This window comes from Duganella flavida (assembly GCF_009857445.1).
Taxonomy (GTDB): domain Bacteria; phylum Pseudomonadota; class Gammaproteobacteria; order Burkholderiales; family Burkholderiaceae_D; genus Rugamonas; species Rugamonas flavida.
In genome coordinates this window covers 230,455-287,082 of record NZ_WWCN01000001.1, presented here as the reverse complement: position 1 = coordinate 287,082, position 56,628 = coordinate 230,455, and the positions used below count along the sequence as shown (strand labels likewise).

Here is a 56,628-nt window from a genome sequence, read left to right as displayed (position 1 = left end):
GTCGATCGTCAAAATCCGCTTCGTCAAAGACCAGCCGCGTACCTCGTGGAACCTGTCCGCGCCGAACGAATACGGTTTCTACTCCAACGTGAATCCGGACGTCGACCACCCACGCTGGTCGCAAGCCTCCGAGCGCCGTATCGGCGAAGACGGTTTCCTCGCGCGCAAGCGCAAGACCCTGATGTTCAACGGCTACGCTGACGTCGCACCGCTGTACGCCGGCATGGATTTGAAAAAGTTCTACTGATGCTGAGCACCAAACAAGTCAGCTGGCTCAAGGGCGCCGTGTTTGTGCTGGCGCTGGCGCCCTTGCTGCGCATGGTCTACCTGACCGTGACCGGGCAACTGGTCGATCCGCTGGAATTCATCACGCGCGGCACCGGCGACTGGACCTTGTACTTCCTGTGCATGGTGCTGGCGGTGACGCCGCTGCGCAAGCTGAGTGGCTGGAACTGGCTGATCAAGCTGCGCCGTATGCTGGGACTGTACGTATTCTTCTACAGCTTTCTGCACTTCATGACCTTCCTGTGGTTCGATCATTTCTTCGACGTGCAAGAGATGCTGAAAGACGTGTTGAAGCGTCCCTTCATCACGGTAGGCTTCATCGCCTTCGTGCTGCTGATACCGCTGGCCGTCACCAGCACCAACGGCATGATCAAGCGTCTGGGCGGCAAGCGCTGGCAATGGCTGCATCGCCTGGTGTACGTGATTGCACCGCTGGCCATATTGCACTTCTGGTGGATGAAAGCGGGCAAGCACAACTTTACCCAGCCGATCATCTTTGGCAGCGTGCTCGGTGCGCTGTTGCTGGCGCGCCTCTACTGGTGGGTGGCAACGCGGCGCAACATGGCATAGACTGTTTGCATGAAACCGAGCGGTCCACTGCGGCGCAGCATCCTGATGGCGCTGGCGTCGTTGACGCTGGGTGTATGGAATGCGCGCGCGGCTGCCGCCGTCATGGCCTATCGTTACTGGGACTGGGGACTCACGCCGCGGCGCGACGATTACCAGGTCGCGGTGCTGACACTGGCGCTGGAAAAGACCGTTGCCACGCATGGACCGTTCTCCGTCACCCGCGTGTCGGACGCCATGAGCACCTCGCGCATCAACGTGGAAATCCGCAAAGGGCGGCGTGTGAACATCCACGCCGGGCCGTGGCGCGACATGGCGACGGATGACGCGCTGGAGCGCAACATCCGGATCGACATTCCTATCATGTCAGGCTTGCTTGGCTATCGCGCGCTGGTGGTGCGCAAGGATGAAATGGCGGCGTTCAAGGCAATCAAGGACGCGGCCCAGTTGAAGCAAAAAATCGCGGGCTTAGGACGTGGCTGGGTCGACGTTACTGTGCTGCGCCACAACGGCTACAACGTAGACGACAGCGGCAACGTAGCGACGCTGGTGGACATGCTGGTCAACAAACGTTTCGACTACCTGCCGCTCAGCGTGACCGAAGCTGATTCCGTGTTGACGCCGCAACTGGCGGTGGTGCCGGACCTGGTGCTGTACTACCCGTTGCCGACCCTGTTCTACGTCAGCATTAGCGAACCCAAATTAGCCGAGCGGCTAGAAAGCGGCCTGGCGCTGGCCAAGCGCGACGGCTCGCTGGACGAACTGGTCGCGCGCCACTTCCAAAAAGAAATCAAACAACTCAAATCCAGCACCACGCGCTGCCTGTTGCTGAGCAATCCCACCCTCCCGAAAGCCTACGCAGCGGAACCGCCGATGCTGCTGCGCAAGCCGTAAAAACTTCGGGGTCAGCTCTGTCATTCGGACAAATAATTCGCGTATTGATATTGCTCAAATATCGTGCGCGCTTGTCCAAATGACAGAGCTGACCCCGGGTTGGGTTTATTTGATGACGGATTCCAGCGCGTACAGGTCGGCTGGGTTTTCGCGTTTGCGGACCAGGTGCAGGACCTCGCCGTCAACGATCACTTCGGCGGCGCGGCCGCGGGTGTTGTAGTTGGAGGCCATGGTCATGCCGTAGGCGCCGGCGGTGTGCATCACCAGCAGGTCGCCGGCTTCCACTGCCAGCGTACGGTCGCGCGCCAGCCAGTCGCCGGATTCGCAGATCGGGCCGACTACGTCGTAATCCGCCGCCGCTGCGCTGCCTTGCACTACCGGCTGCATGTCCATCCACGCCTGGTACAAGGCCGGACGCGCCATGTCGTTCATGGCCGCATCCACGATGCAGAAGTTTTTCTCTTCGCCGTGTTTGATGAATTCCACTTTGGTCAGCAGCACGCCGGTATCGCCCACGATGGAACGGCCCGGCTCGAAGATGACTTTGATGCCTTTGCCGCTGTGGCGCGCTGCGCGCCATGCATCGATCTTGGCGAACAAACGGCCCAGGTAGTCCCCCACCGGTACCGGTGCCGATTCGCCTGCTTCACGGTAGTCGATACCAATGCCGCCGCCGATGTCCAGGTGGTGCAACTCGATGCCTTCCGCGCCCAGTTGGTCGATCAGTTCGATCAGGCGGTCCAGCGCTTCCAGCAGCGGCGCGTCGTCCAGCAGCTGCGAGCCGATGTGGCAGTCGATGCCCGACACGTCCAGGTGCGGCAGCTTGGCCGCAGTGCGGTAGGTTTCTAACGCATCATCAAACGCCACGCCGAACTTGTTGGCTTTCAGGCCAGTGGCGATGTACGGGTGGGTCTTGGCATCCACGTTCGGGTTCACGCGCAGCGAGATGCGGGCTTTCTTGTCCATGGCGCCGGCCACTTCGTTCAGGCGGTGCAGCTCAGGAATCGATTCAACGTTGAAGCACAGGATGTCGTGGCTCAGCGCCAGGCGCATTTCTTCCACGCTCTTGCCCACGCCCGAGAAGATCACTTTGCGCGGATCGCCGCCCGCCGCCAGCACGCGCAGCAGTTCGCCGCCGGAGACGATGTCGAAGCCCGCGCCCTGGCGCGCCAGCAAATCCAGAATCGCCAGATTCGAGTTGGCCTTCATGGCGTAGCACACCAGCGCGTCGCGGCCCTTGCAGGCGTCGGCGTAGGAGGCGAAATTGGCCAGCAGGGCGGCCTTGGAGTAGACGTAGGTCGGGGTGCCGAATTGTTCAGCAATAGCGCTCAGCGAGGCGCCTTCGGCGTGCAGCACGCCGTCTTTGTACGAAAATTGGGACATGGATCTTTATTGTTGAGGAGCAGCGGGTTCAGAAGTCGATACAGGGACCGGGCTGCTCTTGGCAGGCTTGGCCGCTGGTGGCTTGGGCAGGTATAGCGGGCCGGGTTGGCCGCAGCCGCTCAGCAATACGCCGAGGATAATCAAACGGATGGAGGACTTCACGATAAAATCACGGTTTATTTGAGATCAGATACTGGAGTGTAGCATGGGCGAATCAGAATTCCTGGCGCAGGCGGAAGCCGCGCTTGATACCATCGCGGCGGCGCTGGACCGCTTGAACGATGAAGACGTGGTCGACGTCGAGTGCAGCCGCAGCGGCAATGTGCTGGAAATCGAGTTCATCGACAACGGCAGCAAGATCATCGTCAACAGCCAGGCGGCGATGAAGGAACTGTGGGTAGCCTCCCGCTCGGGCGGCTACCACTATAAGCAAATCGACGGCCAGTGGATCAACAGCCGCGACAACACCGAGCTGTACGCCTCGCTGTCCGAGATGGTCTCGGCGCAGGGCGGCGCCCCGGTGGTGCTCAAACCATAATCAGAACAGCTCGTTCTTGACGGCGTCCTTGGCCTTTTCCTCGGCCGGGGTGCCGTGCCCCGGCGCGTCGAGGTTGTTGACCCCGGCGCCCGGCGGATTCTCCGCATAGAAGTATTCATCCCCCACCAGCATCACGCCTTCCGGCACCGCGCGTTCCTCGATCGGGATGTTTTTCAGCGCCTTTTGCATGTAGCCGATCCAGATTGGCAGCGCCAGGCCGCCACCGGTTTCACGGTTGCCCAGGTTCTTGGGCTGGTCGTAGCCGATCCATGCGATGCCCACCAGCTTGGCCTGATAACCGGCAAACCATGCATCGATCGAATCGTTGGTGGTACCGGTCTTGCCGGCGAGGTCGCGGCGGCCCAGCACATTGGCCTTGGCAGCCGTACCGTAGCGCACCACGTCCTTCAGCATGGAATCCATCAGGAAGGCGTTACGCTCGTCGATGACGCGGTTTTTCTCGTCACCGGCCAGATCCGGATGCGCTTGCGACAGGATCTTGCCATCGGCATCGGTGACCTTGGAAATCAGGTAAGGGCTGACCTTGTAGCCGCCGTTGGCAAACACCGCATACGCGCCGGCCATTTGCAGCGGCGTGACGTTGCCCGCGCCCAGCGCCAGCGTCAGGTAGGGCGGGTTCTTTTCCGCGTCGAAGCCGAAGCGGGTGGCGTATTCCTGCCCGTACTTGGCGCCGATGCGGTGCAGGATGCGGATCGAGATCATGTTCTTGGACTTGGTCAGGCCCTTGCGCATGGTCATCGGGCCTTCGTACTTGCCGTCGTAGTTCTTCGGTTCCCACGCCTGGCCACCGGTCTGGCCGGCGTCGAACGAGATTGGCGCGTCATTGATCACGGTGGCCGGCGACAGGCCGCGCTCCAGCGAGGCCGAATAAATAAACGGCTTGAACGACGAGCCCGGCTGGCGCCATGCCTGGGTCACGTGGTTGAACTTGTTACGGTTGTAGTCGAAGCCGCCGACCATGGCCTTGATGGCGCCGTCGGTAGTGCTGGCGGCCACGAATGCCGATTCAATTTCCGGCATCTGCGCCACTTCCCAGTCTTTGCCTTCCTGCAGCACGCGGATGACGGCGCCGCGACGGATGCGCTTGTTCGGCGGATTTTTATCCGACAGCCACGAGCGGCCCATTTCCAGGCCCGAACCGGCAATCTTGATTTCTTCGCCCGAGGCGGTCACGGCGGTAATCAGCTGCGGCGTGGCGGTCAATACCACGGCGGCGATGATGTCGTCGTTGTCTGGATGCTCGGCCAGCACGGTCTCGATGGCGTCGTCCGCTTCTTCCTTGTTGCCCGGGATGTCGATATAGGCTTCCGGGCCGCGATACGCATGGCGGCGCTCGTAATCCATCACGCCTTTGCGCAAGGCGAGGTAGGCAGCGTCCTGGTCGGCCTTGGTGATGGTGGTGAACACGTTCAGGCCACGGGTGTAGGTGTCTTCCTTGAACTGCTCGTACACCAGCTGGCGCGCCAGTTCGGCCACGTACTCGGCGTGCACGCCGAATTCGCTGCTGTCGGTTTTCACTTTCAACTCTTCCGCCTTGGCGGTTTCAAATTGCTTGTCGCTGATGTAGCCCAGCTCGTGCATGCGCTGCAAGATGTACTGCTGGCGAGTGCGCGCGCGCTTCGGATTGACGACCGGGTTGTAAGCCGACGGCGCTTTCGGCAGGCCGGCCAGCATGGCCGCTTCGGCGATGCTAATGTCGCGCAGATTTTTGCCGAAATAGATTTGTGCGGCGGACGAGAAACCGTAAGCGCGCTGGCCGAGGTAGATCTGGTTCATATAGACCTCAAGGATCTGGTCCTTGCTGAGGTTCTTCTCGATCTTCCACGCCAGCAGCATCTCGTAGACCTTGCGCTTGATGGTCTGTTCGCTGGACAGGAAGAAGTTGCGCGCCACCTGCTGGGTGATGGTCGAGGCGCCTTGGCGGCCGCCGGTGCCCATCGCATTGTGCACAGCCGCGCGCAGGATGCCGGTGTAGTCGACGCCGCCGTGTTCGTAGAAACGGTCGTCCTCGATCGCCAGCACGGCTTTTTTCATTACATCAGGGATGTCCTTGATGCGCACCAGGTTGCGGCGCTCTTCGCCGAACTCGCCGATCAGCACGTTATCGGCGGAGAAGATCCGCAGCGGCATTTTCGGACGGTAGTCGGTCAGCGTATCGAGTTCGGGCAGGTTGGGGTAGGCCATCGCCAGCCCGAACACCACCAGCAACACGCCGGTCAGGCCCAGGCCGGCAACGGACAAGCCCGCTAGCCACAGGAAGCGGGAGCTTTTACCCGGTTTTTTTTCAGGCGGAGTCGATGATGGTGGTGTGGTATCGGAAGAGGCCATGCAGTGCAATCGTTTCAGTGGATTATGCGAGCCATTATAAGCGAGCGGCGCGCCGCACCCTACGGCTGGAATATTTCTCGGTAGCAACAAAGCAACTCAGTTGTTTTGTTGCTTACAGGTTAAAAAATAAGTGTGGCGAAACCCTCACACAAAGGCAATTGTGCACAGTAGAAATACCTTTACACTTAAATAGTGTCGATTTAATGTACAGGCTGATATAGCCCACCTAACCGCTGGTTTTCAAACGAGTTTCCTTTTATGCAAACAGTTCCGCCGCATGTTCGGATGTACTGCAACACGGGCGTCAGCCATGGCGCCGGGGGATTCGTATGATCGATATCAAGGCCTTGCTAGGCCAGGGCAACCCGCCGCTGGTGGGCATCGACATCAGTACGTCCTGCGTGCGGCTGGTGGAGCTGGTGCAAGGCGCCAAGGGCGAGCTGCGGCTGGAGCGCTATGCCGCCGAGCCGCTGCCGCGCAACGCCGTCACCGACGGTAATATCGAGAACATGGACCAAGTGGTGGAAGCCGTGCGCCGGGTCTGGAAGAAAAGTGGCACCCGCGCGCGCCACGCTGCGCTGGGCATGCCGCCCGCCTCCGTCATCACCAAAAAAATCATTCTGCCGGCGGGGCTGCCGGAAGACCAGCTGGAAGTGCAGGTGGAATCCGAAGCCAGCCAGTACATTCCATTCGCGCTCGACGAGGTCAGCCTGGATTTCGACGTGATCGGCCCGGCCGCCAATTCGGCTGACGATATCGAAGTCATGCTGGCCGCCTCGCGCCGCGAAAAAGTCGAGGACCGGGTGGCGATAGCCGAAGCGTCCGGCCTCAAGGCCACCGTGATGGACATCGAATCCTACGCCGCCCGCGCCGCGCTCGACCGCGTCACCGCGCAGCTGCCGGAAGCCGGCGCCGGTCAGATCATCGCGCTGTTCCAGATTGGCGCGCAAGTGACCCAGATTTCCGTGATGCTGGATGGCGTCACCGTGTACGAGCGCGAACAGCCATTCGGCGGCAACGCGCTGACGCAAGACATCGTGCGCAGCTACGGCCTGTCCTTCGACGAAGCCGAAGCGCGCAAGAAAACCGGCGACCTGCCGGACAACTATCACGCCGAACTGCTCACCCCCTTCCTGGAAAGCGCCGCGCTGGAAGTCACGCGCGCTATCCAGTTCTTCTATACCTCCACGCCCTACACCCGCGTCGACCAGCTGTTCCTGGCTGGCGGCTGTGCGCTGATCCCCGGTCTGCTGGACCTGGTCGCCAGCCGCACCCGCATTTCCAGCGCGGTGATTTCGCCGTTCAAGGGCATGCAGCTGGGACCGTCGGTGCGCGAAACGCAGCTGCGTCTTGATGCGCCTGCCTACTTGGTCGCCTGCGGCCTGGCCCTGCGGAGGTTCGACTGATGATACGGATTAACCTGCTGCCCCACCGCGAAGAAAAGCGCAAGCAGAAGAAGGCCGCTTTTGTTGCCCTGCTGGCGCTGGGCGGCGTGGTGGGCGTGGGCATTGTGCTGCTGGTGGGCGGTTACAACGCGCGCGCCATCTCGATCCAGGAGCAGCGCAACCAGGTGCTGAAGACGGCCATCACCGGCCTTGATAAAAAGATCGCCGAGATCGCCACGCTGAAACAGGAAATCGAAGCGCTGAAAGCGCGCCAGCAAGCGGTGGAGGATTTGCAGGGCGACCGCAACCAGCCGGTCTACCTGCTCGATGAGCTGGTCAGGCAAACCCCGCCCGGCGTGTACCTGAAAGGCTTCAAGCAGGACGGCCAGCGGGTGTCGGTCAACGGCTATGCACAATCGCAGGAGCGGGTCTCCGAATTCCTGCGCAACCTGGCCGGCGAGTCGCCGTGGCTGGAGAAGCCCGATCTGATCGAAGTGAAATCCACCGGCCTTGGTCAGGGCAAGAGCGCCAAGAAAGTGGTGGAGTTCAACCTCAACGTCAGCATCAAGCGCCCGCGCGACAAGGACAAGCCGGAAGAGGGCGCCAAGGGCAAGGCTGCAGCCGCGGCCGTGGCGGGGGGGAAATAATGGCCAAGGCGAATATCAACCTCAACGAACTGTTTGCCCAGTTCACCGACCAGTTCCGCGATCTCAGCGGCCGCCATCCGGGCCAGTGGCCGCTGGCACCGCGCGTGCTGTGCGCCATCGGCGTGACGGCGGCGGTGTGCGTGGCCGGCTATTTCGGCTACTGGAGCTCGCAGTTTGAAGAGCAGGAAGCCGGCCTGGCGCAGGAAAACAAGTTGCGCGACGAGTACAAGATCAAGACCGCGCAAGCGATCAACCTGGAAGCGCTGCGGGCGCAAAAAGCGCAGGTCGACCAGTACGTCGAGCGCCTGCAGAAACAGCTGCCGAGCAAGGCCGAGATGGCCGCGCTGCTGACCGACATCAACCAGGCCGGCGCCGGGCGCGGCCTGCAGTTCGAACTGTTCAAGCCACAGCAGGTGGTGGTCAAGGATTACTACGCCGAGCTGCCGATCGATATCAAGATCACCGGCAGCTATCACGACATTGGCGCCTTCACCGGTGACATCGCCAACCTGCCGCGTATCGTCACGCTCAACAACCTGATGCTCAGCACCGGCAAGGATGGCACGCTGACGCTGGAGGCGGTAGCCAAGACCTTCCGCTACCTCGATCCGGAAGAAGTGGCAGCGCAGCGCAAGGCCGCCGCCGACAAGAAAAAGGCGGCGAAAAAATCATGAACACGCTGACTTTACGATTGCTGATGGCGCTGCCGCTGCTGGCCTCCCTGGCCGGCTGCGGTGAAAGCGATGTGCAGGAAGTGCGCACCTGGATGAAGCAAGTCGACGCCCAGACCAAGGTGCAAGTGCCGCCGCTGGCCGAGCCCAAGACTTTCATTCCCTTCGCCTACGCCCGCAAAGACGAGCTCGATCCCTTCAATCCCAACAAGCTGCTGGCCGAACTGGCCAAGCTGGCGGCCGCCGGCGGCCATAACGGCATCAAGCCCGACACCGAGCGCCGCAAGGAATTGCTGGAGACCTTCCCGCTCGACACCATCAAGATGGTCGGCACCATCGAGAAAAAAGGCGTGATCTACGCCGTGCTGCAAGTCGACCGCGCCGTGCACCAGGTGGTGGTGGGCCAGCATCTGGGCCAGAACTTCGGCCGCATCACCAGCATTGACGACAGCGCCGTCAGCCTCAAGGAAATCGTCCAGGACGCCACCGGCGACTGGGTCGAACGCGTATCCAAGTTGGAACTGCAGGAAAGCAAGGAGAACACCAAATGACCGCTCATCACACGGCCCGGCGCGCCTTGGCCGCCGCCACTTGGGCGCTGGCCTTGCAACTTGCCTGCGTCGCCCCAGCCATGGCGCAGGATTCTGCTGCTGCTACCGCCAGCGCTGCCAACGCCATTGAATCGATCAGCGCCAACCAGCAGGGCGCCAACGTGATCGTCAAAGTCACGCTGAAGAACGCGCCGGACAAGCTGCCGATTAACTTTGCCATCACCAACCCGCCGCGCATCGCGCTTGATTTCGGCGCCACCGTCAACGCCACCGGCAAGACCGTGCAGGAGCTCAATCAGGGCGACCTGCGCGGCGTCAACCTGGTGCAGGCCGGCGAGCGTTCGCGCCTGGTGTTCAATCTCAAGCGTACTCTCAACTACGCCACCACCATCGACGGCAAATCCATCATCCTGACCATCGACGGTTCCGGTGGTGTCGCCACGGCGGTGGACGCGGCCGGCCTGCCGGTCGCCAAGCCGGCTGCAGCGGCAGGCAAACAACTGCTGCGCGATGTCGACTTCCGCCGCGGCGCCAACGGCGAAGGCCGCGTGGTAGTCGACCTGCCGAATAATCAAGTGGCGGTGGACGTGCGCCAGACCCCGACCGGCGTGGTGGTCGACTTCCTCAAGACCGGCGTACCGGAAGCGCTGCGCCGCCGCCTGGATGTGGGCGACTTCGGCACCCCGGTGTCACTGGTCACCACCGTGCCGCAAGGCGAGAACACGCGCCTGAGCATCGAGGCGCGCGGCCTGTGGGAACAGACGGTCTACCAGAGCGACACCCAGCTGGTGGTCGACGTCAAACCGATCAAGGAAGATCCGAACAAGCTGACCCAGGGCTCGCAAGGCTATCGCGGCGAGAAGCTGTCCTTCAATTTCCAGAATGTGGAAGTGCGCGCGGCGCTGCAGGCGATTGCCGATATCTCCGGCCTCAACATCATCACCAGCGACAGCGTGGCTGGCAATCTGACCCTGCGCCTGAAGGAGGTGCCGTGGGACCAGGCACTGGACGTGATCCTGCAAGCCAAGGCACTGGATATGCGCAAGAACGGCAGTGTCATTTGGATCGCGCCCAAGGAAGAATTGCTGACCAAGGAAAAACTGGAACTGGAGCAGAAAGCCCAGATCGCCGACCTCGAACCGCTAAAGTCGGAAATCTTCCAGCTCAACTACCAGAAGGCGGAAGCATTTAAAACCGTGTTCGGCCTCGAAGGCGGCGACACCAAGAACCGCATCCTGTCCAAGCGCGGCAGCGCCATCATCGAGCCGCGCACCAACCAGTTGTTCGTGACCGACGTCGCCTCCAAGCTGGACGACGTGCGCCGCCTGATCGCCAAGACCGACGTCGCCACCAAGCAGGTGCTGATCGAGGCCCGTATCGTTGAGGCCAGCGACACCTTCACCCGCAACCTCGGCGCCAAGCTCGGCTTCACCGACCTGCGCACCATCCGTGGTGGCGACGCCGGCTACCAGCTCGGCAACAGCAACACCCGCATCGGCATCGCCGGCAATATGACCGGCGTGGGCGAGGTCACCGGCCAGGTCAAGCTGACTGACTCGACCTATAACAACACCCAATTCGTCAACCTGCCGGCGTCCAGCATCAATGGCGCCCAGGCCGGCAACCTGGCGGTCAGCCTGTTCTCCTCGGCCGCCAACCGCTTCCTCAACCTGGAACTGTCGGCACTGGAAGAAGACGGCACCGGCAAGATTATTTCCAGCCCGCGTGTGATCACCGCCGACAAGGCGGTGGCGCTGATCGAGCAGGGCATTGAACTCCCGTATCAAGTGGCGACCAGCAGCGGCGCCACCTCCATCATGTTCCGCAAGGCTAACCTGCGCCTCGAAGTGACGCCGCAGATCACGCCGGACGGCAACGTCGTGATCGACGTTGACGTCAACAAGGACAGCGTGGGCCAGGAAACCCGCTCCGGCTTTGCCATCGACACCAAGCACGTCAAGACCCAGGTCATGGTCGACAACGGCGGCACCGTGGTGTTGGGCGGCATCTACCAGCAGACCGAGCGCAGCACCACCGACAAGGTGCCGCTGCTGGGCGATGTGCCGGTGCTGGGCTATCTGTTCCGCAGCAACACCCGCACCAATGACAAGACGGAGCTGCTGGTCTTCATCACACCGAAAATCGTGGCCGACCGCCTGTCCGCGACCCGGTAATTTGATTCATCTTGAATGGGATATCGTTTCATGAAAAACTTCACTGCATGGCTGACTGCGCTGGCCTGCGCCAGTTTGTTATCCGCGTGCGGCGGCGGCGGCGGTTCGCCCGGCACTAATGCGGCCGGTGTGGCGCCGTCCAAGGCTGCCAGCGTCACCCTGACGGCTAGCGCCGATACCATCGCTTCGTCTGGACTGGATGGCACCGAAGTCACGCTGACCGCCATCGTCAAGGATGCCGGCGGCAATGCGCTGGCCAATGAGACTGTCAACTTCAGCGCCACCTCCGGCACTATTACCAGCACCAACCGCATCACCAACACTTCCGGTCAGGTGGTGGAGAAACTAAGCGTGAAGGGCGATTCCTCGCTGCGTACCATCACCATTACCGCCAGCGCCGGTTCGGCCACTTCGGCTGCGGTCAAGGTGACCGTGGTGAACGCGGTGCCGACCCTGACCTTGACCACCGATTCCGGCACCCTGGCCTCGGCTGGCACGGCCGGCAATGAAGTCACCGTCACCGCGCTGGTGCGCGACGCCAACAACACCGTCATGCCGAACGTGAACGTGGACCTGAAGTCCGATTCCGGCAGCCTGACCCTGACCAGCCGCACCACCAACGCGCAGGGCATCGTCACCGAAAAACTGGGCACCGGTGGCGACGCTACCTCGCGCGCCATCAAGATCACCGCCACGGTGCCGGGCGCCACGCCGGTCACCACCATCGTCAACGTGGCCGGCAACAAGCTGACCATCAACGCGGCGCCGACCATCAATGCCGGCTCCAGCGCCGACGTCACCGTCAAGCTGGTGGATTCGGCCGGCAATGCGCTGGTCGGCAAGCCGGTGACTTTCGGCTCCAACGCCAACGCGCTGAGCGTCAAGGGCGGCGGCGCGGCCGTGACCAATGCCGGTGGCCAGCTGGTGCTGACCTACGCGGCCAGCGGCGGCACGGCGGACGTTATCACCGTCAAGTCGATGGGTGAAATTGCTTCGGTTGGCATCGCCATCAATTCCTCCACCTTCGCTGTGAAAGTGCTGGACGGCAGCGGCAATGTAGAAACCTCGGCTGCCATCGGTGGTTGCCAGCAGGTCGCCGTCACCAATGCGCCGGGCAGCAGCGTGACCATCAGCAGCTCGCGCGGCACGGTCTACAGCGACTCGTCCTGCAGCAGCCCGCTCGGCAGCGCGCTGACGCTGTCGGGTGGCGCCGCCACCGCCTACGTCAACGCCACCAGCCCGGGCGTGGCTACCCTGACCGCCAATGCCGGTGGCCAGACCACCCAGACCAATCTCGAATTCGTGGCGCCGGTCACCGCGCTGACCACCATTTCGGTCCAGGCCGACCCTGCCGTCATTGGTGTCAACACCAGCGGCAGCACCAGCCAGCAGGCCACCCTGCGCGCCATCGTGCGCGACGGTACGGCGCAGAACAACCTGGTCAAGAACGCCACCGTGGCCTTCTCCATCATCAGCGACCCGAGCGGCGGTTCGCTGACCCAGCCGGCGGTGGTCACCACCGGTTCCGACGGCGTCGCCACCACCAGCTTCATCGCCGGCACCTCGGCCACCGCCAAGGATGGCGTGCAAATCCAGGCCAAACTGATCGGCGGTTCCGGCCCGAGCGCGGTGGCCAAGCTGACGGTGGCGCAGAAATCGCTGTTCATCAGCGCCGGTACCGGCAACACGGTCGGCACGCCGAGCAGCGCGACTTACCAGATGGATTATGCGGTGATCGTCACCGACGCCGCCGGCAATGCCGTGTCGGGCGTCAAGCTGACCGCCTCGGTACTGCCGACGCAGTATTTCAAAGGCTTCCTGACCTACGCTGCACCGTCTGGTCCATGGCAGCCGGCAGTGCGCACCGGCTGCAGCAACGAGGACGTCAACAACAACGGCATCCTTGATGCCGGCGAGGATACCAACGGCAACGGCGTGCTCGATCCGGGCATTCCGGTGACCGTTACACCGAGCATCACTACCGACGCCACCGGCCGTGCCACGGTGTCGCTGGTCTACCCGCGCGACCGTGTTTACTGGCTCGATGTGAACCTGACGATACGCGGCCAGGCCAGCGGCACGGAGTCCAGCTACACCTCTCTGGTACACTTGATGGGATTAGGCTCAGATTACGCTACCCAGAACGTCAGCCCGCCGGGCGTGAACAGTCCTTATGGGGTATCGACTCTGTGCAGCAACCCCTTATAAGTTGGATGTTGAATGCAGAATGTGTTTCTAGTCGGTCTGATGGGGGCAGGAAAAACCACCATCGGCCGCATCCTGGCGCGCAAGCTGGGGCTGAAATTTGTTGATTCCGACCACGAGATCGAGGCGCGTACCGGCGCTTCGATCCCGTGGATCTTTGAAATCGAAGGCGAAGCGAGCTTCCGCCGGCGCGAGGCCGAGGTCATCCGTGAGCTGAGCGGCCAGTCCGGGCTGGTGCTGGCCACCGGCGGCGGCGCCATCCTGAATGCCGACAACCGCGCCTACCTCAAGGCGCGCGGCACCGTGATTTACCTGCGGGCCACGGTCAACAGCATCCTGCAGCGCACCGCGCACGACAAGAATCGCCCCCTGCTGCAAACCGCCGATCCGCGTAAAAAGCTGGAAGAGCTGATGCAGGTGCGTGATCCTTTGTACCTGGAAATTGCCGATTTGGTCATCGATACCGGCCGACCTAACGTACAATCGATGGTTCAGACTATTTTGACCCAGCTGGACCAGCGCGCTTGTGAAGCCGCGCCCAACTGCGTCACTCACGCCGAACCATCGATGAACGAACAATCCAACATCCTGTTAAACGTCAACTTGGGCGAGCGCAGCTACCCGATTTCGATCGGTCCGTCGCTGCTCAATGACAGCGCCGCGCTGGCGCGCCATGTGAACGGCAGTAAGGTTGCCATCATCAGCAACGAGACCGTGGCGCCGCTGTACCTTGAACGCATCGAGAGCGGCCTGCGCGACGCCGGCAAGCAAGTCACCACCGTCATCCTGCCGGATGGCGAAGAGCACAAGAACTGGTCCAGCCTGATGACCATCTTCGACAAGCTGCTGGAAACCAAGGCCGACCGCAAGACCACGCTGATCGCCCTGGGCGGCGGCGTGATTGGCGATTTGACCGGCTACGCGGCAGCCAGCTATATGCGCGGCGTGGATTTCATCCAGGTGCCGACCACCTTGCTGTCGCAGGTAGATTCCTCGGTGGGCGGCAAGACCGGCATCAACCACCCGCTGGGCAAGAACATGATCGGCGCCTTCTACCAGCCGCGCGCGGTGATTGCCGATACCTCCACGCTGGAAACCCTGCCGGCGCGCGAGCTGTCGGCCGGCCTGGCGGAAGTGATCAAGTACGGCGCGGTGATCGACCTGCCGTTCTTCGAATGGATTGAAGCGAATATTGAAAAGCTGATGGGGCGCGATAAGGGCGCCCTGGCTTACGCGATTGCCCGTTCGTGCGAAATCAAGGCCGATGTGGTGCGCCAGGATGAGCGTGAAGGCGGCCTGCGCGCCATTCTGAATTTCGGCCACACTTTCGGCCATGCCATCGAGGCGGGCATGGGCTACGGCGCCTGGCTACACGGCGAGGCGGTTGGCTGCGGCATGGTGATGGCGGCGGATTTGTCGCAGCGCATGGGCCTGATTGATGAAGCCACCGTGGAACGCGTGCGCAAGCTGATCGCTGCGGCCGGCCTGCCGGTCAAGGCGCCGGACCTCGGCGTCGACAAGTGGCTGGAAGCGATGGAAGTCGACAAGAAGAACGAAGGCGGCGCCATCAAGTTCATTCTGATGAATCCGCTGGGTGCGCCGAAGATCACCAACGCGCCGCACGAGCTGCTGCTGGCGACGCTGGCTGCCTGCGTTTAACGCATCATGACGCCGGAAGAGTTCCTTGCTCCCTACGCCGCCCACTCGGAGGGCGGTGCGGGCCGGCGTTATCCTGAAACGGCGCACGCCTCGCGCAGCCAGTTCCAGCGCGACCGTGACCGCATCATTCACTCCTCGGCCTTCCGCCGGCTGGAGTACAAGACCCAGGTATTCCTCAATCACGAAGGCGATTTGTTCCGCACCCGGCTGACCCACAGCCTGGAAGTGGCGCAGATCGGCCGTTCGCTGGCGCGTAACCTGCGGTTGAACGAGGATCTGGTGGAGGCGATTTCGCTGGCGCACGATCTCGGTCACACGCCGTTCGGCCATGTCGGGCAAGACGTGCTCAACGAGTGCATGAAGGATTACGGCGGCTTCGAGCACAACCTGCAAAGCCTGCGCGTGGTCGATGAGCTGGAAGAACACTACGGCGCGTATGACGGCCTCAACTTGATGTTTGAAACGCGCGAGGGCATCCTTAAGCACTGCTCGCTGAATAATGCGAAAGTGCTGGGGCCGGTGGCGCAGCGTTTTATCGACCGCACCCAGCCGTCGCTGGAAGCGCAGCTGACCAATCTGGCCGATGAAATCGCCTACAACAGCCATGACATTGATGACGGCCTGCGTTCGGGCCTGATTACGATCGAACAGCTGGAGCAAGTGGAGTTTTTTGCCAAGCTGTGGCGCGATGTGCAGCAGGCTTTCCCCGGCCTGTCGGGCCGCCGCGCGATTTACGAAACTTTGCGCCGCTTGATTACGGCGCTGGCCGATGACCTGATCGTCACCTCCAGCGCGCGCATTGCCGAGGCCGCTCCCAAGCACATCGATGACGTGCGGACCGCGCCACCGCTGATACGCTTCTCTGACGAGATGCGCAAGGATGCGACCGAACTCAAGCGGTTCTTGTACGCCAATCTCTATCGCCATTACAAAGTCGGCCGCATGCGGGTAAAAGCCAGCCGCATCGTGCGCGAATTGTTCGAAGCCTTCATGGCCGAGCCGGCCTTGCTGCCGCCCGATTACCAGGACAAATCTGGCGACGTGAACAAAGTCGCGCGCAAGATCGCCGACTACATCGCCGGCATGACCGACCGCTACGCCATCCGCGAACACCGCCGCCTGTTCTCGCTCGACGAGCTTTGATCTGCCTCAAGCTATACCGTCATTGCTCAGCTTGACCCGCTCCAGTGCGCGGTAGATGATGAGTGACAGGAGGCGATCATGGAACCGCAAATCGTTGAGCGAGTCAGCACACTGGAGACTAATGTTGCCGTTATCCAGTCTACCTACGTTCGCAAGGATGAACTTGCCACGCTGCGAGAAGAAATGGGCGTTGGCTTTGCCAAGACTGATATCGGCTTTGCCAAAACCAATGCCAAGATCGACCTTGTCTCTACCGAGCTCAACGGCAAGATCGATCTATTGCGCAAGGAGCTCGATGCCAAACTGGAACGCGCGATTGCGACGATGCTGAGGTGGACATTCGGAGCGCAAATCAGCATCGTGGCGCTGGCCATTGCGGCGCTCAAGTACCTTTAGAACATGCGCTGCTGGGCGGCGTTGCGGTTGCCTAGCAGTTCCAATAGCAGTTTCTTCACCGGCGCGGGCAGGGCTGCGTTAGCGATATCGGCGGCGTTGAGCCAGACGTGGCCGGATTCGGCGGCCAGCATCAGGCGCCGTGACAACGTGATGCGGTAGGGCGCGATGTGCAGCTTGTAATGCGTGAACACATGCGTTACCGTCGACAAGTGCTCACAGGACTCCATCTCGCCAAACTTGCTCACCGCGCGCATCAGCGCATCTTGATCAGCCGGCTCCACTTCATCATCTTCCGCCGCCACATGGCCATCCAGCTCCGGCAGCGATAGCAAACCGCCCCAGATGCCAGAAGGCGGACGCTGCTCCAGCAGCACCTGATCGCCATCCACCACCAGCAGCATCACCGCATGCTTTTCCGGCACCGCCTTCTTCGGCTTGCGTACCGGCAGATCCTTGGTGCGGCCCGTAGCAAACGCCACGCAGCGCGGCTGCATCGGGCAGCGTTCGCACGATGGACTGCTGCGCGTGCATAAGGTCGCGCCCATGTCCATCAAGCCCTGCGTGTATGACTCGATGCCAGCCTCCGGCAGCAGCGCTTCCGCACGCCGCCACATGGCTTCCTCAGTCTTCCTCTCACCCGGATAGGTATCGATGCCAAACACCCGCGCAAACACGCGCTTCACATTGCCGTCCATGATGGCCGCACGGCGGCCGCTGGAAAACGCCGCAATCGCCGCTGCCGTCGAACGGCCGATACCTGGCAACTCTGCCAGCAGCAAGGGATCGGAAGGGAACACGCCATCGTATTCCGCCACCACGCGCTGGGCGCACTTGTGCAGGTTGCGCGCCCGCGTGTAGTAGCCCAGGCCGCTCCACTGCGCCATCACATCTTCGACCGGCGCAGCGGCCAGATCACGCAGGGTAGGGAAGCGCTCCAGGAAGCGCGCGTAATAACCCAGCACAGCCGACACCTGTGTCTGCTGCAGCATGATTTCCGACAGCCAGACCAGATACGCATCGCGGGTGTTTTGCCACGGCAGCGTGTGACGGCCGTGGACTTGCTGCCAGCCGATCAGGTCGGCGGAAAAACTCGGATCGACAAAATTCTCTACTGCTACAACTTTCATTCTTTTCCCGTACTTAAGCGGCGGCGTCCAGCGCCACAAACTCTGCATTGATGGCGATGCTGATGGCACCAGCCAATTCGTTGAGACGCGCCTTCTGCGCTTCCAGCTCCTGCTGGCTGCGCTCGAACGCATCGATTTTCTGTTCCAGGCTGTCGGTCGCATCGTGGATGCGCTGGATCGACCCCAGCCGGTGTTTCAATTGGTCTTTGTGCTGGCGGATCTGCGCCTCCAGCGGCGCCATGATCACTTTCAGCCACGCTTCCGCGTCGCTATTGGCCGACTTGAAGCAGCCGCGCACGCGCGAGGCGATGGTGTCGAAGAATTTCTCCATCAAGGTCACGCGGCTAGTGGTCAGCAGCGTGGCGGTGCCGAAGGTTTTCGAGTAAATCGTTGCGATCGAATCCAGCTCGTCGCGGTACGCCGCCAGCGAGAACGGCATCGGCAGCGCCAGGGTCAGCCCGTGTTCGCTGGAGAAGCGGCGATACATCACGCCCATCATCTCGGTGATTTCAACCGTCTTGAATTCAGCTGCGTCCAGATTGGCGCGCGTACGTTCGAAGTAGCCGCGCACCGCCTCGCGCACGCCGGTGAAGAAGCGGCTGCGCTGCATCTCTTCGCGCACCAGTTCGATATCGTCGCGCACAATGTCCATGCCCATGCAGGTGTACAGCTCGGTCGACAAACGCGTGAACACGGCGCGCGTCGCTTGCAGCTTGAACAAGCTGGCGTCGAACTCCTTTTTCTCCACGTCGATGCGGCGCATCATGTGCGCCACCACGCTCTGGTTCTTGCCGCGCAGGCTCTTCAACTCATGCAACTGCTCGACGATGCCGCGGATGCGTCCATTCAGCATGCCCAGCTGCGCCGTGTTCAGCGCCTGCAGTTCATCGCTGAGTTGCTTGCGCACGATGTCCTTCTTGGCGGGAATCAGCTCGTTGAACAGCGCGCCTTCCAGCGCATGCAAGCGGCTGCGCGCCTGTAGCTCGACATCGTGATTGATCTTGCCCACCAGCGCCTTCTGCGCCGACACCGGAAACACCTGTCCCGGCTCCAGCGACAGCACGTGCGCCACATTGGCTTGCTGGCGTTCGATCTCGGCGTTGACGTCTTCCTCGCTGCGCAGCTCATCCCACATGCTGTCGATTTTATTCAGTACCACCAGCCGGCCGGCACCGGCGCCGATGTGGTTGCGCCAGACTTCGATATCGCTCTTGGTCACGCCGGTGTCAGCGGCCAGGATGAACAGCACCGCGTGTGCGTTTGGGATTAAATTCAGCGTCAGCTCAGGCTCGGTGCCGATGGCGTTCAGGCCCGGCGTATCGAGGATCACCAGGCCCTGCTTCAACAGCGGATGCGGGAAGTTGATGATGGCGTGGCGCCAGTGCGAAATCTCCACCCGACCATGCTCGTCCAGCGTGACCGGCATGTCAGGATCATCCTCGTCGTACAGACCGTAGCGCTTGGCTTCCTCGACCGGCACGTAGCGCGTCTTGCTGACCTGTTTGAAAGCTTCGTGCATCTCCGCGCCGGCATCGAGATTCAGCGGCAGCACGGTCCATGCAGATGGCTGATCGCGGTAATCGCCGGTGGACAGGTTATCGGCCCGCGTCTCAATCGGTAGCAGGCGGATCGAAGGCCCAAAGGCTGGATCCCACAGCAGCTCGGTCGGGCACATGGTGGTGCGGCCGGCTGCCGACGGCAAAATGCGCTGGCCGTATTCGGCAAAGAAAATCGCATTGATCAGCTCCGACTTCCCGCGCGAGAACTCGGCCACGAACGCCACCGACAGCTTGTCGTCCTCCAGCCGCGCCAGGTTGCGCACAATGCGCTGTTCGGTGGCGGCATCGGTCAGGGATGCGCCGGCCACCCACGCCTGGTAGTTTCTCAGCGCGTTGACGACGCCCTGCCGCCATGCGCTGTACTGTTCAAAATCCCTGACCATCATCTGCCTGCCCTTATGTTTGGCAACTCGTTTGGCAACTCATTTTTGACAATTGATGCAATAGAACGTGGACCGCTGGCCCTGCTTGATCTGGCGTATCGGCGCCGCGCACACGCGGCAAGGCACGCCAGTTCGATCATAGACGAAATACGTCTGCTGGAAGTAGCCTGACTGCCCATTCACAGCAATAAAGTCGCGCAGCGTGCTGCCGCCTTGCACAATGGCCTCGGCCAGCACCTCGCGGATCGCCTGCGCCAGCTTTTCGTAGCGCGCCAGGCTGATGCGCCGCGCCGGCAGCTTGGGATTGATCCCGGCCCGGAACAGGCTCTCCGAAGCATAGATATTGCCCACGCCGACCACGATATCGCCCGCCAGCAGCACCTGCTTGACCGGCGCGCTCCGCTGCCGGGTTTGATCGTACAGCAATTTGCCGTTGAAGCCCGCTTCCAGCGGCTCCACGCCCAGCCCGCGCAGCAGCAGGTGGTGTTCCAGCTCACCATCGGCAGCGTCGTGCCACAGCACGGCGCCAAAGCGGCGCGGGTCTTTCATGCGTAGCACTTGCCGTCCGCTCGGCCCCTCGACTTCCAGATCGAAATGGTCATGCTTCTCTGGCTCGATGCCGGGCGCCAGCACCCGCAAATGGCCGGACATGCCGAGGTGGATGATCAGCGTGCCATGCTCGAAATGCACCAGCAGGTACTTGCCCCGGCGGCCAGTACTCAGCACGCGCCGGCCGGCCAGTAGCTGCGGCAGTTCGGGCGGGAAGGGCCAGCGCAGGCCGTCGCGGCGCAGCACCACGGCGCGCACGGTACGGCCTTCGATATGGGGCGCAACGCCGCGCCGGGTGACTTCAACTTCTGGTAATTCTGGCATCGGTGTGGCTCTGACGGAATATTTGGTTACACTAGTCAAACTCCGCGCGTGATGCGAACGGCGTAAAATCTGACTGACTTTGTGACTTGCCAGGATTTCTCTTGAAAAACGCTTTCGCCATTGTAACTCTCTCCGCCTTGATGTCCGCGTGCGCCGTGGCGCCGCAGAAGCCGGCCGAGCCAGCTGTCGCACCGCAGCCAGAAGCCGAGGCAGCGGTTCCCGTAGTAGCCGAAGCGCCGGCCCCGGCGCCGGAAGCGCTGCCAAACACGGAACTGACCGGCGACCTGCTGTATCGCATCACCAAGGCCGAGCTGGAGTTCAAGCGCGGCGAATGGCAAGGCCCGTACATCACCATGCTGTCGCTGGCGCAGCAGACCCGCGATCCACGCCTGGCGCGCCGCGCGGCCGAAATCGCGCTGACTGCCAAGCAGCCGGAGGAGGGCGTGGCCGCCATCCGCCTGTGGCGCAGCCTGGCGCCTGATTCAGACGAAGCCATGCAGTACTTCCTCGGCTTTGCCGTGGCGGCCGACAGTCTTGACGAAGCCGAAGCCGTGTTCGAGCAGCGCCTGAAAAACGCGCCGCCGGCTGCGCGTCCGCTGGCCATGTTCCAGATGCAGCAATACCTGCTGCGCGCCAAGGACAAGGTGGCTGCCTTCAAGCTGGAAGAGCGCGTGCTGCTGCCGTACGACGGCACGCTGGAATCCCACCTGATCCTGGCGCAGGGCGCGTTTTCGCTCAACGACGTGGCGCGCGCCCGTGACGAAGCGCGCAAGGCGCTGGCCATCAAGCCGGATTCCGAGCTGGCCATCCTGACCACGGCGCAAGTGGCGGGCGATATCGACGCCGCCATGAAAGTGATGACCGACTTCCTGCAGCAGTACCCGAACGCGCGCGAAGTGCGCGCCGCCTACGCCCGCATCCTGGTCGACAACAAACAGTTCGACGAAGCGCGCAAACAATTCCTGACCCTGCTGAAAGACCAGCCGGACAACATCGCCACGCTGTACGCACTGGGCGTGATGGCGATGCAGGCCAACGATCCGGCGGAAGCGGAGAAATACTTCAGCCGCTTCGTCACTGTCTTGGAAGAGCATCCGAACGATGAGCGTGACCCATCCAAGGCGCTGCTGATTCTGTCGCAGCTGGCCGAGCAGCGCAACGATCTCGATGCCGCTTACAACTGGCTGGAAAAGGTCGATGGCAGCGATGAAAAGGTCTACCTTGCGGCGCGCATGAAAATGGCGGTGCTGCTGGCGCGCAAAGGCAATGTCGACCAGGGCCGCCAGTTGCTGGCCGAGCTGAAGCCGACCGAGGCCGTCGACCAGGCGCAAGTGTTCCAGACCGATGCACAATTGCTGCGCGATGCCGGCGACCACCGTGCTGCCTACGTGGTGCTGGAAAACGCCATCAAACGTTATCCTGACAATCCCGACCTGCTGTATGACTTTGCGCTGGTGGCGGAAAAACTGGGTCACGTGGAGCTGATGGAAAAAGCCCTGCGCCAGGTGATGATTGCCGCACCCGACAACCAGCACGCCTACAACGCACTGGGCTACTCGCTGGCCGAGCGTAACGAGCGCCTGCCGGAAGCCTACACGCTGATCGACAAGGCCATGCAGATGGCGCCGGGCGACCCGTTCATCATGGACAGCATGGGCTGGGTGCAGTACCGCATGGGCAACCTGAACGAGGCCGAGTCCTTCCTGCGCCGCGCCTATACCTTGCGCGGCGATCCTGAAATTGCCGTGCATCTGGGCGAGGTGCTGTTCGCCAAGGGCGATGTCGAAGGTGCGCAAAAGTTGTGGAAGGAAGCGCAGGCCAAGGATCCGAAAAACGACGCGCTGAAAAGCACGCTGGCGCGTCTCAACCAAAGCATTTAAATGATACGACCGCTCCTGATTTCCCTCGCCATGACCGCAGCGCTGGCCGGCTGCGCAGTAACGCCGTCGGCGCCGCGCTCGGCCACCGCTGTGGCGGCCTACCAGGACGATATTGAGCTGGCAGGCGGCATCTTCATCAGCTACACCCGAGATGGCAAGCGCGAGCCGACCAACGGCAGCTTTATCTGGCGGCAGACCAAGACCAGCACCGACATCACCCTGAACTCGCCGACCGGGCAGACAGTGGCGGTGATCAACGTGACGCCGCGCTCGGCCACGCTGACCGAAAGCGGCAAGCCGCCGAGGAGCGCGCCCGACGTGGATACGCTGACCGCGCAGACGCTGGGCTGGACGCTGCCGGTCTCTGGACTGCGCGACTGGCTGCAAGGCTATGCCACCGATCGCGACGGCAAGCGCTTCGTCGCCTCGCCCGCCAACGACACCGTCATCACGCGCGATGGCTGGAAGCTGGAGTATGTGACGTGGCAGGATGACACGGCCGCCGTGCCGCAGCCGAAACGCATCGACGCCACCCGCATCGTGCTGGGCGAAGCGGTGGACGATATGCAGATCCGCGTCGTCATCCGTCCGCAGTAAAATGCCGGCATGACCGAATTAAAAAACTGCCCGGCTCCGGCCAAGCTCAATCTGTTCCTGCACGTGAATGGCCGCCGCGCGGACGGCTATCACCTGCTGCAAACCGTATTCCAGCTGATCGACCACGGCGACACGCTGCACTTCACCCTGCGCGACGACACGGCCCTGCGCCGCGTGACCGACATGCCCGGCGTACCGGAAGAGAGCGATCTCATCATCCGCGCCGCCAGGCTGCTGCAAGCGCAAGTGCTGCGCCGCACGGGCGCGCTGCCACGCGGCGTCGATATCGCAATTGACAAGATTTTGCCGATGGGCGGCGGCGTCGGCGGCGGCTCGTCCGACGCGGCCACTACCTTGATGGCATTGAATCAACTCTGGAACGCCGGTCTCAGCAAACAAGAATTGATGGACCTCGGCCTGCCGCTGGGCGCCGACATCCCATTTTTTATCTTCGGCGAGACCGCTTTTGCTGAAGGCGTAGGCGAGGCATTGCAGCCGGTATCAGCCCCGGATTGTTGGTATGTGGTTATCGAACCAGGCGTGATGGTGCCGACCGCTGCAATTTTTGGTTCAGAACATTTGACAAGGAACACGCTGGTCGTTAATATAGCGGACTTTTCCAGCCACTCTAAAACATCAGGGTTTGGAAAGAACGACTTGCAACAGGTAGCAACGAAGTTATTCCCGCCGGTAGCAGAAGCGGTAGAATGGCTAAGTGCTTACGGTGATGCCAGGATGACTGGCTCAGGTGCATGTGTGTTCAGTGCAGTAGCAACCGAGGCAGACGCCGACGCGGTACTTCAAAAAGTGCCAGCGCAGTGGAAAGCCTGGAAAGCAAAAGCGCTGCACCAGCATCCGATGCTCACCACGAAGTTGTGAGGCGGCAAAAAAGATTTTGCAAAGCGTGAAAAAGGCTGTAGAATATCGGCCTGTAACGACGAGCAGTCAGTTGCGTAGGGGAATCGCCAAGCTGGTTAAGGCACCGGATTTTGATTCCGGCATACCAAGGTTCGAATCCTTGTTCCCCTGCCATTCGTTTGTATCTGGATCCGTCGAGGCTCAAGTCTCCGGCCAGGTAGAGCAAAAAGTGAGGCGCACGATGCGCCTCATTCTACTTAGTTTTCCGTGCCGCGCAGCAAGCGCTGGCCTCAAAGAATCTTCTACAACTTCTCTGGAATCCCAATGGCTTACGAAAACCTGATGGTTTTTACCGGCAACGCTAATCCTGCGTTGGCAGAGGGAGTCGCAAAAAATCTCGGCATCCCCCTCGGCAAAGCGAACGTTTCGAAATTCTCGGACGGCGAAGTCATGGTCGAAATCAACGAAAACGTCCGCGGTAAAGACGTCTTCGTGCTGCAATCGACCTGCCAGCCAACCAATGACAACCTGATGGAACTGATCCTGATGGTTGATGCACTGAAACGCGCATCGGCTGGCCGTATCACCGCCGCGATTCCTTACTTTGGCTACGCCCGTCAAGACCGCCGCCCACGTTCGGCGCGCGTTGCGATCTCGGCTAAAGTCGTCGCCAACATGCTGGAAGAAGCGGGCGTCGAGCGCGTTCTGATCATGGATCTGCACGCAGACCAGATCCAGGGCTTCTTCGATATCCCGGTTGACAATATTTACGCTTCGCCAATTCTGCTGGGTGACCTGCAGAAAAAGAACAACGAAGACCTGCTGGTCGTATCGCCGGACGTCGGCGGTGTGGTCCGTGCCCGCGCCCTGGCAAAACGCCTGGGCTGCGACCTGGCCATCATCGACAAGCGCCGTCCAAAAGCCAATGTCTCCGAAGTGATGAACATCATCGGTGACGTCGAAGGCCGTAACTGCGTGATCATGGATGACATGGTCGACACCGCAGGTACCCTGGTCAAGGCAGCAGAAGTGCTGAAAGAGCGCGGCGCCAAGAAAGTGGTAGCATATTGCACCCACGCAGTCTTGTCGGGCCCGGCAATCGACCGCATCAACAGCTCGTCGCTGGACGAACTGGTGGTGACCGATACGATTCCGCTGTCGGATGCGGCTAAAAACTGCACCAAGATCCGTCAGCTGACCTGCGCACCGCTGCTGGCCGAGACCTTCAAACGCATCATCAAGGGCGATTCCGTGATCTCCCTGTTCGTCGACTAAGCAGTCAGCGACAACTCAGTTTTTCAGGCGGCGCGCCCGGTTTTTTACCGGGCGCGCCGTTTTTCCCGAAGCGCGCCTGGTCGCGGGGCGCTTCATCACACGGGACGCAAGTCTCGTTATTTATTGGAGTTTCACATGAAAGTAGTTGCATTCAAACGCGAATTGCAAGGTTCCGGAGCGAGCCGCCGCCTGCGTAATTCGGGCCAAACCCCTGGCATCATCTACGGTGGCACCGCTGCCCCGCTGAACATCGCCCTGGACCACAACGCGCTGTACCACGCTCTGAAAAAAGAAGCGTTCCACTCGTCGATCCTGGATCTGGAAATTGACGGCCAAGTAGAAAAAGTTCTGCTGCGCGACTTCCAAGTTCACGCATTCAAACAACTGGTTCTGCACGCTGACTTCCAGCGCGTTGACGCGAACAAAAAGATCCACGTGAAAGTGGCTCTGCACTTCGCCAACGCTGACGTTTCGCCAGCTGTTAAGCTGCACGGCGCGACCATCAGCCACGTTGCTAACGAACTGGACATCGAGTGCCTGCCAGCTGACCTGCCAGAATTCATCACCGTTGACCTGACCAACGTGGACGTAGGCCACTCGGTTCACGTTGCTGACCTGACCCTGCCAAAAGGCGTGACCGCTGTTACCCACGGCAACAACCTGACCATCGCTACCGCATCGGTACCAGCTGGCCACGTTGCTGCTGAAGCAGCTGCTGCTGAAGAAAAGAAGTAATCTGACCTCGGTCTGATTAAAAACCCGCCTCTGGCGGGTTTTTTTTCGTCATAATCGTTTTTATTTCACTGAGCATTAACATGGCAATTCGCCTCATCGTCGGCTTGGGCAATCCCGGCCCCGAATACGAACAAACCCGCCACAACGCCGGCTTCTGGCTGGTGGACAACCTCGCCAACGACAGCGGCGCACGCCTGCAGCGCGAATCCAAGTACAACGCCATGTTTGCCAAGGCGAATATCGCTGGCCAGGAAGTGTATCTGCTGGAACCGCTGACCTATATGAACCGCTCCGGTCAATCGGTCGGTGCGCTGTGCCGCTTCTTCAAGGTCAACGCCGACGAAGTGCTGGTGGTGCACGACGAACTGGACCTGATGCCGGGCACCGCGCGCCTGAAAAAAGGCGGCTCGGCCGGCGGCCACAATGGTCTGAAAGACATCACCGCCGCCCTCGGCACGCAAGATTACTGGCGCCTGCGCCTTGGCATCGGCCATCCGCGTACCTTGAACCTGGCGCAACCAGTGGCCGACTTCGTACTGCATCGTCCGCGCCGCGAAGACCAGGAGTTGATCGAGCGCTCGATCGAAAAATCGCTGCTGGTGATGCCGCAAATCGTCAAAGGCGAATTCCCCAACGCTACCATGAAGCTGCATACCGACTGAAAGGACTTACCACCGATGAAACTCTTACCGATCGTAGCATTGCTGGCCGCCGGCGCGGTGCAAGCGCAGGACGCAGGCACCGTGGTCAACAGCATCTACCCGCAGCTGGACGCGATCTACAAGGACTTGCACGCGCATCCTGAAATCGCCTTCGAGGAAGTGCGCACCGCCGCCAAGCTGGCCGCTGAAATGCGCAAGATCGGTTTTGAGGTCACGGAAAAAGTCGGCAAGACCGGCATCGTCGCCATCTACAAAAACGGCCCCGGCCCGACCGTGCTGGTGCGCACCGAGATGGATGCGCTGCCGATGGAAGAAAAAACCGGCCTGCCATATGCCAGCAAAGTCGCGGCCGCCCACAGCTGCGGCCATGACGTCCACATGACGGCATGGCTGGGCGCAGCGCGCACGCTGGTGACGCTGAAGTCGCAGTGGAAGGGCACGCTGATGTTCATCGGCCAGCCAGCCGAAGAAACCGTGTCGGGCGCGAAGGCCATGCTGGCGGACGGCCTGTTCCAGCGCTTCGGCAAGCCGGACTACGCGTTCGCGCTGCACTCGTGGCCGCTGGCCTACGGCACCATCGGCTACAACAGCGGTGCGGTGTCGTCGAATTCCGATGCGATTGAAATTACCTTCAAGGGCCGTGGTGGCCACGGCTCGGCGCCGGACAAGGCGCTCGACCCGATCGCGATTGCTGCGCGCTTCGTGGTGGATGTGCAGACCGTCATCAGCCGCGAAAAAGATCCGAAGGAATTCGGCGTGGTGACCATCGGCGCCATCAATGGCGGCACGGTCGGCAACATCATCCCGGAGACGGTGAAAGTGCGCGGCACCATCCGCACCTACAACCCGGCCGTGCGCGAGAAAATTCTGGCTGGCGTACGCCGCATCGCCAACGCCTCCGCCGCCATGGCCGATGCGCCGGCGCCGGATGTGGAGCTGATCCCGGGCGGCATCGCCATCGACAACAACGACGCGCTGGTGACCCGTACCGAAGGCGTGCTGAAGCAAGCCTTCGGCGATGCCAACGTTTCGCGCATGCCGGCCATGACGGCCAGCGAAGACTTCTCGCAATTCGTGAACCAGGGCGTGCCGGGCATGTTCTTCTTCACCGGCGTGTACGACCCGAAAGTGGTGGCGGAAGCCGACAAGGGCGGCAAACCGGTCGCCTTCAACCACTCGCCGTACTACGCGCCAGTGCCGGAACCATCAATCAAAACCGCCGCCCAGGCTATGGCGCTGGCGGTGATGAACGTGATGAACGGACCAGCCGCCAAACCATAAAGCCCAGCGCCGCCACACCCAGCAGCAGCACGCCCCACAGCACCATCAGGCGTTGCTGCGAGGCGCTGAGGGCGGCCAGTTCGGCGGCGTGATCGCGCGTGCCGCTGCCGGCTTGTTCACGCGCCGGCCCCACGGTCGCATATTCCAGCTTTTGCAGCTCGGCTTCCGAGAAGCCCGGCGCTACTTGTTCGATGCTGCTGGCGGCTGGTGCGGCACGCTCTCGTCCCACGGCCAGCAGGTACGGTCCTTTGCCATTCCCCAGCAAGACCACCGTGCCCGGCTGCCACTCAAGATGCAGCTGCGGCTTGACGCTGGCCGGTTTGGCGGTGCGCAGCACCCATTGCGACGAATGCAGCGACGCTACATCCAGATCGCCGGAGCTGCGCACTTGCTCGCCTTGCGTGATGCGGTAAAAGGTTGAATTCAGCAGCGGATCGAAACGCCAACCGTCCTGTCCCACGTGGCGCGGCGGCACGTCGCGGTAGATGCCGATCTGGCCTGCCAGCACCACGTTGGCTTCGCTGAACTGCAAGCCTACTTTGTCCGGCGCGATGCCGACTGGGACGGTGTAGACCAGATCCTCGGGCTGCTTGCCTGCGCTGGGCGACAACAGCAGTTGTTCGCCGGCCGGCTTGCTGTCGGTGCGCACCGGCTGCTCGGCGATGATGGACGCGAACTGCAGCGGCGTACCGTTGCGCCAGCTCAGGCGCGCGTAGCGGAAGGCGCGTGGTGCAAAGTCCAGCCGGTCGTTGACCAGCGTTTGCGCATCGCGGTTCACCAGCCAGTTCAGTTCTGCCGCGCCGATGGTGTCCCAGCGTTTCATATCGCTGCTGACTTCCAGCCATACCTGTGCGTTGTAATCCTTCTGGTCCGGCGGCAGTGCGAAGCGCAGCGCGCCGATCAAAGGGCGCTCGGCGGCAGGCTTGCCGAGATCCATCACCAGCGCCGACAAGCGCTGCGGATGCGTCGGGTCCTCGCCTGCATCGGGCTTGACGCGGACCGACAGCAAACGGCCATCGGTGCTGGTATTGACGTCGAGGTCGAGCTGCGATGCCGGACCGCCCCGGCTCATCAGCGGGAATACTGCCAGCGGCAAGTCGCGGTGGCTGAATTGCGTTTCCTCCGGCGGCGAGCGCAAGGCGAACGGCAGTACCGCACCGGTGGCGTCGAACACGCGCACATCATCCAGCATGGCCGAGCGCGAGTGCAGGTAGATTTCTTTAGGCAGCCGTACTTGCAGCACGCCTTGTTTGGCGGCGCTGGTGAGCGGCAGCACGTGGGTGTAGTCTTGCGGCGTATCGCTGGTCGTGGCGAGTGTGGATACCGCCCAGGCGGCAATCAAAAGGTGTTTCATGCGTTCTCCGTTTGCGTAGGGAAGGGCGCGAGATAGCCGATGCCGACCATCAGCGCGCCAACGCCGAGGAAGGATACGATGCGCTCGACACCGCCCACATTCGACAGGTCAACCAGGAATAGTTTGGCAACCACCAGTGCCAGCAAGGCCGCGCCACCTATCCATATCGGCCGTTGCGTGCGGCGCGCGGCATGGCGCATCAGCAGCAGCGCGGTTACGCTCCACACCAGCGACAGCATGGCTTGCACGAACTGCGAGGCGAACAGGGCGTCGAAGGTGTAAGCCACGCCGAGGTAGTGCGACACGCTGCGCAGCAAGGCCAGGTTGAACCAGAAGTAGCCGAACAGCGCGATGAACAGCAGCGGCGGCACGCCCGGGCGCAAACGCTGCAAGGCGATGAGCAGCAGCAGGGCAAAGCAGGTGCTCAGGTCGAGCGGATTCAGGAAGGGGATGTAGGGCAGTGGCAGCATGGCGCCGTCTTGCGTCAGGTTCCACACCAGCACCAGCAGCACTGACCAGCCGCAGGCCAGCGGCAGCAGGCGGCGCTGATACCAGTCGGCCAGCGGCGCGACCGGCCAGCTGTTGCTGCGGCTGCGCTGCATCAGCCATGCGATCACGCCCATCATCAGCCATGACGGGATGAAGCGCGACCAGCTGGCACTGGTGCTCCAGTCGCTAGCATCGTCGGCGCCCAGCCAGTGCGTGATCCAGTAGGCGGCCACCGGCCAGATCATCAGCCATGGCCCGCCAGTGCGGACCGCGTGCAGCACCCGCAGCGCGCCGCCATTCAGCGGCCAGCCTTGTGCCGGCCATGCACGCAGCAGCCATTCGCCGCCCAGCCACAGCACGGCGTAGCCGATCCAGAGTGGTGCGCTTGGCAGGTGCCCGCTGCTTAAGTACAGCTCGGCCAGCAGCGGTAGCAACGCCAGCGTCAATGCGGCCCAGACCACAGCAGCGGCCCAGCGCAGGCCCGGCCAGTTCAAGCGTTGCGCCGCCGTTACGCTGGCGGCGGTGGTGGCTGCCAGCAGCAGCGCGTAGATGGCTTCTGCACGCTCGACATATTGCGACGTCAGCCACATGGCGAGGTCCGGCGCGGCGACGCCGAACCACCACAAAGCCGACCACGCGAGCGTGATCCGATAAGCGGAGTAGACGCTGCTGCCGCGCACTGGCTGTTGCTGCTTCAGTGTCCAGCTGCTGAACAATGCTGCGGCGAAGATCATCAGTGCGCCCAGCAGCGGACGTTCGAACAGCGTGGGCGTGCTGCCCAACCACTGGTCGATGATGATGGTCATCAGCTTGATGCCGGCCACCGCTTGCACCAGTATCGCCAGTCCGGTGGCCAGCGGCCATGCCAGTTTTCTAGCGATCACGGACAGCACGATGACGGCGATGATTGCACTCAGCACCAGCGGCGTGCCCTGGCTGCGCGGTTCCAGCCGCAGGATGATTTCGGTCCATGCGCCGGCCACCAGCCAGACCGCCGCACCGGCCAGGAATACGCTGGAGAGGACTTTGAGCCACTTGCTATCGTCCGACGCACGGAAGCGGGTCGCCATCAGGAAGGCGGTCAGGGCGAGCAGGAGGAAGCCCAGCCACAGGTTGGATTCCATGGCGCGCTCGGGCGACAAGCCGGCGGCGGTGCCGATGAAGGACATCCACGCGCCGGCTTGCACCAGCAGGCCGAACATCCAGGCCAGCTTTTGTTTTTGCTTCAGGCCGATCCAGACGATACCCGCGCCTTCCAGTGCCCACGCGGCGGAGGTCCAGCGGCCGTCGAGCGCGAATGGAATGGCCAGCGTGCCGAACACGATGCCGAGTGCGAGGAAGGCGTCCGACAGCAGCGCGTATTGCGGACGGCGCCGCAGCACGGTTGCCAGCGTGATGTAGAGCAGGCCGAGCGCCAGCGCCGAGTAGGCCGCGCCGAACGGCATGTCGCGCACCAGCGTGAATTGCAGACCGAAGCCCAGCATCGGCGTGCCGAAGATGAGTGTGCCGTCGACGTAGTTTTTCAGCTGGATCACTTGGCGGCGCGCGTAGGCCAGTGGGATCGAAACGTAGAAGCCGAAGAACAGCAGCAGGAACAGCTGCACCGACAGATAGTTTTCCAGCGCATAGCGCAGCACGCCCCAGGTGGTGCTGATGGCGAAGGTGAACACAAAGCCCAGCACGTTCAGCGGTCGCCACGAGCGCAGCAGGGCCAGCGCGAACACGCCGGCGTTGAGCAGGGCGTAGTAGGTGAACAGGCCGATGTGGCTGCCGTTGCCGGTCGAGGCGAGGATGGGCGCGGCAAAGCCGCCGACGATGCCGAAGATGGCCAGCCACATGGCGTCTTGCAGTACCGCCAGCAGGCAGGTGAAGACGGTTAGTACCAGCAGCAGGGCGAAGGCCAGCGAAGCGGGGATCACGTGGTAGAGGCGGAAGGCGCCGAAGGTGACCAGCATCAGCACGGCCAGCGCGGCGCCTTGCACGGGCAAGCTGATCGCAGGCCGCGTGAGGCGGATGCGCCAGCCCCAGGCGAGCAGGGCGAGGTCGGCCAGCACGATGCCGGTCAGGCGGAATTCGATCGGCACGGTGACGCGTGCGGCGGTGTACTTGAGCAGGAAGCTGACGCCGATGAACAGGATCAGCAAACCCAGTTTGGCCACCAGGTTGCCGCCGAACAGCCAGGCCTTGGCGCTGAGGGCCCACTGCGGTGTGCTCGTTGACTGGTGCGGCAGCTGCGGCTGCGGCGTTGCCGTCGGTGTCGCCGGCTTAGGCGGGGAGGCAGATGTTGGCGCTGGTGCGGGCACCGATCCAATCGGCTCGCTGGCTGGAGCACGTACCGGGCGCGTTGCGGTTGCGGGCGGCGCGTTCGGTACGTGGTAGCCGGTCAGTGTGGCAGGCGTCGGCGCTGGCTGCTGTCTGGCCGCCGGCGCTGTTGAGGCTGCACGTTCCTGGCCGCCCGCACGCAAGGTGTTGAGCTCGCGCTGAAGGTCGGCTGCGACGCGCAGCGCCTTGCGGGCATCGCTGCGTGCACGCCAGGCCACGCCCAGCGTGAACACGCCAAAAACAAACAAAAGGAATTCCATTCAACGGCTCCCTTGTGGCAATCCTGCAAGCTATCATATTTGCAACATTGCCACAATCGGGGCCGTCAGCGCAGCTTATTTCGCGCTGGCGATCCAGCTGTTGACGCGCTGTTCCAGAATCGGCATCGGCAGGGTGCCGTCGCCAATCACTACCTCGTGGAATTTCTGGTAGCTGAACTTGTCGCCCAGCGCCTGCTGCGCGCGGGCACGCAACTCCAGAATCTTCAGCGAGCCGATCTTGTAGCTGAGCGCCTGCGCCGGCAGCACCATGTAGCGCTCGATCTGATTGCGCGCGCGGGCCTCACTCCAGCCCAGCACATCCGACAGATAGCTGATTGCCTGCTCGCGCGTCCAGCCCTTGGCGTGCATGCCGGTGTCGACCACCAGCCGCGCGGCGCGCAGCATCTCGGCGTTCAGGTGGCCGTAGTAAGCCACCGGATCTTCATACAAGCCCATCTCCTTGCCCAGGGTTTCCGAGTACAGCGCCCAACCCTCGGTGTAGGCCGCACTGTTCGGATTCTCGGTGCTGAACTTGCGGAAGTCCGGCAAGTCGATTTCCTTCAACAGCGCCGCGTGCAGGTGGTGGCCGGGCACGCCTTCGTGCAGGAACAGGCTGACCATATCGACCCGGCTGTACTGCTTAGGATCGTTCACCACCGGCCAGAATACGCCCGGATGCGAACCGTCCGCGGCCGACGGCGTGTAGTGGTCGGAGGCCGTCGCACGCGTCAGCTCCGGCTCCAGATGCAATTCCAGCTTGGCCTTCGGCACCAGGCTGAAGTAGGTCGGCAGCTTGGCCTGCACTTGCGCGTAGATGGCGCGGTAGGCATCCAGCACCTGCTCGTCGGTGGTGAAGATGTTGTAGTTGCTCTGAGCGCTGACCCATTGCGGCAGCTGTTTCAACGGACCGTCGTAGCCGAGTTGCGGCGCCAGCAAGGCCATCTGCTGCTGGATGCGCGCCACTTCCTTCAGGCCCAGCGCGTGGACTTCTTCGGCTTGCAGCGGCAGGTTGGTGCTGTCCTTGATGTGGGCGGCGTACCATGCGGCGCCGTTCGGCAGCGCGCTCCAGCCGGTGCTGCTGCGGCCCGCAGGCAGGTATTCGTTTTCCAGGAAGCTGACCAGGCGGTTCAGCGCCGGCGCGACTTTGCTGTCCACCGTTTGCAGATAGGCGATGGTGAGTTTCTTTTTATCGGCATCGGAGAACGCGGCCGGGAAGCGCGTCACCGGCGAGTAGAACACGCTGGCTTGTGGCGAGGCCGCACGCAGGTTCTGGAACTGCGGCAGCATCGCTACCGTGATCGCCTTCGGCTGCACCACGCCCTTGCGCATGCCTTCGCGCATATTGGCGATGGCTTGGTCGATCCAGGCCGGCAGCTGGTTCAAACGGTTCAGGTAAGCCTGGTACTGCCTGACCGTTTCCAGCGGCTGCGAGCCGGTGCCGCCGGCGTAATTGGCCAGCGTGCTCGGTACGTTGTCCATCTGGTTCAACGGCAGCAGGTGGTCGGGGAAGGACTCCATCTGCATCGCGTTATTCAGCTCGTAGCTGAGCAGGTCGTAGGTCAGCTGGTCCTGCGCGCCGAGCTGGTCGCGGCGCACCGTGATCAGCTGCTTTTGCAGTCCACGATACAGCGTGAACTGCGCCGCGCGCACCTTCGGCGAAATGGCGAGGCCGATCTGGTCGTCGTAGCGGCTGTCGCCGTTGGCGGTGGCGAACAGCAGCGGATCGAACTTGCAGCGCGCGGTGTGGAAGGCCGCCGCCAGCTTCGCCAACTGCTTCTGCGCCTGGCCGGCCTTGGCCATCGCCGCCGCAACCGGCTTTGCCTGTACTGGCAAAGTATGAACACCCGCCAGCACCAGGCTGGCAATCAAAACAGAGGCACGCACGCGAGACATAGACATGGCTTTCCGAGGAGTTGTGATAGCTGACGAGTCTAGCACCAAACAAGTCACCATCTGCTTCAACAATTTTTATAGCGTTGTGCTCGCTTGAGGGTGTTTTCGCAACGGCCTATGATGAAATCGATAACGATGATTGTTTGGGGAGCTGAGCATGAATATCAATTTGGTGATTTCGAGGATGGAGGCCCGGTGTCGCGCATGCTCATACGGGCTCCTGTTTTTTGAAGTGTCAGCCCAAGAAAGGTACAATGGACCCCTTGAACGCTGTAAAACAGCAAGAATATCCAAAAACGCCCCGTATCGGGCCGTTTTCACCAGCCGCTTGCCGGCAATATTGATAATTTAAAAGGTTTTTCATGAGTCTCCAATGCGGCATCGTCGGCTTGCCTAACGTCGGCAAGTCCACCCTGTTCAACGCCCTGACCAAAGCCGGCATCCCGGCTGAAAATTATCCGTTCTGCACCATCGAGCCGAACGTCGGCGTGGTGGAAGTCCCTGATCCGCGCATGGCTGCGCTGTCGGACATCGTCAAGCCTGAGCGTCAGGTGAATGCCATCGTTGAATTCGTCGACATCGCCGGCCTGGTGGCGGGCGCCTCGCAGGGCGAGGGCCTGGGCAACCAGTTCCTGTCGCACATCCGCGAAACCGACGCCATCGTCAACGTGGTGCGCTGCTTTGAAGATGACAACGTGATCCACGTGGCCGGCAAAGTCAGCCCGCTGGACGATATCGAAGTGATCCAGACCGAGCTGGCGCTGGCCGACTTGAGCACCGTGGAAAAAGCCGTCCACCGTGAAAACAAGAAAGCCCGTTCGGGCGACAAGGATGCCATCAAGCTGGTAGCCCTGCTGGAACGCCTGGTGCCGCACCTGAACGAAGCCAAGCCAGTGCGCGCAATGGGTCTGGACGCGGCTGAAATGCTGCTGATCAAGCCACTGTGCCTGATCACCGCCAAGCCGGCCATGTACGTGGCCAACGTGTCGGATACCGGCTTCACCAACAACCCGCTGCTGGACCAGCTGACCGCCTACGCCGCGTCGCAAAACGCCCCGATCGTCGCCATCTGCGCCTCCATCGAAGCGGAAATCGCCGACCTGGACGACGCCGACAAGGTCGCCTTCCTGGCCGACATGGGCATGCAAGAGCCTGGCCTGGACCGTCTGATCCGCGCCGCCTACAAACTGCTGGGCCTGCAAACCTACTTCACCGCCGGCGTCAAAGAAGTGCGCGCCTGGACCATCCACATCGGCGACACCGCCCCGCAAGCGGCCGGCGTGATCCACACCGACTTCGAACGCGGCTTCATCCGCGCGCAAACCATCGCCTACGACGACTACATCCAGTACAAGGGTGAGGGCGGCGCCAAGGAAGCCGGCAAGATGCGCGCCGAAGGCAAGGAATACGTGGTAAAAGACGGCGACGTGCTGAACTTCCTGTTCAACGTCTAAGCGCCAACGGCCGCTCAGCAAGGTCTGGCCTCGACGGTCTGGTCGCATCATCGGCCGGGCCGTTACCCCTACACTAGAAAATACTCTTCATGGCTTCTTCCAACGAAAACGTCAGCATGGCGCTGTTCTGCGATTTTGAGAACGTGGCGCTCGGCGTGCGTGACGCGAACTACGAAAAATTCGATATCAAGCCGGTGCTGGAGCGCCTGCTGCTCAAAGGTAGCATCGTGGTCAAGAAGGCCTATTGCGACTGGGACCGCTACAAGTCGTTCAAGGCGCCGATGCATGAAGCGAACTTCGAGCTGATCGAAATCCCCCACGTGCGCCAGTCCGGCAAGAACTCGGCCGACATCCGCATGGTGGTCGATGCGCTGGACTTGTGCTACACCAAAGCCCACGTGGATACCTTCGTCATCATTTCCGGCGATTCCGACTTTTCGCCGCTGGTGTCCAAGCTGCGCGAGAACGCCAAGAAGGTAATCGGCGTGGGCGTCAAGCAGTCGACTTCCGACCTGCTGGTGGCCAACTGCGACGAATTCATTTTCTACGACGACCTGGTGCGCGAGAGCCGCCGTGCGCGCCGCGACGCCAGCCCGGACGCGAAGCCGCAAGTCAAGCGCACGCCGGAAGAGGAACGCGCCCGCCGCGACGAGATGGAGAAGCGCCGCTCGCAAGCGGTGGAGATCGCCGTCAACACCTTCGAGGCGCTGGTGCTGGAGCGTGGCGACAGCGGCAAGATCTGGGCGTCGGTGCTGAAGGAAGCGATCAAGCGCCGCAAGCCGGATTTCAGCGAGTCGTACTATGGCTTCCGCACTTTCGGCAACCTGATCGAAGAATGCAAGGCGCGCGGCCATCTGGAATTTGGCCGCGATGAAAAGTCCGGTGCCTATGTGTACCGTGGCACCGGCATGCCGTCGGCGCTTGCGCCGCAGGGCGAGCCTGTTGCTGCAGTTGACGGCGCGGTTGCGTCGGCAGACGGCGGCCAGCAGGAATCGCGCCGCAGCCGCAATCGTGGCCGCACCGCCGCCGAGCGCTTCGCCGAACGCCAGGCCCAGCGCCTCACGCAGCAACAGCGTGGTCCGCAAGGTGACGCCGCTGCCGATGCCGCCAATAGCGACGACGCCGCCGATTCCGCGCAGCCAGCCACTACCGAGTCGGCTCCGTCCGCCGCCCCGTGGTGGGATAGCGCGCCAGCAGCTGCTGAGACGGCGCCTGTTGCTAACGCCGACGTAGCGCCAGCCGCAGCATCGGCCGACGCCGCTTCCGCGCAGTCCAAGAAGAAAAACGGCGCCCGACCGCCAGCACGCAAGCTGAAGGAGCAGGCCAAAAAAGGCAAGGCGCCTGAAGCTGTAGCGCCGGAAGCCGCACCGGCTGCGAACGCATCCACCGAGCATGCTGCTGCGCCAACGGCCACCCCGGCTGCAGCTCCGGCTGCCGATGCAGCGCCTGGTGCTGATGCGGCGCCTGCGCCGAAGGCCCGTCCTGCTGGTAAATCGCGCTCCGGCAAGCCAAATGCTGGCAAGCCGAAGGCCGCCGTGCCTGCGAAAGCGGCTGCCGCCGAGGCAGCGCCGGTTGCCGATGTTGCGCCTGCCGCTGGCAAACCAGCCACCGACAAGCCGGCCAAGGCCAAGCCAGCCCGCAAGCCGGCCGCTGCCCGCACGCCGCGTCCGCCGAAAGCCAAAGCCGCCGCACCAACCGAGGAGTAACGATGCCCATTTTGTCCGCCATCACACTGTACCCGATCAAATCCTGCGCCGGCCTGTCGCTGGAGGAAGCCACGCTGACTCCGCTCGGCCTGATGACCGCACAGATTTACGATCGCGAATGGATGGTGGTGGACGAAAACGGCATCTGCCTGACCCAGCGCGAGCACCCACGCATGGCGCTGATCAAGCCCACTCTCAAAGGCACCACGCTGGAAGTGCAAGCGCCCGGCATGCTGCGCCTGGAAATCCCGCTCGGCCTGCCGGATCCGGCCACTGCGCCCACGCTGAACACTCAAGTCTGGGACGACGCCGTGCTAGCCTACGACTGCGACGCTCTGACCGCCGAATGGTTCACCAAGGCCATCGGCGTGCCGTGCCGCCTGGCGCGTTTCCACGCCAACGCTGAACGCCCGGTCAGCACCAAGTGGACCGATGGCGTGCAAGCCACCACCATGTTCTCGGATGGCTATCCGGTGCTGGTGGCCGGTACGGCCTCGCTGGACGACCTGAATCAAAAACTGCTGGCGGCCGGCCGTCAGGCCATCCCGATGAACCGCTTCCGTCCCAACCTCGTCATCGATGGCATCGAAGCGTTCGAGGAAGACTACGCCGAGACTTTCCAGATCGGCGACGCCGTGCTGAAGCCCGTCAAACCATGCCCGCGCTGCCCGATGCCGTCCATTGACCAGGCCACCGGCGAGTTCGGTCCCGATCCGCTGGACATCATGCAAAGCTACCGCGCCAAGCCGGAAGTGGAGGGCGCGCTGTGCTTCGGCATGAACAGCATCCTGATCTCCGGCGAAGACCAGCGTGTGCGGGTAGGCCAAGAAATTGAAGTTTCCTTGGCTTTTTGACACCGCCAAGCATTCCCAACCGCCGCAACTTAGCGTAAGGTGAGCGTACGCAAGAAAGGGCCATCATGACGCAGACCGCAACCGGAAAACTCCCGACGCAGACCGATCAACACGATCTGGCGGCCGAGAACCGGGCTTTGCGCGCGCGGATGGCTTACCTGCTGGAGCAGGCCGAACGCAACCACTCCATCATGACCCGCCACCAGGCGTTCGACCTGGAGATTGTCGGCGCCAGCAATTTTCCTGAACTGATCGGCACCATCTTCCGCGTGCTGCCGGTCATCTCCGAGCTCGATAGCGTGACCTTGACGCTGATCGACGAGGATGCCGACATCCGCACCGTGATGCTCAAGCTGGATGTGGTGTTTGAAGATTTCCCGGATTTGATTTTCGTTGAGACGCTGGACGAGCTGGGTTTTGACCTCGGCCGCCGCAACGCCTATTCACCGACGCCCAAGCCGCAGCTGGGAATGTTCGACCGCCAGCGTCACGCCGAACCGTTCCCGAACGCACCGGCTGGTTTGCAGAGCGTGGCGCTGGTGCCGCTGCTGCGTAACAAGCGCATCATTGGCAGCTTGAACCTGGGCAGCTGCGATCCGACGCGGTTTACGCCGAGCCTGGGCACGGACTTCATCGAGCACATGGCGTCCATCATTGCCATCTGCCTGGAGAACGTAATCTCCAATGAGATGCTGAAGTACATCGGCCTGACCGATTCGCTGACTGGCGTGTACAACCGCCGCTACATCGACCGCCGCTTGCTGGAAGAAATTGCGCGCGCGCGTCGCCAGCAGTATCCGATTTCCTTCATGTACATCGACATTGACCACTTCAAGCGCGTCAACGACACGGTAGGCCATGGTGGCGGCGACGAGGTGCTGCGCGAGGTGGCCGGACGCATCAAGAACGAGCTGCGCACCTCGGACGCGCTGGCACGCTTTGGTGGCGAAGAATTCGTGGTGCTGCTGATCGATGCGAATCTGGAGAGTGCCGCGTTTGTGGCCGAGCGTATCCGCGCCAGTGTAGCGGGCAGCATGATTGCCTTGTCGCTGGAATTGCAGCTGTCGGTGACGGTATCGATCGGCGTGGCTTGCCTTGAGGTAGGTACGGCGGAAGGCGAGCCGGATGCCATCGCCCGCGCCCTGATTGAGCGCGCCGATGACCTGCTGTACTACGCCAAGGAACACGGCCGCAATCGCGTAGTCAGCACCCGCGAAGATTAACGCGAGTTTAGCGTGTTAAGCGCTGCTCGGCGCGGTTGACGGCTTCGGCACCGCCACGCAGCACCACCACATCACCGGCCTGTAACATCGTCTCAGGCGTCACTTCCACACCGCTCTTGCCGCGCCGGATGCTGGCCACTTGCGCACCCGATGCCGCCAGGTCCAGCGATCCCAGCGAACGGCCCACGCACGGCGCGCTGCCGTTCAGCGTGACCGAATGCAGGCGTTCCATGTCCGCTTCCTCATCCACATCGCTCATGCCGTGGAAGTAGCCACGCAGCGAGGCGTAGCGTTCTTCACGCGCGGCCTGCACGCGATGCACCACGCGCCGCAGCGGCACGCCCAGCATCACCAGCGCGTGTGAGGCCAGCATCAGGCTGCCCTCCAGCAGTTCCGGCACCACTTCTGCTGCACCGGCTTGCTTGAGGCGGTCCAGATCCGTGTCGTCGTACGCGCGCACGATCACCGGCAGGGCCGGCGTCAGCTCGTGCACCAGGTGCAGCACGCGTAGCGCTGAGCGGGTGTCTGCATAGGTGATGACAATCGCGCTGGCGCGGTAGATACCAGCCGCGACCAGGCTTTCGCGCCGCCCCGCGTCGCCGTAGGACACTTGCGCGCCGGCGGTCTGCGCTTCCTGTACCCGCTCCGGATCGAGGTCCAACGCGTGGTAGTCGATTTTCTCTTCGCTCAGCAAGGTGGCCAGACTCTGGCCGCTGCGGCCGAAGCCGCATACGATCACGTGCTTGTTGGTGGACATGGTGCGGCTGGCGATCTTGGTCAGCTGCAGCGACTGCATCATCCACTCGTTGCTGGAGAACTTCATCACGATCTTGTCCGACTGCGCGATGATGAACGGCGCCAGCAGCATCGACAGCACCATCGACGCCAGCACCACTTGCACGATATTCGAATCCATCAGGTTCTGCCCGGACGCGAGGTTGAGCAGCACAAAGCCGAACTCGCCCGCCTGCGCCAGCGCCAGGCCGGTGCGCATCGACACGCCGTCCGATGCGCCAAACAATTTCGCCAGCCCAGCGATCAGGGCAAACTTCAACAGCACCGGCGCGCACAACAGCACCAGCACCAGCCACCAGTTGGCTGCCACCAGCTTCACATTCAGCAGCATGCCGATGGTGATGAAGAACAGCCCCAGCAGCACATCGCGGAAGGGTTTGATGTCTTCTTCCACCTGGTGCTTGTACTCGGTCTCGGAAATCAGCATGCCGGCCACAAAGGCGCCCAGGGCCAGCGACAGGCCGGCGCGCTCGGTAATCCACGCCGCGCCCAAGGTCACCAGCAGCAGGTTCAGCATGAACAGTTCCTGCGAGCGGCGCTTGACCACGATGGTGAACCAGCTGCGCATCATCTTCTGACCGAAGAACAGCAGCAGGGCCAGCACGATCACGGCTTTAAAACCGGCCCATGCCAGGGTCTCGACCAGCTTGTCCGGGCGCTCGCCCAGCGAAGGAATCAGGATCAGCAGCGGCACGACGGCGAGGTCCTGGAACAACAGGATGCCGATGATTTTGCGGCCATGCTCGCTTTCCAGCTCCAGCCGCTCAGTAAGCATTTTGACCACAATCGCGGTCGAGGACATGGCCAGCGCACCGCCCAGTGCGAACGAGGCTTGCCAGCTGATTTGCAGGGAAGGGGGCAGTTGGGTAGTGATGGCCCAGCCAAATATAATGGCTGCGATGATAGTGAGCACTACCTGCGCCAGCCCAAGCCCGAACACAATGGCGCGCATGGCCTTGAGTTTGGCGAGCGAGAATTCCAGCCCGATAGAGAACATCAGGAACACCACGCCGAACTCAGCGAGGCCGTGGGTGGTCTCGCTTTGCACAGCCAGTCCCATGGCGTGGGGGCCGATCAGGATGCCGACCGCAAGGTAGCCCAGCATGGGCGGCAGATGCATCATGCGGAAGGCGACCACGCCCAGCACGGCACTGCCCAGCAACAACAAGGTTAATTCGAGCGGGGAAAACATCATTTTGTTGTGACTGGCAAGTTTTTTGCTTTCTCAATTCGGCTATACTTGGGCATGAGTGTAACCCATGAAAAAACAATGCTGAAAGCTTTTGATGCAAAAACGGCACTGCGTCTTGCCCAAGACACGCTGCAAAACGAAGCAGATGCCATCAACGCCCTGAACGCGCGCCTCGCCAATGACGACAGCGTGGTGCAGGCCATCTCCCTGTTGCTGAACTGCTCGGGGCGCGTGGTCGTGTCCGGTATCGGCAAGTCCGGCCACATCGGCCGCAAGATCGCCGCCACGCTGGCCTCGACCGGCACCCCGGCGCTATTCGTGCACCCGGCCGAAGCCGCGCACGGCGACCTCGGCATGGTCACTGCCGATGATGCATTTATTGCCATCTCCTATTCGGGCGAGAGCTCGGAGCTGATGACCATTCTGCCGGTCGTGAAACGCATGGGCAGCAAGGTGATCGCGATGACCGGTAAGCCGGGCTCCAGCCTGGCCACCATCGCCGATGTCCACCTGAACGTGGCCGTGGCCAAAGAAGCTTGCCCGATGAACCTGGCGCCAACCACCTCGACCACTGTCACGCTGGCGCTGGGCGATGCCCTGGCCGTGGCGCTGCTGGACCTGCGCGGCTTCAAGGAAGAAGACTTCGCGCGCTCGCACCCGGGCGGCGCGCTGGGCCGCCGCCTGCTGACTCACGTGCGCGATGTGATGCGCAGCGGCGACGCAGTGCCGAGCGTGACTGCCGACGTCAAGCTGACCGATGCACTGCTGGAAATCACCCAGAAGGGCATGGGCATGACCGCCATCGTCGATGCCGACAACAAGCCGATCGGCGTGTTCACCGACGGCGACCTGCGCCGCATGATTGAAAAAGTGCAGGACTTCAGCAAGGTCATCATCGGCGATGTGATGCACGCCAACCCACGCAGCATCTCGCCGGAAAAAATGGCGGTCGATGCGGTGGCGGTGATGGAACAGTTCCGCATCAACCAGATGCTGGTGACCGATGCCGACGGCAAGCTGGTCGGCGCACTGCACATTCACGACCTGACCCGCGCCAAGGTGATTTAATGAGCGAGCTGACCTATGTTGAGCGCGCCGCGCGCGTCAAACTGATGATCTTCGACGTCGACGGCGTGCTGACCGATGGCAGCCTGCACTACGGCGCCGACGGCGAAGCGCTGAAGACCTTCAACGTGCAGGACGGCCTCGGCATCAAGCTGATCCAGGAAGCCGGCATTGACACCGCCATCATCAGCGCGCGCAAGTCGCCGCAGGTGATCAAGCGCGTGGCTGATCTTGGCATCAACCACCTGCACCAGGGCGGTCATGACAAGCTGACCCCGTTCAACGCGCTGCTGGAAAAGACCGGCCTCACGGCGGAACAAGTCGGCTTCATCGGCGACGATGTGGTGGACTTGCCTATCCTGTCGCGCGTCGGTTTCGCCGTCGCCGTGCCGAACGGCCGCCAGGAAGTGCTGGAGCGCGCGCACCACGTCACCGTGGCCCATGGCGGCCGTGGCGCAGTGCGCGAGGTGTGCGAGCTGGTGCTGCACGCCCAAGGTCTGTACGAGCGCGTAATGGCGCAATTCCTGGTTTGATAGGCATCAATCATGCGTAAAAGAACAGCACACCGCTGGCAGCTGACCCTGATAATGATGGTCGGGATCTTCGTGGCCGTCGGCAGCTTCTGGCTGGTGCAGGTGGTGAACCAGGCCGGGCAGGACGCCGAGGCGGACAAGTTCCGCGACGAGCCGGACTACATCATCGACCGCTTCAGTACGGTACGCATGAACCAGAAGGGCCAGCCGGCCTACATCATTTCCGGCGACAAGCTGACCCATCGTCCGGTAGATGATTCTTCGGTGATCGACAAGCCGGCGGTGCACAGCCTGGCAGGCGACCAGCCGCCGATGAATATCCACGCGCAGACCGCCTATGTCGACCAGGGCAATACGCGTGTCAAACTCAGTGGTAATGTGGACGTGCTGCGGCCCGCCACCAAGCAATCGCAGGAGCTGCGCCTGAAGACCAGTACGCTGACCGTGTACCCGGATGAAGAACGCATGGAAACCGACGCCCCGGTCGAGATGAAGGCCGGCAATGCGACCGGCACCGGCACCGGCATGAAGGCCAACAACGCCACCCGCCAGGTTGAACTGGGGGGACGCGGAACGATGACGCTGCCGCCGCGCGCGGCAAAATGAAGGAACCTAGATGAAATTGCATAAACTGTTTATATCGGCAGCCCTGCTGCTGGCCGCCTGCGCAGCACAAGCCGAGAAGGCTGACTCCAACAAGCCAACCCAGATCGCGTTTGACCAGCTGGATGCTGATGACGTCAAGCAGGTCAAGACCTTCACCGGCAATGTGGTGCTGACCCGCGGCACGCTGCTGATGAAATCGCCAAAAGCGGTGGTGACGGAAGATCCGGAAGGCTACCAGTACGTGGTGCTGCATGGCGCGCCCGGCACGCAAGCGACCTTCCGCCAGAAGCTGGACGGCGCCGGTGAGCAGTGGATGGAAGGCCAGGCCGACCGCATCGAATACGACAACAAGACTGAGCTGGTGAAACTGTTCGCCAAGGCGCAGGTCCGCCGCCTGGAAGGTCCGAAGACCGCCAGCCAGGTTGATGGCGAATTCATTTCCTACGACAGCCGCAAGGAAGTCTACGCCGTGAAGAACACCTCGACCGGCGAGAGCAAGCCGGGCGCAGGCCGCAGCACGATGATGATCCAGCCGTCGAGCAAGCTGGCGGTGCCGCCAGCACCAGCCACGCAGCCAGCGCCGGGGAAATAAGATGGAAGCATCCTGCGGTAGCACCCTGATCGTCAAAGGCCTGCAAAAAACCTACGGCAAGCGCCAGGTGGTGCATGACGTGTCGCTGCAAGTTGAATGCGGCGAAGTGGTGGGTTTGCTGGGCCCGAACGGCGCCGGCAAGACCACCTCGTTCTACATGATCGTCGGCCTGGTGCCGTCGGATGCGGGCAGCATCGATATCAGCGGCACCGATATCTCCTCGCTGCCGATCCACCGCCGCGCTTCGCTGGGCTTGTCTTACCTGCCGCAGGAAGCATCGGTGTTCCGCAAGCTGACTGTGGAAGAAAATATACGCGCCGTCCTCGAAATCCAGAAAGTGGACGGCAAGCCTTTATCCAAGGCGGAAATTGATGAACGGCTGAATACCCTGCTGGCCGATTTGCAAATCGAAAAGCTGCGCGAGAACCAGGCGCTGTCGCTCTCCGGCGGCGAACGCCGCCGCGTGGAGATCGCACGCGCACTGGCGACCAACCCGCGCTTCGTACTGCTCGATGAACCATTCGCCGGGGTCGACCCGATTGCCGTGATTGAGATCCAGCGCATTGTGCGCTTCCTCAAGGAACGCGGCATCGGCGTCCTCATTACCGATCACAATGTGCGCGAGACGCTGGGCATCTGCGACCGCGCATATATCATCAACCAGGGGACGGTGCTCGCTTCGGGCCGTCCAGACGACATCATCGCCAACGAGTCGGTGCGTCGCGTCTATCTGGGTGAACACTTCCGCATGTAATCCCTAATGAAACAGTCTCTGCAACTGCGCACGTCGCAGCATCTGGCGTTGACGCCACAACTGCAACAGTCGATCCGGCTGCTGCAGTTGTCGACGCTGGAGCTGCATCAAGAATTAGAACAGCTGCTGACCGATAACCCGCTGCTGGAACGCCTGGATGATCCGCTCGATCATTCGCTGCGCCTGTTGGCCGATGGCGCCATCAGCCAGCAAGCACCGGCTGCTGAAGCGCCGCAAGAAGGCCCGCAAGGCGAGGCGCCCGCTGCCGAAGCCGACAACTACGAAGCGCCTGGCGCCGACACTGAAAGCACCACGCCCGACGCCGATATGGACTGGAGCGATTCAGGCCGCAGCAAGAACAATGACGACGAGGAATCGCGTCCGCAACTGGAAGCCCATCACTGCACGCTGCGCGAGCACCTGATGGAGCAGATGCGTGTGACGGTGCTGGAAACGCGCGACCGCGCGCTGGTGGAACTGATCGTCGATGCGCTCGATGAGAACGGCTACCTTGAGGAAGCGCTGGAAGAAATCCACGCGCGCTTGCCGGAAGAACTGGAAGTGGAAATCGAAGAACTGCAGACGGCGCTTAGCCTGCTGCAAAGCTTCGACCCGATGGGCGTGGGCGCGCGCAATGCGTCCGAGTGCCTGGCAATCCAGATCCGCCGCCTGCCCGGCGTGCCGATGGTGACGCGCCGCATGGCGCTGATCATCGTTGAACATCACCTGACGTGGTTTGCGCAGCGCGATTTCAACAAGCTCAAGAAAACCCTGCTGTGCGATGACGAAGATTTGCGGGAAGCGCAGGCCGTCATCCGCCAGTGCAATCCGCATCCGGGCGCCGCGTTTGCATCCGACGTATCGGACTATGTGGTGCCAGATGTGATCGTGAAAAAATCGCGCAACGGCTGGCAGGTGAGTTTGAACAACGACGTCATGCCGCGCCTGCGGGTGAACGCCATGTACGCCAACCTGCTCAAGCAGGGCAAGGGTGAAAGCGCGATGGGCGCACAGCTGCAGGAAGCCAAGTGGCTGATCAAGAATATGCGCCAGCGCTTCGACACCATCCTGCGTGTGGCACAGGCGATAGTAGAAAGACAAAAGAACTTTTTCTCGCACGGTGCGGTTGCGATGCGCCCCCTTGTGCTTCGCGAAATTGCTGATACACTGGGACTACACGAGAGCACTATTTCTCGGGTAACAACTCAAAAATATATGCTGACCCCGCACGGCATGTTTGAGCTGAAATATTTCTTTGGTAGCCATGTCGCCACCGAAGCTGGCGGGGAAGCAAGTTCGACGGCGATACGTGCATTGATCGTGCAACTGACAGGAGCAGAAGACCCGAAAAATCCTTTATCCGACAGTAAGATTGCGGACATGCTGGGAGAACAAGGCATGGTGATTGCGCGGCGCACTGTTGCCAAATATCGCGAGGCCTTAAAAATCCCACCAGTCAGTCTCCGCAAGTCTTTGTAGTTTGTTGGTTCCTGCGCGCCCGGCAGCAAAGGGCACCGCACTAACCGGTAGAAGCGACATATCTTTAGGAGTGTGTATGAATCTGACCATCAGTGGACATCATCTCGAAGTGACCGCAGCGATTCGCGAGTACGTGCAGAATAAGCTCGAACGTGTCACCCGCCACTTTGATCAAGTGATTGATATTGCTGTCATCCTGACCGTAGATAACCTTAAAGAGAAAGATAAACGTCAGAAGGCTGAAATCAACCTGCGTATGTCCGGCAAAACCGTATACGTGGAAAGCCTGTCGCAAGACCTGTACGCCGCCATCGATACCTTGATCGACAAGCTGGATCGTCAGGTGATGAAATACAAAGGTAAAGTCCAATCTTACGGGCACGATGCGATCAAGCATATCCCGGATAGCTACGAACCCGCTGCCGCCTCCCTATAACAACGGACCCGGCACATCAAAACAAGGGCGCACGAGGGCGCCCTTTTTGAGGAAGATATGGTTAAACGTTTAACTTGTGTTTTGCTGGCGCTGGCCAGCGGCGTGGCCTACGCCTGCGAAGCGCCGCCGCCGGCCCGCAGCGATATTGATGCCAACAGCTATTACTCGGACAAGCATCATTCGGTGATTGATCCGGTGCTGCGGGCGAAGAACATTGCCAACACCAAGCCGATCGAGGATTTCCTGTCGCAGGTGGCGCGTGACGCCAACGGGCAAGACGCTGCTTGCGCGCTGACGTGGTTATCCAGCTGGGCCGAGCAGAAAGCCATGCTGGGCAAGATGTCGAGCGAGCAGGCCTATTACGTGCGCAAGTGGACGCTGGGCGGCATGGCCTTGAGCTACGCACGCGTGCAGCAGCAGGCCACGCCGGTGCAGCGCTTGCTGATCGAAGGCTGGTTCAAGGCGCTGGCCGACGCCACCATTGCGCACTCGGATGCCAAGCAGGGCGGGCGCAACAACCACTACTACTGGGAAGGCTTGGCCGTCACCGCAGTGGGCGGCGTGACCGCAGATAAGCGTTATCTGGACTGGGGCCGCAAGGTGCTGCAGCATGCGCTGGGCCAGATGGACGACGACGGCTCGCTGCCGGCCGAGATGGAACGTGCTGGCAAGGCGCTGCACTACCAAGTGTTTGCGGCCACGCCGCTGGTGCTGATGGCCTCCATCCTCGATGTGCATGATGCGCGACTGGACAAGCTGGTGGCATTCACGGTGGCCGGTTCTGCCGATCCCTCCGGCATCGCCAGGCGCACGGGTGTTGAGCAGGAGCCGGTCGGCAGCCGCGAGGTGACGGTGTTCTACAACCGTCACGAAGGCAAGCCACCGGTGGCAGGCAAGCCGATGTGGCAGCCGCGCCTGGGTGGTGCTCTGGAAGTGCCAAATCCGCTCGAGCATCTGAAGTAGAATGGGTGGATGAGCGAATACATCCACATCAGTGTAAGCAACGGCACCGGCTTGATCGTACTGGACCGGCCCAAGGCCTTGAACTCCCTGTCTCTCGACATGGTGCGCGCGATGACGCAAGCGCTGCTGGCATGGCGTGATGATCCGGCGGTTGCCGCCGTGGTCATTCGCAGCAGCAGTGAGAAAGCGTTTTGCGCCGGCGGCGACATCCGCTTCTTTTACGACGCGGGCCGCACCACGCCGCAAAACGGCAGTGCGCTGGTGGAGGATTTCTTCACTGAGGAATATTCGCTAAATCATTTCGTTCATTTCTATCCCAAGCCTTATATCGCGCTGATGGACGGCGTGGTGATGGGCGGCGGCATGGGCGTGGCGCAGGGCGGCATACGTATCGTTACCGACAAGACCAAGATGGCCATGCCGGAAGTGAACATCGGCCTGTTCCCGGATGTAGGCGGCAGCTATTTCCTGTCGCGTGCGCCGGGTGCGTTGGGCTACTATCTCGGCGTGACCGGCGTCACCATCAATGCGGCCGATGCGCTGTACGCCGGCTTGGCTGACCACTACGCACCGCTGTCCGATCGCACCGCACTGGACGCGCTGCTGGCAACGCCGGGTGCCGGCCTCGCTGCAGCGCTCACAGCCTACGCCGCCAACCACCACGCCGGCGACAGCACGTTGGCCGCCAACCGCGCCGCCATCGACCACCACTTCAGCGCCGGTTCCGTTCCCGCCATCGTCGCCTCGTTGAAAGCGGACAGCAGCGAGTTCGCCGTCAAAACACTTGAAGTCATAGCCACCCGCTCGCCGCTGATGATGTGCGTCACCCACGAACTGATCAAACGCGGCGCCGCACTGGACGTGGCCGGCTGCCTGCGCATGGAGCGCGCGCTGGTCCGTCGCAACTTCGAAAACGGCGAAGTCATCGAAGGTGTGCGCGCGCTGGTGATCGACAAGGACAACCAGCCGCAATGGCAGCCCGCTGTCTTAGCCGACGTCAGCGATGCAATGGTGGACGCCATGTTCCAGCCAGTCTGGCCGGACTACGCCCATCCACTGCGCCACCTGGACTGAAACATCACTGCTTGAGTTTGAGCTTATCCTTGATTTTCTGCTCAAGATTATTTTGCTGCTGTTGTTGTCGGGCGAGCATCTGCGCCGCTTCCTGCTGGCGCTGGGCATCGGTCTTGCCGCGGTCTGCGCAGGCAGCGCGGAAGCGGGCGTCCGTGGCGCATTTCGCCAGCAGCGCTAGTTGCGAGAGATTGTCGCCATTGCGGAAGTAGAAGCCCACCATGTCCGGCCAGGTGCGCGGCGCCTCGCCGAAATAGGCATATTGCTCCTGCAGGAATTCTTTGGCGAAGCTGGCCTGGTCCGGCTTGATCAGTGCAGCGGCCTGATACTGCACCGACCACGCGCGCTCCGGCCAGGTGCGGTTGCGCAGCAGGACCACACGCTGCTCGTCCATGCCAGCGCCAGTCTGGCGCATGGCGGTTTGCAGCATCGTCACCATCGTGGCGTCGCCTGTGGTGGCGCCCGACGCTGCTTTGCCCGCCAGCTTGAGGGCATCGGCATGGCGGCCTGCCGTATGTAGTTTTTCAATATCCGCCAGCATGCCGTAGTGGGCCAGCACTTCCGCCGTCTCTTTATCCTTGAGCACGGCCTGCCAAGGCGCCTTGCGGGCCGCAGGGCGCGGGCGCGGCATCAGGGGCAGCATTTTGGCTGTCAACACTTCTTCCCGCTCGCGTGCGGAGGCGTGGGTTTTGCGCTTGCCGTCCGGCGTTGTTGCGGCAGCCGGCGCTGATGCGGGCGCGCCGGTGGCAAACGGCTGGCTGTCCAGCTGGCGCTGCTCCACTGCTACCAGGCGCTCGAGGAAGGTCTTGAAGCCGACCGGATACGAATAGCGCTCGCGTAAGGTTAGCGTGGCGGCAAACATGTCTGCCTGTTCTTCCACTTCGCGCTGCCAGACCGGGATCAGCGATTCGTGCACCACGCCGTCCACCAGCGAGACGCTGTCGAAAGCACTCCAGCTGGCGTTGGCGCCCGGTAGTTTTTTGCCGAAGATGCCGATCAGCGCCGCCTTCACGCCGAACGCGGCGTTGGCCGCCACCTGGTGCGCTTCATAGGCAGCTTGGTGGTTCAGGTAGACGTGGGCGAATTCATGCGCCATGACGCCGTAGATTTCATCCTCCGACTCGGCCGAGCGGATCAGCCCCATGTGCAGGTAGATGTTGCCAGAGGCCGAAGCATGGGCGTTCAGCGTGGTGTCGGATGAGATGTACACCGAACCGGGCCAGTCGGGCACGCCGGCGGCGGTTTTGATATTCGCATACAGCTGGTTGAGATATTTGACCAGGGCCGGCGCCGACACCAGGCCGTAGCCGGCGGTGCGGTTGTCATTCAGGTCGGCTTGCAGATCGGCCCACTGGTGCGGCGGCGCCGGCGGTAGTTCGCCGATCGTGTTCACTGCGGGGATGGGTGGATCGTCCTGGCCCGCTGCATGCGCCATGCCTGCCGTTGCCAGCAGCGCCGCCATCAGGAAGGAGAGTGGCCGTTGCACGCGCGGCCTCATTTGCATTGGCTGGCCGATACACCGGGCACGCCGGCCACGATGTCCGCCGTCTTGCTGGTCGCCAGTGCTTTCGGCGGGCATTCCGATTGGGCGTTACGGGCCACATTCACCTGCATGGCGTCGACCCACACATCCTTGCCGCCGACTGCGACTTTGAAAAAGGAGTTTTTCTCTTCCTTGATCGTCCACGGTAAACCGCTGGCCTCCACCTTGCGGCCCGGCTTGCCGTCGTCGGGTGCGTCGAACAGTTCTACTTGCTTGCCTTTGATGGCGGTGATCTGTTCAGTGGCGTGCGCAGCCGGCAGCGCCAGCGCAAACAGTGCGGCGGCCAACAGTGCAGGTTTCTTAAGAATGCCCATGTTCATTTCCTTTCTTTGGGAAGAGGTACTCACTCAGCTTTTCATTAAACTCAAACCATTCGGCAAGCAGGGTCAACACAATCACGTTGATGATGGACAGGAAGCCCAAGCCCAGCCAGTACTGGCCGATCAACAGCAGCACGGCGGCGATCGCCAGCGATACCAGTAGCCGTCCCAGACACCACAGCAGATACAGTATGATGCCGACAACATCTGGGCGTCGGACATGTTTGCGCTTCAGGCGCTCCTTCATTTTGTGCACGAATGGCTTGGGCGCGAGCGTGACCAGCAGCATGGACGCCAGCAGGAACAGCACCAGCTTGGGACTAGTCAGGTGCATGGCGCGCGCGTAGTCGTCGCCAAATGTCATGAGATTGTCGAGCGCCATTGCGTGCAGGTAGACGCCGGGGATGCGGCCGTGCATCGGGGTTAGGATCAGGTCGCTGGTATCGGATAGCGCAGTGCCAATCAGCAGTACTTTGCCTTCAATCAGCTGGCGCAACTGGACGTCTTGTTCCGCCGTGGTTTCGGTCAGCTGGCCGGCCCGGATAGTTTCGTGGAAAACGCAGACTGGTTTGCTGCCGTCCCGATAGATGCTGTTGCGCAGGCCGGGTGGCGCCAGCTCGGCCAGCAGGCCATGCGTGTCGCGGCAATAGGATTCGTCGGCTGCAGCGCCTGCCTCGTTGCTGAGCCATGCAACGCCGTGTGCGGCAGCCTTGCTGCCCCAGGTCAGCGCCAGTGTATGGTGTTCTACCTCGACCGTGCGGCCCGTGCTTTCATACAAGGCCAGTGCAGCGCTCTTGAGGCCGTGCTCATGGCCATGGCCTTCCCCGGTCAGGGCCAGGGTGTAATTCCAGGCCAGGCGGTCAATGTCGTCCGGGGTGTATTTGACGGCGACTTTTTCAAAGCATTTGCCCGCCAATTCTTCCAGCTCGGGGCGCAGGACGTATTCATCCTGACGGTTGCGGTTGGCTGCCAGGAAAACCTTCGTGCCCTGCTCGTGCAGCGCGCACACCTGGCGCAGTAGCGACGGCAGACTGTCGTCGTCGCGCTGGGCGCTGTAGTAGATGTCGACAAACACGGCTTTAGGATGATATTGCGCGACAGCCCGCAGCAGGCGGGCGGAGTAGCTATAACGTGCCGGCCATTGCTGGCCTGCGGCGGCAATGGCGGCGTCGTCGATGAGCAGCACCCGGATATCGTCGCGTTTCCCCTCGCCGTAACTGCTGCCGGCAATTGGTGCATAGGCGCGGGCTTGCTGGCGGGTGATGAATTCCTCGCCAAACATCCACTCGACAAAGAAGGTCAGCAGCAGCCCGACGCCCAAGGCAATGACGGACTCAAGGACAAAGCGCATTTTTCCGCCTGAGGATGCTGACATGCAATCAACCTTTCATCGTAAGAAATAGTTTTCATAATGCCTTAGCAAGGCATTTTTGACAACTTCTTCTGGCGATGTGGCAGATCAGCCGATTATTGCTCGCGGTGGCGCAGGACGACGCGTTCGTTGGCGTGGAAGTAGGCGGCGAGTTTTTCGGCCATGTAGACCGAGCGGTGCTGACCGCCGGTGCAGCCTAGCGCCACTGTGAGGTAGCTGCGGTTGTCGCCCTTGAAGGACGGCAGCCATTTCTCCACGAAGGTGCGGATGTCGTTCAGCAATTCGCCGGCGCTTGGCTGGGCGTCGAGGAAGTCGATCACCGGCGCGTCACGTCCGTTCAACGGACGCAGGGTCAGGTCGTAGTAGGGATTCGGCAGCGCGCGCACGTCGAACACGAAGTCCGCATCCATCGGCACGCCCAGCTTGAAGGCGAACGATTCAAAGAACAGGGTCAGCGGTGCGTGCGCGGTCATCACCAGATCCTTGACCCAGCTGCGCAGCTTGTTGGCGCTGAGTTCGGACGTGTCGATCACGTGGCCCAGCTTTTCAATCGCCGACAGCCGCTCGCGCTCTTCCAGGATGCATTCGATCAGTGTACGGCGGGCTGCCGGATTCTGCCCCGGCCGCAGCTCGTGCGACAGCGGATGGCTGCGGCGTGTTTCGGAAAAACGCGCTACCAGCGAGTGGGTATTCGCAGTCAGGAACATGACTTTGACGTCATGGCCTTCGGCCCGCAGGCGCTGCACGTCGGCCGGCAGCGAGGCCAGCGACTCGGCGCTGCGCGCATCAACCGCTACCGCCAATGCCTGCAAGCCCTCCTCGGTCAGAGTTGAGACCAGGCTGGAAAGCAGGGCGGGCGGCAGGTTATCCACGCAGTAGTGCCCCGTGTCTTCAAGCACATTGAGTGCGACGGACTTACCGGAGCCGGAGATGCCAGTGATGATTACGATACGCATAACATCGATGATACCATCGACCGCTCAATCTCCGCTCATGGCTTGTCTTTGGCGGAGCAGGGAATTCGTGCAGCGCAGCTGCGCGCCTGCGGAGCGGCCGCGCCTTGCAAGGCGCGGTTCCTCAGCAACATTAGGGCGATGGGCGGGGCTAGTCCCCGCTCATTGCCTGCCGTTGCCGCTCCATGAATTCCTGCAGGGTGTCGATGCCGCGCAGTTGCAGGATGGTGTTGCGCACGGCGGCTTCCAGCAGCACCGCGATGTTGCGGCCGGCTGCCACCGGGATCACGACTTTGCGGATCGGCAGGCCCAGCACGTCTTCGGTCGGGAACTGGAACGGCAGGCGCTCGACTTCTTCATCGGCGGCGCCACGGCGCACCAGGTGCACGATCAGCTTCAGGCGCATTTTGCGGCGTACTGCGGTCTCGCCAAAGATGGCCTTGATGTCCAGCAGGCCCAGCCCGCGCACTTCCAGCAGGTTTTGCAGCAGCGCCGGGCAGCGGCCTTCGATCATATTCGGTGCGATGCGCGAGAATTCCACCGCATCGTCCGCCACCAGACCGTGCGAACGCGAAATAAGCTCCAGGCCCAACTCGCTCTTGCCGAGGCCGGAGTCGCCGGTAATCAGCACGCCCACGCCCAGCACGTCCATGAACACGCCGTGCATGATGATGCGCTGCGCCAGCTTCTTGGACAGGTAGACGCGCAGGAAGTCAATCACTTGCGCGGCCGGCAACGGGGTGGAGAACAGCGGAATATTTTTCTCGTCGCAGATGGCGAGGATGTCGGGTGGCGTTTCCAGGCCTTGGGCGATGATCAGCGCCGGCGGGCCGCCAGCGATCAGCTCGCCAATGACATGGGCGCGCGTTAGCGACTTGAGGCGCTGGTAGTAGTTGATCTCTTGATGGCCGAAGACCTGGATACGGCCCGGGTGAATGGTGTTCAAGTGGCCGACCTGGTCGGCGGCCGAGGCAACGTCGCCGGAAATCAGGCGCTCGCCGCCGGGAAAACCGGCGAACCAGCCGAGCTGCAAACTTTCGCGATTGTCGTCGTAAAGCCTTTGTATCGTCAGCGGAGTTTGCAGCATGGAGCGGTTACCAGGTTAGTTAATCTAACCTTAGTGTAACTCCATCGCTGCCGCTCAGCCAGCAGCTTGCAGGCTAGGCAGCCAGTTGATGATGCGCGAATGCACCGATTTCGGGTCCGTATCCGTGCTCAGCGCAGTGCGGAAGGCGTCGTCGGAGAACATCTCGGCGATTTCCGACAGGATTTCGAGGTGCTGCTGGGTCACGTGATCCGGGATCAGCAGGAAGAACAGCAGGTTGACCGGCTTGCCATCCGGCGACTCAAACGGAATCGGCTCAGCCAGGCGCACAAAGGCGGCCAGCGGCGATTTCAGGCTCTTCATGCCCTTGATGCGGCCGTGCGGCACAGCGACGCCGTGCCCCAGTCCGGTCGAACCGAGGCGCTCGCGCGCGAACAGGTTGTCCGAGACGGTGGAGCGGGCGATGCCGCAGTTGTTTTCGAAGATCAGGCCAGCTTGCTCGAAAGCGCGCTTTTTGCTGGAGACTTCCAGGTCCAGCTGCACGTTTTCCAGAGAGAGTATTTTGCTAAGGTTATTCATAGTACGACGTCAAATGTTGCAACGCACAAGGGTGTCAGGCGATCGGAATTATAGGCTTGTTTCAGTGCCGTGTAACATGAAATCGCTCTGCCATCGTTGTATTGGCGTTGGCCGGTGGGCAGCTAAAAATGCACTCCAGAAAGGAATCGCTATTTCCGCACCGTATTCGTCGAAAACACCGGTATTTGCTTGGAAACCGGGCCGTTTTTCCGTTTTTTTACGCGTTTTTCGGCCAGACTGGCCGTATGACGTGAAAGATCACGCTAGCTCACTCATCATACGCCGGTTTTTCTGGTTTTGATTGAAAAAATCAACACAGTTATTGACGTGCGCCACGCAGGTTGGCTGGTTTTTGTGCCGTGCTGAAGTTGCTGCGCCATGGATTGATGTCCAGTCCGCCGCGGCGGGTGTAGCGTGCGTACACCGCCAGTTGCTGCGGCTGGCACTGGCGCAGGATGTCAACGAAGATGCGTTCGACGCACTGTTCGTGGAATTCGTTGTGTTCGCGGAAACCGATCAGGTACTTGAGCAGGCTTTCCTGGTCGATTTGCGGGCCGCTGTAGTGGATTTGCACGCTGGCCCAGTCTGGCTGGCCGGTAACCAGGCAGTTCGATTTCAGCAGGTGCGAGACCAGTTTTTCTTCCACCGGCTCTTCGTCCAGCGCAGCCTTTAGGATGGCCGGCGAGGGGCTGTAGTTGTCGACTTCGATATCGAGGCGGTCCAGCAGCAGGCCGTCCAGCTCGCCCATTTCCACCATGCCGAACTCTTCAGGCTGGGTCAGGGTGATGTGGACGCTGCCGCCGGCGGCAGCCGACAGATCTTGTTGCAGCAACTGCTTGAGTGCGGCCACGCTGTCCAGCTTGGTTTGATTGAAGGAGTTCAGGTACAGCTTGAACGACTTCGATTCAATGATGTTGGGCGTATCGGCCGGGAAGGTGATGCGCGCAATCGCTACCTGCGGCTTGCCACGCTGGTTGAGCCAGGAGATTTCGTAGGCGTTCCAGATATCGACGCCAAAGAACGGCAGCGTGCCCGACAAGCCCAGCTCGTCGCGCTTGCCACTGCGCGTAATCGGGAACAGCAGTTCCGGCGCGTAATCGGTGCGGTAGGCGGAGGTTTTTCCGAGGGGGGACAGGTCGGCGGTGTTGGTAGTCATGGCGATATTTTACCCCAAAGCGACACAGGGTCTGACCCTGCGGGTCAGACCCTTAAGCGACGGAGCGTGATCTGTCACTTAAGGTTGTGGGGTTAGCCCAGGAACAGTTTGTAGACGGGATTCTGGCTTTCATCCCAGTAGCGATAGCCCAGCGTGGCGAGGAATTGGGCGAAGTCGCTCATTTCTTCCGGCGGCACTTGCAGGCCGATCACGATACGGCCGACGTCGCCGCCCTGGCTGCGGTAGTGGCACAGCGAGATGTTCCAGTTCGGCGCCATCGAATCGAGGAAGCGCATCAGCGCGCCCGGACGTTCCGGGAACTCGAAACGGTACAGCAGCTCGTTATCCGCCAGCACGCTCTTGCCGCCGACCAGATGGCGCAAATGGGTCTTGGCCAGCTCGTCGTGGGTCAGGTCCAGCGCTTTGAAACCGTGCTCTTCAAAGCGGCGGGTCAGCGCGCCCGATTCGCTGCGGTCAGCAATCTGCACGCCGCAGAACACGTGCGCATCGTCCTTGTCGGATATGCGATAGGTGAACTCGGT

General features: G+C 61.8%; 51 protein-coding genes and 1 tRNA gene (2 of these 52 cut by a window edge). 34 read left to right on the top strand and 18 right to left on the bottom strand.

The annotated features are described in order from the left end of the window. The 3 genes in view from msrP to GTP46_RS01215 are tightly spaced (at most 9 nt apart) and all read left to right on the top strand, a layout consistent with a single transcriptional unit that may run on beyond the window. Positions 1-247, top strand: partial view of a protein-methionine-sulfoxide reductase catalytic subunit MsrP gene (gene msrP, locus GTP46_RS01225; RefSeq protein WP_161004823.1) — the 3' end only. Its footprint begins 713 nt before the window's first position; 247 of the gene's 960 nt are visible here — the last part of the coding sequence; its start codon lies off the left edge, out of view; it ends in the stop codon at positions 245-247. After that, positions 247-855, top strand: coding sequence for a protein-methionine-sulfoxide reductase heme-binding subunit MsrQ (msrQ, locus tag GTP46_RS01220; RefSeq protein ID WP_161004822.1), 609 nt, complete (start codon positions 247-249; stop codon positions 853-855). The genes msrP and msrQ overlap by 1 nt, the downstream gene beginning before the upstream one ends. Before the next feature lie 9 nt (positions 856-864). Beyond that, positions 865-1,746: a transporter substrate-binding domain-containing protein gene (locus GTP46_RS01215; protein ID WP_161004821.1), complete on the top strand. Its 882-nt coding sequence runs from the start codon at positions 865-867 to the stop codon at positions 1,744-1,746. A 105-nt stretch (positions 1,747-1,851) separates the two neighbouring features. On the opposite strand, the gene lysA is transcribed toward GTP46_RS01215, so the two are convergent. Beyond that, entirely contained in the window at positions 1,852-3,129 is a 1,278-nt protein-coding gene (gene lysA, locus GTP46_RS01210; protein WP_161004820.1) for a diaminopimelate decarboxylase, read from the bottom strand. Positions 3,130-3,135: 6 nt separating this feature from the next. Then, on the bottom strand, positions 3,136-3,291 hold the full coding sequence (gene lptM / locus GTP46_RS01205; protein ID WP_161004819.1) for an LPS translocon maturation chaperone LptM: 156 nt from the start codon (positions 3,289-3,291) through the stop codon (positions 3,136-3,138). A 43-nt stretch (positions 3,292-3,334) separates the two neighbouring features. On the opposite strand from lptM, the gene cyaY reads away from it, so the two are divergent. Beyond that, complete coding sequence (gene cyaY, locus GTP46_RS01200) at positions 3,335-3,667, top strand: iron donor protein CyaY (protein WP_161004818.1); 333 nt, start codon at positions 3,335-3,337, stop codon at positions 3,665-3,667. Here the strand turns inward: cyaY and GTP46_RS01195 are convergent, their stop codons facing one another. Further along, a complete protein-coding gene (locus GTP46_RS01195) occupies positions 3,668-6,016 on the bottom strand; it encodes a penicillin-binding protein 1A (RefSeq protein ID WP_161004817.1) in 2,349 nt (782 codons plus the stop codon). 329 nt (positions 6,017-6,345) lie between these two features. Here GTP46_RS01195 and GTP46_RS01190 point away from each other — a divergent pair, with 329 nt between their 5' ends. From GTP46_RS01190 to GTP46_RS01150, 9 genes are all read left to right on the top strand, one after another. Next, entirely contained in the window at positions 6,346-7,422 is a 1,077-nt protein-coding gene (locus tag GTP46_RS01190; protein WP_161004816.1) for a pilus assembly protein PilM, read from the top strand. Next, positions 7,422-8,048, top strand: coding sequence for a PilN domain-containing protein (locus tag GTP46_RS01185; protein WP_161004815.1), 627 nt, complete (start codon positions 7,422-7,424; stop codon positions 8,046-8,048). Before GTP46_RS01190 ends, GTP46_RS01185 begins: the two co-directional genes overlap by 1 nt. After that, positions 8,048-8,722, top strand: coding sequence for a type IV pilus inner membrane component PilO (locus tag GTP46_RS01180; protein ID WP_161004814.1), 675 nt, complete (start codon positions 8,048-8,050; stop codon positions 8,720-8,722). The genes GTP46_RS01185 and GTP46_RS01180 overlap by 1 nt, the downstream gene beginning before the upstream one ends. Continuing rightward, positions 8,719-9,270, top strand: a complete 552-nt coding sequence (locus GTP46_RS01175; protein ID WP_161004813.1) for a pilus assembly protein PilP — start codon at positions 8,719-8,721, stop codon at positions 9,268-9,270. The genes GTP46_RS01180 and GTP46_RS01175 overlap by 4 nt, the downstream gene beginning before the upstream one ends. Continuing rightward, on the top strand, positions 9,267-11,444 hold the full coding sequence (locus GTP46_RS01170; RefSeq protein ID WP_161004812.1) for a type IV pilus secretin PilQ: 2,178 nt from the start codon (positions 9,267-9,269) through the stop codon (positions 11,442-11,444). Before GTP46_RS01175 ends, GTP46_RS01170 begins: the two co-directional genes overlap by 4 nt. 30 nt (positions 11,445-11,474) lie before the next feature. Beyond that, a complete protein-coding gene (locus GTP46_RS01165; protein WP_161004811.1) occupies positions 11,475-13,652 on the top strand; it encodes a beta strand repeat-containing protein in 2,178 nt (725 codons plus the stop codon). Positions 13,653-13,664: 12 nt separating this feature from the next. After that, complete coding sequence (gene aroKB, locus GTP46_RS01160) at positions 13,665-15,308, top strand: bifunctional shikimate kinase/3-dehydroquinate synthase AroKB (RefSeq protein ID WP_161004810.1); 1,644 nt, start codon at positions 13,665-13,667, stop codon at positions 15,306-15,308. A 6-nt stretch (positions 15,309-15,314) separates the two neighbouring features. Continuing rightward, positions 15,315-16,451 carry a deoxyguanosinetriphosphate triphosphohydrolase gene (locus GTP46_RS01155; RefSeq protein WP_161004809.1) on the top strand — a complete coding sequence of 379 codons (1,137 nt, stop codon included), beginning with the start codon at positions 15,315-15,317 and terminating at the stop codon, positions 16,449-16,451. 78 nt (positions 16,452-16,529) lie between these two features. Then, entirely contained in the window at positions 16,530-16,847 is a 318-nt protein-coding gene (locus tag GTP46_RS01150; protein ID WP_161004808.1) for a hypothetical protein, read from the top strand. Here the strand turns inward: GTP46_RS01150 and mutY are convergent. From mutY to mutM, 3 genes are read right to left on the bottom strand one after another with little or no spacing between them, the layout of a single operon-like run. Then, complete coding sequence (mutY, locus tag GTP46_RS01145; RefSeq protein WP_161004807.1) at positions 16,844-17,974, bottom strand: A/G-specific adenine glycosylase; 1,131 nt, start codon at positions 17,972-17,974, stop codon at positions 16,844-16,846. The genes GTP46_RS01150 and mutY overlap by 4 nt on opposite strands. Positions 17,975-17,987: 13 nt before the next feature. Then, the gene (locus tag GTP46_RS01140; protein ID WP_161004998.1) at positions 17,988-19,916 is read right to left on the bottom strand and encodes a dynamin family protein; all 1,929 of its coding nucleotides are present in this window, start codon (positions 19,914-19,916) and stop codon (positions 17,988-17,990) included. A gap of 39 nt (positions 19,917-19,955) precedes the next feature. Beyond that, complete coding sequence (gene mutM, locus GTP46_RS01135; RefSeq protein WP_161004806.1) at positions 19,956-20,789, bottom strand: bifunctional DNA-formamidopyrimidine glycosylase/DNA-(apurinic or apyrimidinic site) lyase; 834 nt, start codon at positions 20,787-20,789, stop codon at positions 19,956-19,958. 140 nt (positions 20,790-20,929) lie between these two features. On the opposite strand from mutM, the gene GTP46_RS01130 reads away from it, so the two are divergent. The 8 genes from GTP46_RS01130 (at position 20,930) to GTP46_RS01095 (ending at position 28,077) form a co-directional block, all read left to right on the top strand. Then, entirely contained in the window at positions 20,930-22,669 is a 1,740-nt protein-coding gene (locus tag GTP46_RS01130; protein WP_161004997.1) for a tetratricopeptide repeat protein, read from the top strand. Next, positions 22,670-23,266: an outer membrane lipoprotein LolB gene (locus GTP46_RS01125; RefSeq protein ID WP_161004805.1), complete on the top strand. Its 597-nt coding sequence runs from the start codon at positions 22,670-22,672 to the stop codon at positions 23,264-23,266. Between the two features lie 9 nt (positions 23,267-23,275). Beyond that, the gene (ispE, locus tag GTP46_RS01120) at positions 23,276-24,145 is read left to right on the top strand and encodes a 4-(cytidine 5'-diphospho)-2-C-methyl-D-erythritol kinase (RefSeq protein WP_161004804.1); all 870 of its coding nucleotides are present in this window, start codon (positions 23,276-23,278) and stop codon (positions 24,143-24,145) included. Positions 24,146-24,221: 76 nt separating this feature from the next. Beyond that, positions 24,222-24,298: transfer RNA gene (locus GTP46_RS01115), tRNA-Gln, on the top strand. 150 nt (positions 24,299-24,448) lie between these two features. After that, a complete protein-coding gene (locus tag GTP46_RS01110) occupies positions 24,449-25,399 on the top strand; it encodes a ribose-phosphate pyrophosphokinase (RefSeq protein WP_161004803.1) in 951 nt (316 codons plus the stop codon). Positions 25,400-25,534: 135 nt separating this feature from the next. Next, positions 25,535-26,134, top strand: coding sequence for a 50S ribosomal protein L25/general stress protein Ctc (locus GTP46_RS01105; RefSeq protein WP_161004802.1), 600 nt, complete (start codon positions 25,535-25,537; stop codon positions 26,132-26,134). A gap of 80 nt (positions 26,135-26,214) precedes the next feature. Beyond that, positions 26,215-26,796, top strand: coding sequence for an aminoacyl-tRNA hydrolase (gene pth / locus GTP46_RS01100; RefSeq protein ID WP_161004801.1), 582 nt, complete (start codon positions 26,215-26,217; stop codon positions 26,794-26,796). A 15-nt stretch (positions 26,797-26,811) separates the two neighbouring features. Beyond that, positions 26,812-28,077 carry an amidohydrolase gene (locus GTP46_RS01095; RefSeq protein WP_161004800.1) on the top strand — a complete coding sequence of 422 codons (1,266 nt, stop codon included), beginning with the start codon at positions 26,812-26,814 and terminating at the stop codon, positions 28,075-28,077. Here the strand turns inward: GTP46_RS01095 and GTP46_RS01090 are convergent. The 3 genes from GTP46_RS01090 to GTP46_RS01080 all read right to left on the bottom strand — a co-directional run bounded on the left by GTP46_RS01090 (position 28,025) and on the right by GTP46_RS01080 (position 34,401). Continuing rightward, a complete protein-coding gene (locus tag GTP46_RS01090; protein ID WP_161004799.1) occupies positions 28,025-29,431 on the bottom strand; it encodes a DUF3999 family protein in 1,407 nt (468 codons plus the stop codon). The genes GTP46_RS01095 and GTP46_RS01090 overlap by 53 nt on opposite strands. Further along, on the bottom strand, positions 29,428-32,502 hold the full coding sequence (locus GTP46_RS01085) for a DUF2339 domain-containing protein (protein ID WP_161004798.1): 3,075 nt from the start codon (positions 32,500-32,502) through the stop codon (positions 29,428-29,430). The genes GTP46_RS01090 and GTP46_RS01085 overlap by 4 nt, the downstream gene beginning before the upstream one ends. A gap of 75 nt (positions 32,503-32,577) precedes the next feature. Beyond that, positions 32,578-34,401, bottom strand: coding sequence for a DUF885 domain-containing protein (locus GTP46_RS01080; protein ID WP_161004797.1), 1,824 nt, complete (start codon positions 34,399-34,401; stop codon positions 32,578-32,580). Positions 34,402-34,757: 356 nt separating this feature from the next. On the opposite strand from GTP46_RS01080, the gene ychF reads away from it, so the two are divergent. From ychF to GTP46_RS01060, 4 genes are all read left to right on the top strand, one after another. After that, complete coding sequence (ychF, locus tag GTP46_RS01075) at positions 34,758-35,849, top strand: redox-regulated ATPase YchF (protein WP_161004796.1); 1,092 nt, start codon at positions 34,758-34,760, stop codon at positions 35,847-35,849. 89 nt (positions 35,850-35,938) lie between these two features. After that, positions 35,939-37,555: an NYN domain-containing protein gene (locus GTP46_RS01070; protein ID WP_161004795.1), complete on the top strand. Its 1,617-nt coding sequence runs from the start codon at positions 35,939-35,941 to the stop codon at positions 37,553-37,555. 2 nt (positions 37,556-37,557) lie between these two features. After that, the gene (locus GTP46_RS01065) at positions 37,558-38,409 is read left to right on the top strand and encodes an MOSC domain-containing protein (protein ID WP_161004794.1); all 852 of its coding nucleotides are present in this window, start codon (positions 37,558-37,560) and stop codon (positions 38,407-38,409) included. 65 nt (positions 38,410-38,474) lie between these two features. After that, positions 38,475-39,632: a GGDEF domain-containing protein gene (locus GTP46_RS01060; RefSeq protein ID WP_161004793.1), complete on the top strand. Its 1,158-nt coding sequence runs from the start codon at positions 38,475-38,477 to the stop codon at positions 39,630-39,632. Between the two features lie 7 nt (positions 39,633-39,639). Here GTP46_RS01060 and GTP46_RS01055 read toward each other — a convergent pair whose 3' ends face one another. After that, on the bottom strand, positions 39,640-41,619 hold the full coding sequence (locus tag GTP46_RS01055; RefSeq protein ID WP_161004996.1) for a monovalent cation:proton antiporter family protein: 1,980 nt from the start codon (positions 41,617-41,619) through the stop codon (positions 39,640-39,642). Positions 41,620-41,697: 78 nt separating this feature from the next. Here GTP46_RS01055 and GTP46_RS01050 point away from each other — a divergent pair, with 78 nt between their 5' ends. The 9 genes from GTP46_RS01050 to GTP46_RS01010 all read left to right on the top strand — a co-directional run bounded on the left by GTP46_RS01050 (position 41,698) and on the right by GTP46_RS01010 (position 49,121). Next, entirely contained in the window at positions 41,698-42,687 is a 990-nt protein-coding gene (locus GTP46_RS01050) for a KpsF/GutQ family sugar-phosphate isomerase (RefSeq protein ID WP_161004792.1), read from the top strand. After that, the gene (locus GTP46_RS01045) at positions 42,687-43,217 is read left to right on the top strand and encodes a KdsC family phosphatase (protein WP_161004791.1); all 531 of its coding nucleotides are present in this window, start codon (positions 42,687-42,689) and stop codon (positions 43,215-43,217) included. The genes GTP46_RS01050 and GTP46_RS01045 overlap by 1 nt, the downstream gene beginning before the upstream one ends. Positions 43,218-43,229: 12 nt before the next feature. Next, on the top strand, positions 43,230-43,823 hold the full coding sequence (gene lptC, locus GTP46_RS01040; RefSeq protein ID WP_161004790.1) for an LPS export ABC transporter periplasmic protein LptC: 594 nt from the start codon (positions 43,230-43,232) through the stop codon (positions 43,821-43,823). A 10-nt stretch (positions 43,824-43,833) separates the two neighbouring features. Further along, positions 43,834-44,415: a lipopolysaccharide transport periplasmic protein LptA gene (gene lptA / locus GTP46_RS01035; protein WP_161004789.1), complete on the top strand. Its 582-nt coding sequence runs from the start codon at positions 43,834-43,836 to the stop codon at positions 44,413-44,415. A 1-nt stretch (position 44,416) separates the two neighbouring features. Then, positions 44,417-45,169 carry an LPS export ABC transporter ATP-binding protein gene (gene lptB, locus GTP46_RS01030; protein ID WP_161004788.1) on the top strand — a complete coding sequence of 251 codons (753 nt, stop codon included), beginning with the start codon at positions 44,417-44,419 and terminating at the stop codon, positions 45,167-45,169. A gap of 6 nt (positions 45,170-45,175) precedes the next feature. After that, positions 45,176-46,648 carry an RNA polymerase factor sigma-54 gene (locus GTP46_RS01025; protein ID WP_161004787.1) on the top strand — a complete coding sequence of 491 codons (1,473 nt, stop codon included), beginning with the start codon at positions 45,176-45,178 and terminating at the stop codon, positions 46,646-46,648. Between the two features lie 76 nt (positions 46,649-46,724). Continuing rightward, the gene (hpf, locus tag GTP46_RS01020; protein WP_161004786.1) at positions 46,725-47,084 is read left to right on the top strand and encodes a ribosome hibernation-promoting factor, HPF/YfiA family; all 360 of its coding nucleotides are present in this window, start codon (positions 46,725-46,727) and stop codon (positions 47,082-47,084) included. 57 nt (positions 47,085-47,141) lie between these two features. Then, the gene (locus GTP46_RS01015) at positions 47,142-48,047 is read left to right on the top strand and encodes an alginate lyase family protein (protein ID WP_161004785.1); all 906 of its coding nucleotides are present in this window, start codon (positions 47,142-47,144) and stop codon (positions 48,045-48,047) included. A gap of 9 nt (positions 48,048-48,056) precedes the next feature. Beyond that, positions 48,057-49,121, top strand: a complete 1,065-nt coding sequence (locus GTP46_RS01010) for an enoyl-CoA hydratase/isomerase family protein (protein WP_161004784.1) — start codon at positions 48,057-48,059, stop codon at positions 49,119-49,121. 4 nt (positions 49,122-49,125) lie between these two features. Here GTP46_RS01010 and GTP46_RS01005 read toward each other — a convergent pair whose 3' ends face one another. The 8 genes from GTP46_RS01005 to ilvA form a co-directional block, all read right to left on the bottom strand. Further along, positions 49,126-50,604 (bottom strand): M48 family metalloprotease, encoded by a 1,479-nt coding sequence (locus GTP46_RS01005; protein WP_161004783.1) that lies wholly within the window; start codon positions 50,602-50,604, stop codon positions 49,126-49,128. An 8-nt stretch (positions 50,605-50,612) separates the two neighbouring features. Continuing rightward, positions 50,613-50,975: a hypothetical protein gene (locus tag GTP46_RS01000; RefSeq protein WP_161004782.1), complete on the bottom strand. Its 363-nt coding sequence runs from the start codon at positions 50,973-50,975 to the stop codon at positions 50,613-50,615. Beyond that, a complete protein-coding gene (locus GTP46_RS00995; protein WP_161004781.1) occupies positions 50,962-52,332 on the bottom strand; it encodes a CHASE2 domain-containing protein in 1,371 nt (456 codons plus the stop codon). Before GTP46_RS00995 ends, GTP46_RS01000 begins: the two co-directional genes overlap by 14 nt. Before the next feature lie 116 nt (positions 52,333-52,448). Then, positions 52,449-53,309 (bottom strand): RNase adapter RapZ, encoded by an 861-nt coding sequence (gene rapZ / locus GTP46_RS00990; RefSeq protein WP_161004780.1) that lies wholly within the window; start codon positions 53,307-53,309, stop codon positions 52,449-52,451. A gap of 148 nt (positions 53,310-53,457) precedes the next feature. Further along, complete coding sequence (hprK, locus tag GTP46_RS00985) at positions 53,458-54,393, bottom strand: HPr(Ser) kinase/phosphatase (RefSeq protein WP_008444515.1); 936 nt, start codon at positions 54,391-54,393, stop codon at positions 53,458-53,460. A gap of 54 nt (positions 54,394-54,447) precedes the next feature. After that, positions 54,448-54,930 (bottom strand): PTS sugar transporter subunit IIA, encoded by a 483-nt coding sequence (locus tag GTP46_RS00980; protein ID WP_161004779.1) that lies wholly within the window; start codon positions 54,928-54,930, stop codon positions 54,448-54,450. 319 nt (positions 54,931-55,249) lie between these two features. After that, positions 55,250-56,086 (bottom strand): NADPH-dependent 7-cyano-7-deazaguanine reductase QueF, encoded by an 837-nt coding sequence (gene queF / locus GTP46_RS00975; RefSeq protein ID WP_161004778.1) that lies wholly within the window; start codon positions 56,084-56,086, stop codon positions 55,250-55,252. A gap of 92 nt (positions 56,087-56,178) precedes the next feature. Then, positions 56,179-56,628, bottom strand: the 3' portion of a protein-coding gene (gene ilvA, locus GTP46_RS00970) for a threonine ammonia-lyase, biosynthetic (RefSeq protein ID WP_161004777.1). Its footprint extends 1,086 nt past the window's final position; the window shows 450 of its 1,536 coding nt (coding positions 1,087-1,536); its start codon lies off the right edge, out of view — the gene reads right to left on this strand; it ends in the stop codon at positions 56,179-56,181.

What these genes read in the sequence shown, in the direction of transcription:
- msrQ (WP_161004822.1), top strand. Translation starts at nt 247, where the DNA reads ATGCTGAGCACCAAACAAGTCAGCTGGCTCAAGGGCGCCGTGTTTGTG.
- GTP46_RS01215 (WP_161004821.1), top strand. Translation starts at nt 865, where the DNA reads ATGAAACCGAGCGGTCCACTGCGGCGCAGCATCCTGATGGCGCTGGCG.
- lysA (WP_161004820.1), bottom strand. Translation starts at nt 3,129, where the DNA reads ATGTCCCAATTTTCGTACAAAGACGGCGTGCTGCACGCCGAAGGCGCC.
- cyaY (WP_161004818.1), top strand. Translation starts at nt 3,335, where the DNA reads ATGGGCGAATCAGAATTCCTGGCGCAGGCGGAAGCCGCGCTTGATACC.
- GTP46_RS01195 (WP_161004817.1), bottom strand. Translation starts at nt 6,016, where the DNA reads ATGGCCTCTTCCGATACCACACCACCATCATCGACTCCGCCTGAAAAA.
- GTP46_RS01190 (WP_161004816.1), top strand. Translation starts at nt 6,346, where the DNA reads ATGATCGATATCAAGGCCTTGCTAGGCCAGGGCAACCCGCCGCTGGTG.
- GTP46_RS01185 (WP_161004815.1), top strand. Translation starts at nt 7,422, where the DNA reads ATGATACGGATTAACCTGCTGCCCCACCGCGAAGAAAAGCGCAAGCAG.
- GTP46_RS01180 (WP_161004814.1), top strand. Translation starts at nt 8,048, where the DNA reads ATGGCCAAGGCGAATATCAACCTCAACGAACTGTTTGCCCAGTTCACC.
- GTP46_RS01175 (WP_161004813.1), top strand. Translation starts at nt 8,719, where the DNA reads ATGAACACGCTGACTTTACGATTGCTGATGGCGCTGCCGCTGCTGGCC.
- GTP46_RS01170 (WP_161004812.1), top strand. Translation starts at nt 9,267, where the DNA reads ATGACCGCTCATCACACGGCCCGGCGCGCCTTGGCCGCCGCCACTTGG.
- GTP46_RS01165 (WP_161004811.1), top strand. Translation starts at nt 11,475, where the DNA reads ATGAAAAACTTCACTGCATGGCTGACTGCGCTGGCCTGCGCCAGTTTG.
- aroKB (WP_161004810.1), top strand. Translation starts at nt 13,665, where the DNA reads ATGCAGAATGTGTTTCTAGTCGGTCTGATGGGGGCAGGAAAAACCACC.
- GTP46_RS01155 (WP_161004809.1), top strand. Translation starts at nt 15,315, where the DNA reads ATGACGCCGGAAGAGTTCCTTGCTCCCTACGCCGCCCACTCGGAGGGC.
- GTP46_RS01150 (WP_161004808.1), top strand. Translation starts at nt 16,530, where the DNA reads ATGGAACCGCAAATCGTTGAGCGAGTCAGCACACTGGAGACTAATGTT.
- mutY (WP_161004807.1), bottom strand. Translation starts at nt 17,974, where the DNA reads ATGAAAGTTGTAGCAGTAGAGAATTTTGTCGATCCGAGTTTTTCCGCC.
- GTP46_RS01140 (WP_161004998.1), bottom strand. Translation starts at nt 19,916, where the DNA reads ATGGTCAGGGATTTTGAACAGTACAGCGCATGGCGGCAGGGCGTCGTC.
- mutM (WP_161004806.1), bottom strand. Translation starts at nt 20,789, where the DNA reads ATGCCAGAATTACCAGAAGTTGAAGTCACCCGGCGCGGCGTTGCGCCC.
- GTP46_RS01130 (WP_161004997.1), top strand. Translation starts at nt 20,930, where the DNA reads ATGTCCGCGTGCGCCGTGGCGCCGCAGAAGCCGGCCGAGCCAGCTGTC.
- GTP46_RS01125 (WP_161004805.1), top strand. Translation starts at nt 22,670, where the DNA reads ATGATACGACCGCTCCTGATTTCCCTCGCCATGACCGCAGCGCTGGCC.
- ispE (WP_161004804.1), top strand. Translation starts at nt 23,276, where the DNA reads ATGACCGAATTAAAAAACTGCCCGGCTCCGGCCAAGCTCAATCTGTTC.
- GTP46_RS01110 (WP_161004803.1), top strand. Translation starts at nt 24,449, where the DNA reads ATGGCTTACGAAAACCTGATGGTTTTTACCGGCAACGCTAATCCTGCG.
- GTP46_RS01105 (WP_161004802.1), top strand. Translation starts at nt 25,535, where the DNA reads ATGAAAGTAGTTGCATTCAAACGCGAATTGCAAGGTTCCGGAGCGAGC.
- pth (WP_161004801.1), top strand. Translation starts at nt 26,215, where the DNA reads ATGGCAATTCGCCTCATCGTCGGCTTGGGCAATCCCGGCCCCGAATAC.
- GTP46_RS01095 (WP_161004800.1), top strand. Translation starts at nt 26,812, where the DNA reads ATGAAACTCTTACCGATCGTAGCATTGCTGGCCGCCGGCGCGGTGCAA.
- GTP46_RS01090 (WP_161004799.1), bottom strand. Translation starts at nt 29,431, where the DNA reads ATGAAACACCTTTTGATTGCCGCCTGGGCGGTATCCACACTCGCCACG.
- GTP46_RS01085 (WP_161004798.1), bottom strand. Translation starts at nt 32,502, where the DNA reads ATGGAATTCCTTTTGTTTGTTTTTGGCGTGTTCACGCTGGGCGTGGCC.
- GTP46_RS01080 (WP_161004797.1), bottom strand. Translation starts at nt 34,401, where the DNA reads ATGTCTATGTCTCGCGTGCGTGCCTCTGTTTTGATTGCCAGCCTGGTG.
- ychF (WP_161004796.1), top strand. Translation starts at nt 34,758, where the DNA reads ATGAGTCTCCAATGCGGCATCGTCGGCTTGCCTAACGTCGGCAAGTCC.
- GTP46_RS01070 (WP_161004795.1), top strand. Translation starts at nt 35,939, where the DNA reads ATGGCTTCTTCCAACGAAAACGTCAGCATGGCGCTGTTCTGCGATTTT.
- GTP46_RS01065 (WP_161004794.1), top strand. Translation starts at nt 37,558, where the DNA reads ATGCCCATTTTGTCCGCCATCACACTGTACCCGATCAAATCCTGCGCC.
- GTP46_RS01060 (WP_161004793.1), top strand. Translation starts at nt 38,475, where the DNA reads ATGACGCAGACCGCAACCGGAAAACTCCCGACGCAGACCGATCAACAC.
- GTP46_RS01055 (WP_161004996.1), bottom strand. Translation starts at nt 41,619, where the DNA reads ATGTTTTCCCCGCTCGAATTAACCTTGTTGTTGCTGGGCAGTGCCGTG.
- GTP46_RS01050 (WP_161004792.1), top strand. Translation starts at nt 41,698, where the DNA reads ATGCTGAAAGCTTTTGATGCAAAAACGGCACTGCGTCTTGCCCAAGAC.
- GTP46_RS01045 (WP_161004791.1), top strand. Translation starts at nt 42,687, where the DNA reads ATGAGCGAGCTGACCTATGTTGAGCGCGCCGCGCGCGTCAAACTGATG.
- lptC (WP_161004790.1), top strand. Translation starts at nt 43,230, where the DNA reads ATGCGTAAAAGAACAGCACACCGCTGGCAGCTGACCCTGATAATGATG.
- lptA (WP_161004789.1), top strand. Translation starts at nt 43,834, where the DNA reads ATGAAATTGCATAAACTGTTTATATCGGCAGCCCTGCTGCTGGCCGCC.
- lptB (WP_161004788.1), top strand. Translation starts at nt 44,417, where the DNA reads ATGGAAGCATCCTGCGGTAGCACCCTGATCGTCAAAGGCCTGCAAAAA.
- GTP46_RS01025 (WP_161004787.1), top strand. Translation starts at nt 45,176, where the DNA reads ATGAAACAGTCTCTGCAACTGCGCACGTCGCAGCATCTGGCGTTGACG.
- hpf (WP_161004786.1), top strand. Translation starts at nt 46,725, where the DNA reads ATGAATCTGACCATCAGTGGACATCATCTCGAAGTGACCGCAGCGATT.
- GTP46_RS01015 (WP_161004785.1), top strand. Translation starts at nt 47,142, where the DNA reads ATGGTTAAACGTTTAACTTGTGTTTTGCTGGCGCTGGCCAGCGGCGTG.
- GTP46_RS01010 (WP_161004784.1), top strand. Translation starts at nt 48,057, where the DNA reads ATGAGCGAATACATCCACATCAGTGTAAGCAACGGCACCGGCTTGATC.
- GTP46_RS01000 (WP_161004782.1), bottom strand. Translation starts at nt 50,975, where the DNA reads ATGGGCATTCTTAAGAAACCTGCACTGTTGGCCGCCGCACTGTTTGCG.
- GTP46_RS00995 (WP_161004781.1), bottom strand. Translation starts at nt 52,332, where the DNA reads ATGCGCTTTGTCCTTGAGTCCGTCATTGCCTTGGGCGTCGGGCTGCTG.
- rapZ (WP_161004780.1), bottom strand. Translation starts at nt 53,309, where the DNA reads ATGCGTATCGTAATCATCACTGGCATCTCCGGCTCCGGTAAGTCCGTC.
- hprK (WP_008444515.1), bottom strand. Translation starts at nt 54,393, where the DNA reads ATGCTGCAAACTCCGCTGACGATACAAAGGCTTTACGACGACAATCGC.
- GTP46_RS00980 (WP_161004779.1), bottom strand. Translation starts at nt 54,930, where the DNA reads ATGAATAACCTTAGCAAAATACTCTCTCTGGAAAACGTGCAGCTGGAC.
- queF (WP_161004778.1), bottom strand. Translation starts at nt 56,086, where the DNA reads ATGACTACCAACACCGCCGACCTGTCCCCCCTCGGAAAAACCTCCGCC.